The following is a 53,373-nucleotide window of genomic DNA, read 5'->3' on the forward strand; positions in this document are numbered from 1 at the left end:
ATGTTCCAGTGCAGGCTCGAGATGGGGTCTGAGAACGCTGAGACAGTGGTCAATGCCTGCCGGTTCGTCGAGGCCATCCGTCAGGTCGTCGTACGTCGCGGTTACCGCTCCACAGCCGGTGTGGCCGACGACGACGGCAGTCTCAGTCATCGTATGCTCGATCGGATATAGCACGTCACCGGATACTGCCTCGCCGGATGCGGTCCGCTGAATGACTCGGTTCCCGATATTGCTACAGGTAAAGAGGTGCCCCGGCTCGCTGTTGCCCCACATATGGTCCTGGAGCACCCGTGAATCAGAGCAACAGACCGTGACAGCATCTGGCCTTTGAGAGTTCTGAACGCTGTCGAACCGGTCCCGGAACTCCGCCGCGTGGTCGGCGTTTCCGGCAAGTAAATCACGTAATAACTGACTCATGGGTGGGCAGATAGCCGCCATGCAGTAAACTCATTGGACTTAGGCAGTGTTGGCGTCCCAACTTGGAACTGATTACGAGAATCTATGATTCCGGAATGCGTTGGCTTCGCTGAGAGCGGGTTTTTGAAGACAGATATAGATTATTTAGCTGTAATACTACGCGAAAGTCAATGAATGGACAGGTCTGGAAGGGTAACAGTATGGGGTCGGAGGGCGATAAAGCTCGCCGCCGTCTTGCGATTCTGTAAAATTGATACATTCCGAGTCATTCCGAATTTTTCTCCGAGAGGTCAGTCGGATGGAGGTGTGATTCTATGTCTATCTCGCCCGTTTCGTTCCTCCGGCGCTGGAGTTCGTCGTCATAATCCGGATCATCGTAGTACCGCCGAATCACCGACGGCGTGGCGGCAGCCCGGTCCGCAACAGTCTGCTCAGTGAACCCCAGGTTTCGCTGCCATGTGATTGATCCTCGCCTGATAGCGTGAGGTGCTCGCGTGGATGGGCACTTACTGGCGTGCGTCCGCGGAACATACTCACAATTCGGACGCCGGTTCCCGTGCGGGCACTCCTCCGCTATGCACGGCTGGGTATCCTGGTACATATAGCCGCGAATCGTCCCACGGACTGGACGGCCCTGCCGAGTCGTGATCAGTGGCTTCCGACCGTGTTCATCCCGAATATCGATGCGCTCCCGCGCGAGATACAGATCTAACACCTTCTGTGGCGTCTCCGAGAGCGTCACATTCCGCTCGTGCGTGTTCCCCCGCTTCAGCCGCGTTCCAGTCTCCGGACGGTTCCGGAATCGGAGATCTCCCGACTCTGGATCATAGTCCTCGAGATCCAGCGCGCGGAGGCCCGACATCCGACAGCCAACGTGCCACAGAATCTCCAAGACCACGTGTTTGGTCGTTCCACGGTACTCCGCGCTTTCACGGTAGAACGACAGCAAAGCACGGGCATCTTCCGGAGCCAGCTGCTGATCCGATGTCTCCTCCTCATCCGACAGCCGGACCGTCTCAATCGCCAGGTGGATCCCTAACGGAACGAGGCCCTGGCTCTCGAGATACTTGAGCCACGCTCGAGCGGACTTCTGCCGAGTCGCCACCGTGACGCGGGCGTAGTCCTTCTCCATCAGGAAGTCTGTGAACCCACCAACAGTCCACCGCGTGAGGTCGTCTACCGTCTCTATGTCGCTCTCTGCGGCGTAGTCTTCAAAGAGGCCGAGATTCCGACGCTTCGTACGCTCTGTCTCGCCCTTCCAGTCTGCCTTTTTTCGGCGAATATACAGCTCCACAGCCTCCGGGATTGTGAGGTCCGGAGAGTCGCCTCGAGGTGGCTGATTCATGCGTGGACACCCCCTGTACTGGACCACTCACAGGGAATTGCACTGCTCGCGCTGTTCAGCAGAGGGGAGACTGGACTTCCGGGCCAGTTTCCGCGGACTTGACAGCAGATCGTTTGCTTCTCGATACTATCGTCTAAGCCAGAGCTTGCGTTCATAATTAGTTGAAACTCATCAGTAAGCGAGTGATTCCCGTCGAACCTTGCGGGACGTTTTTTGTACCCCGCGGCAGATGTTTCGAACACGGTCACAGTTGACCGACGCGACACCCGTGCTGGTGACACGGTGTCGCACCCCGTTTTTAGAGGAGCCACACCCAGAGGGAGCGGCGCGCCGGCTACGATGAGCCAATCATGGTTCACCAGACTTAATGTTTGCCCTATCATTGGCTCATACTGCAACTCTATGTCCACACAATGACGGTAATCGAAGATGGTTTCCGCTGGCTCTTCGCCTACGAACCCATGCGCAGAGACCGGGCAGAGTGGATGACGGGCAGTGATGACCGCATTTTGGAATTTCTGTCCGAGTCTGGTGCCGGTCACAATCTTCGAGGCATACAGAACAACTTCGAAGAGAGAGGAGAGTCCCTTTCGTACGCCACACTGAAGCGAAGAATTCCAAAACTGGAGGATGCTGGGCTTGTATACGTAATTGAAGGAGAGGGCCAGTACTACGCAATTACGGAGAAAGGAGAAGAATACCTTCGTGGAGAAACCGATCTCCGGGAAGAGCCAGAACCGTAGCAAGGGGTTATTGACAAAAGGGTTGGAGTCCGACCCGTCCCATCGGGAGATCTCTCCCCGATCATCCCCCGCTTCTGACGGGCAGTTTTCAGCGCTACTCATCGGCCACCTCAGGGATACCGATATCCCAGAGAACGCTGTGGACCCATTCTGGAATCTCGGGGAGGTCCAGTACGTCGTCTGTCTCAGTGGTCTTGATCAGTGACGCCTCACTATTTTCGACGGCGAACGTCCAGCGCTCGTCCTCGAGTTCGACTACTACACGGGCGTCGTGGTCCGGTTCGTCCAAGTGGATGTACGCTTTCGCTTCTTGCTGCCTATCAACGGCTACACTCGTCGTCCGACAGTTACGGCGCGTTGCCATACACGGGTGGTTGCAAGAGTGGGTAAAACCACTGAGGGGGGCGTGTGGGAAGAAGCAAGATTACACTCTGACATACGCTGGAATGAACATTAACAGGCGGAAAGCAGTCTACAAACTGGCGTGGGAAGAAGTTGGGAGGAAGTCGTCCCAGATCACACCGTCCAGCGGTTAATCTGGGACGAAATATGAAAAGAAGCGAAGCCGATTACGAGTAGAAAAAACAATTTACCCACTGCATCCTTCGATCTCTCAATTCTGGGTGGTAAGGCGTGCGACTTCTCTGAAGCGGTACCACACGAGGAATCAGAAGGATAATCACCAGTAGAGCGGTGGTCGTTGTTGACTCATCATTCTCTGATGCTGTTACCGGTATGGTTGCCAGTTATAGATGGTCTCACCATCGTCTGTTTCGGTAACTTGATAATTTACCGAGCGTTCCCAGCCACAGTGTCGCCAGAGTTGATCGAACGTCTTCCGCATCACGTCTGGAACATCTATATCTGGACTGTCGATGCGAACGCGATTCAAGCGTATTTCGTCGTCGTTGAACGGTCGAACTCTGCTGGGTGGTCGTGTTGATCTACTCGGCCGAGATAGTGTGTATCCTTCGGCACCGATTATGCTGACGTAAACGTAGTAGGGCGGATATATATTCGCCTCATCGAATGCCCCGATGGCAGTGTCGATGAAATTCACGATGAGGCTGTCAACGGAGGTACGAATTTTTGGATCTTTGCCATTAAAGGTGGCTGTGAATACGCCTTCCGTCCACCCATCTCGATGAATCACCGTATATCGCCTTCGCTCTTTACCATCGTGGAGTCGCCGATTATTTTCGGTGATTTTCATTTTCGGTCGTTTCGTAGGAAACGAATCTCTTGTCTCGAACTGGGGTGGGTGAGGAAGATCATCCACATATCGATCATTATGATCATCAACAGCCTCCTGAGGAATTACATGAACGACAACCATGGCTGGGCCGTCAACAATCGTCCCATCAGGAGCATTTCGAAGTTTCACGCGATCCAGCAAGCGTTCGTACAGTTCATCAACTTCTGACTCAATATCCGCGAACGGTCGGTTGGGATCAACACGAAGGTGTTCTCGGATCAAGTCGTTGTTCTCACGATCACCCACCAGACTGTTCCGGATTTTCGAGAAATCCCAAACCGTCGTGAAAACGCCTTGCTCTTCGCGAATCTCGTTTTCAATACGGTCGCGTTTCGTCGTGCTGGGATCTTGCGTTGTGGCAAATACATAAAAATCAAAGTCACGATCAAAGTTCTTGATAGCTTTTTTAATATCGTCGTGTGCCTTTTGACTCCAGCCATCACTTTGAACTGAGCAATGGAGGATCCCATTTCGATTACCGTCTGAGAGAAAGGCATCGCGGCCGCCATCGGGACCACTTGTTCCCGTCGGATCCACTGTGTATCCTTCCCGCTCCAATAAATCATGCATCAACCGCTCAAATCTTTTACCGTCTACTGCTCTAAGAGCAACCTCAATGCGACTGTTCGACATGATTGTTTTTTATACACTGTTTTGTTTAGTGGTATCGCTCATTCCGACAACTCAAAACGAGAAACAAATGCACCCACTGACTTCTGAGTTGATTCCCCACTACTGACGACCTCCAGCACCGGAAAACGGTTATAAATGGAGATCCACGAATTCCCAATCTAGTTGGTAGTTATCCCACTATCATCAATTCGATACGATACTGCGACGAACTAAGCAGCACTCTCAAGCGAACGGTACTCAGCGTCACGACTCTCACCAACTTTCTCTACGAGATCCCGGTACTGGAGGTCCTTCAGATAGCGGTGACGTGTGGAACTTGACTTCGGATTCTGGGCGCGCTCTTCGTACCGGAATCGAAGCGTCTCCGCATCAATCTGGCCGGCTTCGTCAATGATTCGATACAGGAGTCGGTGGTGCGTTCCAAGCGAGCGAATCATTTCCGCTCGGAGTTCCTCGTGAGCCTCGGTTACAGTCTCGTCTACAACGTCGATAGTCAGTTTTTCAGCGTACCCATCTCGGACATGGATTGCTCCACGACGGAGCATGGCAATCGCCTCACGCGCATCTCCAGCGGCCAAGTCAGCGATATACTCCAGCGCCTCCTGATCCACACGAGAATTCCGAAGGCCAGCCTCTACCCGACTGTTCAGGATATCCACCAGCTCGGTGTAGGAGTACTTCTCCAGCCGGATCGTGGCGGCTCTTCGAAGTCTGGATTTCGCCTGCTCGCTCAGGTTAGCCATCCACTCATCTTCGTCTACGGTGATACAGACCACGGCGACATTCGGAATCTCATAGAGTGCCAGAACGGCCCGCTCCTCAAGGGTGTTCACCTCGTCCAAAACGGCAACAACTGTTTCATCGTGCTCTCGGAGTCGGTGGAGAGCCTCGGATGTAGCAGAACCACGCCGGCGAAGGTCAGCTCCCAGCCCCACATCCCGGACGATCTTGTGGACCGCTGCGGCTGTGGTGCTGTCCGAAAGGCAATTGACGTACCCCCAGTCGATATCCAGAAATTCCCGCTCAAGTTGCTGGAGGGTGTACTTCGTGACGGTGGTCTTGCCAGCTCCGGAGGGTCCAAAGATGCACACGTCCTCGGCGCGGGTCAGTTTATCAGGTGCAAGAACAGACGAAAGATGATTGATTTGGCCGTCTCGATGGTGGAGATCTTGCGGGACCTCTCCCAGACGTATCGCTCTGGCATCGGTAATCATCATGTGGTGAAGTGATCAGTAGATATGGATTAAAAGGTGAGCCACGGGCGCGGTGGAAGTGAAAGTAAAATATAGTACAGGTGAACGACAAGTCTGTCAAGGTTTGTGTACTAATATAATACTGGTGTCCATTGTACAAGAATGAAATAACAACCGATTCTATTGAAATCCCCACATCCTAACAAAAGATGTGTGCTAAATACAGAGATTAGTGCGGAGAGAACTACCGTACACTACTTCTGTACCAGCTTTATCAGTGGTACAAAATGCGGTTTTCTCCCACTCGTGGTAGGAAATGAAACATCGGTTTATGCGATTCACTCTACTATAGTCGGCTTGACTAGTATATATTTATATTTGTAGTTATAACAGGAGATATGTCCCGACGGCCGCCAGCTGAGGTCCGCCGCAAGCTTCGGCAAGAAGCAAATTTTGGATGTGTCGAATGTGGCTGTCCTGTAATTGAATATCATCACATCGATTTCTATGCTGATGAAGAGCATCATGATCCCGACCGGATGGTTGTCCTTTGCCCAAACCATCATGCACACGCAGGGCCAAACTCAGAAGCATTGACACCTGACCAACTATACGAGTCGAAAAAGAACCCTGCAAACGGAGATGTCGTTGATTCGCCATTCCATTTTGAATCCGAAATTCCGTTGCTGCAGGTATCAAGTAACAAATGTTGGCTACGGGAAAACGAGTCCATAGATGTTCTTAATGTTAAGGATGAGACGCTTGTCGAAATGTCCTTTATTGACGGACTGTTGCAATTTGATACTAAACTCTATAGTCAGCAAGGGGAGCTAGTAGCTGAAGTAGATCACAACGAGTGGTCTGCAAAGACGGACGGTGTTTGGGATATTCAGTACCAGCCCAATCGAATTAAGATATGGCACGAACCACGGGATATCGGGCTTGAAATCGAATACGATTCTGAAACTGATTTAATACAAATGAGAGGTAATTTTTATTACGAAGATGTATTTGTCCGAATGACTCCGGAAAAAATAAATGTGAAGTCAGATGAAGGTGTTCAACAATTGATGGTTAAAAATTCGACGGTTATTGATAGGGAATCCTTTCTTGAAGTATCTAAAGAAAATGATAATTATCGGGTTGCATTGGGGTGAGCTTGTTTAGACGATCACTTCATCTAAGATAGTGTCACCGTGATCGCAGCCAATTAGTTGCGTACCACATACAGGACACTGCTCTCTATCACACCCCGGTTTATGATTGTCTCCTTGCTTGACATCACAATCCGGGCACCGCTTTCCGCTGGGTGGTACATACCAAGGCGGTTTGTCTTCTTCGTCCCCGAATGCGATGCGGTCCATAAGCTTTCCCCGTAGCGCTGAAATAAACACTTTATCCTGTATTGACATCGAGTTTTAAGTCGGTGGGTACGCTTTCGTGTTCCGGTAGCCACAGACAAATACAAATGAGTGATTCGCCGTCATCATGGATAACGTCGACACCGAATACGCGTTGTATTCAGCAGAATATTCGGTAACTACTTGACCTCTGTCAGTAACGGCATGACCGATATGAAGAGAATCGCACATTGACCTGCACGCGGACTGGCGTTCCCGTGCAGGCTGCACGTAACTTGCACTATTTATACACTGACCGGGGGTGAACGAAAGCATGGCTTCAGTTGCTTGCTACTGTCGGGTTTCCACAGAGGACCAATCACTGGAGCGCCAGCTCACCAGCACACAGGAATATGCGGAGGATCGGCTGGGTTCAGAGCTGGGCGATCTCCAAATATTCCGAGATAAGAGTACTGGGACCAACACTGATCGGAGCGGATACCAGGAGCTGATGGACTCCGCCAGCAGCGGAGAGTTTGACGCGGTGGTGGTTCACAGCGTCTCCCGGATCTGTCGCTCAATCACTGACTTGGAACGGACCGCGGCCCGCCTCGAGGAGAAAGGTGTGGAACTCCATATCGTTCAGGAGGGACTGACGATCAAGCCCGAGAACGACGATCCATTTCAGCGCGCTCTGTTCCAGCTTTTGGGTGTGTTCGCGGAATTGGAGGCGAACATGGCCCAGCAGCGGACGAAAGAAGGGATTGCGGCCCGGCAGAAAGACGAGGACTATCACCACGGACCATCTCCGCTGGGGTTCACCAAAGAGGATGGTCATCTTCACGAGGCCGATAACTATCACGATGTGGTGGCCGTTCTAGATCTCGTTCGTCAGGGTAAACTCTCAAAACGGAAGGCGGCCCAGCGACTAAGTACTTCAAGACCGACTATTACGCGCTCCTTAGGTCGGCTGGAGATCTACGGTCTGGAGTAGCTACTCAAAATAATTGGCTCTATTAAAATCATAATACCGTGACAGCGTGTCATAGAATACGTCTCACGCCCCCCACCTGGCTATCATACAGCCCTAAATTCTCGCTTAATCCCATGATTACGCTATTCGCCTGTTCTGTTCAATACTGGGACGTGAACTATATGTGTTGAGAACTACTGTAGGGCAGGTTCCCGTGATACAATTGCCATTCTGAGTGCAGAGGATGAGTCGCTCAAGAAGGGAAGCCACATTCCAGAATATTGTCAGAAGTGCTGTACGCGTTGAAATGAACACCTACTTCCCATCAGAACCGCTCGCGGTTGCCGAGGATATAGCCTAACAGCACGATTGAAAGCGTTCCAAAGAACGTCTCGACCATCATAATGAATTGTGTGCACAATATGAATGGTACCTTCGTAGGAACCTTTGGTGGTGCAACCGTGAACGCGAGGACGCTGTAGGAGATATTTCCGATGAGGGTGTCCTCGACACCCATAGATACGTATACCGCCGTCGAAATTAGAAACAGAATTACCATCCAAAACCCGAGATTCACGATCCGAACGCCATATCCGGTGAAAATTCGAGAGGGGAGCGAACCCAAGTACCTCCGTGCGACCCAGCCCCCAGCCGCCTTCGCTTCAAGACTCCGTGCACGGCGCTCCTGAACGTGCTTTTTGCGAGCCTTGCCGACCAAGCCGTGGTCGCCGAACAATGTCTTGAGATTGTGATATGCCCGCGCCGTGGCATCCCAATCTTCTGAGTCGAAATCAGAATCTACAAGAGGGTATTTGATACGGATTGAAAATGTCGATTTGGCGATGAAATCGTTGTCACCATATCCCTCGTATAGTTGGGTGCAGGTTGTCTCACCGTTCACAGAGGTATCGTCTATATTTGTATTCCTGAGGTCCGCGTCTGACAGGTCGACACCCCCAAGATCTGCGCCGGACAGGTCGGCCTCTCGGAGGTTAGCGTCGGACAGGTCGGTACCTCCAAGATCTGCGCCGGACAGGTCGGCCTCCCGGAGGTTAACGTTGGACATGTCGGCCACACGGAGGTCCGCGCCGGAGAGGTCGGTCGCAAAAAAGTCCGCGCCGGACAGGTCCGTACCTACAAGTTCCGTGTCGGAGAAATCGATATTTCTAAGATCCGCGTCGGCAAGGTCGGTCTCAACAAACTTCACGCCGGAGAGGTTGGTTCTCCTAAGGTCGGCGCTGGAGAGGTCGGCATTCTCAAGATCCGCACCGGACAGGTTGGCGTAAGAGAGGTCCGCACCAGACAGGTCGGCCTTCTGGAGGTTCGCGCCGGACAGGTCAGCACTCCCAAGATCCGCGCCGGACAGATCGGCCTCTCGGAGGTCAGCGCTGGACAGGTTGGCCTTCCCGAGATCCGCGTCGGACAGGTCTGCCCCTCGGAGTCCAGTATTCTCGAAACTAATAGCATTCTCTAACTGCATTCCCCGTATGATTGCCCCGTCAAGCAATTCCCCCACAGGTGTTGTCCGGGCGGCAACTTCATTGGACACACGGCTATCGTTTAATATCTGGACCGCTTTCAGGTCCGTCTCCGCTGGATCAACATGCCACACGCAGTACTCTGCATCCTTGACAGATCCTCGGATACAGCACGACTGTTGAAACACTTTGTTGGGCAGGGACTCCACTCGCCCGCAGTCTGCCGGCCACTCGTATCCACACAAACTGGACCGGGAATCGTTCATGGTCCAGTCTATTTATCCGACCAATATATAACCCTCATTAAAGATGCGGTGAGGTGTGAGCGCTATTCCGACGGCGTCGTTGTCAAAATATAAACAGATGACACCACAGATTCTCCGTTGGATGATTCTATCGTATACGCACACAACTCCTATGCACCGTACTGTGATTGACCGATACTCGCTGTAAATACAACACAGTTGGTATAAACTATCACCGAATGCTAATCTCAATGAGGCTAGAGGATTTAATAGCTTCAGTAGGTTTAGCGCGAGTTCAGTCGTCACCAACAAGCACAGAAGAAGGGGACCGAATCTGGAGCCGGTCCTCCCCTGCCTGTCCAGTAAACAACACGTTATCGCCCTTTGAGATGCCCAAATCACGGGCGCTGTCCTTTGGGATCGTGACGTGATAGCTCCCATCCCGCTCTTGAACGGAGTGGGACTCCACAACGTCGTCCGTCAGCACTGGTTCTGATTCGCTGCTGTCCTGTCCACCCTGATCCGTTGCCATGTCTTAGGTACTTACCATATTAAGCAATAAAACTTGCATACTACACACATCTGGGGAGAAATCCCCAGATGTGTGTGTTTTCCGATATATTAGGCGCGGAGAGTGCGGACGGGTGTGTGTCGGCGGACCGTTTCGGTAGCTCCGGACGGACGCCGCTCCCGAACAATGAGCTCGAAAACAGGGCCAGACGGCCCAAAACCCTCTTTTCGAGAGGGGAAGGCGGGAGGTATAGGCCAGAGAGACAGCAGCTCCGGGTGTGTATATGAGACACCAGACGGTCAGTGTGGAGATCCCGGAGCGACGTACGACATGGACGGGATCAGCGTGGAGCTGTGTCACGGCCATATGTTCGCTGTCCTCGAGGAGAACGGTCTGGACCGAAGCCAGATCCGGGAGGAGCCATGAACGGGTGGGAGTGCCTCGAGTGTGACGCACAGTCGAGATCCGATCAAGAGGACGTGGAGGACCTGGTAGACCGTGCTCGAGAGGTTCACGAGCAGACGACGGGCCACCGGACCGTCTCACTGGGACAGGAGGTTCTCCAGTGAGAGACGCTACGGCGTTCTTGGTCGGATTCACTGGATTTAGCTGGACGTTCGCGGCGGCGTTCTGGACGATCCAGGCGCTCCCGGCGCTCCGACTCATGACGCTCCTGACCTATCGCCAGCTCACTGCGGAGGGATCGGTGGAGATCTCGCTGGGGAACAGCAGACCACCAGCTCCGGAGCAGCGGCCCGCGACGGACGGCGGACAGAACAGACAGAGAGCAACGGGTGACGCCCGGAACCGTCACGACAACTAATGAAATTCAACAGTACAACGATTCTGACGCTCGTTTTCTCCGTGCTGGTCGTCTCAAGCGTGGCCGCTCCTGCGGCGGCTGCTGCTGGAGACTACCCGCTGAACGAGGAGGCGGACGAACACCCAGACACGTACATCGCAGAGGACGAGCTGGTGGTAGAGACGCATAACCGAACGACAATGAGCTGGCTGGAGTACGAGAACGACAACGGCGAGCTCCAGGAGCTGGACGCCCATGTGAACGGGACGAACAGCTCCGCTATGGTCGGCTATCGGGCGGACAAGATTGAGGATCCAACCCTCAACCAGTTCCCGATCAAGAGCAGCGAGGACGGGAACAACACCGCTACGTGGCTGAACACGGGCGACTGGACAGCGAGCTCCAGCGTGATCTCCGTCAGTGACACGGACGGCTCCACGGCGTCTGGAGTCCAGTCCATCCAGATCGCTACGGACGGCTCCATGTCATCCGGAGCCAGCGAGAACGTGGCGTACACGGCTCCGTCGATCACGAGTGACGCTGAGAAACGGTATCTCCAGCTGGTCGGGAACGTGGAGAGCCTGGACAGCGCCACTGTGGTGGAGGTTCAGGTCCGTGACGGAGACGGCGACTACGTGGCTGCGACTATCGACAGCAGCGCCTCGGGCTCCTCGAGCTCCGTGATCGCTAACCAGACGGCCTCCGGCGTGATCTACCAGGAGCAGCTGGGCAAGCTGTCGGTCCAGGGCTCCGGTGACGGATCGCTGGACGCTGTGGAGGAGGTTCGTGTTGTCACCAAGGACGGAGACGCAACGGTGACGCTCACCGGGCTGAACGTAGCGAAAAAGTCCACGTGGGACTTTGGTAGCGAGCGCGTGCTGGACACGTCCACGGACGACACGGGCGACTATACGGACGAGGTAGTGGAGAACCGACCGATGGGCGGAGTCATTGAAGCCAAGAGCCTCCAGCCGATGGGAGAGGCTTTCGCGGACGCAACGGTTCACAAACTCTCGTATTACGACGTTCGCTATGCCATGTCTGACCACCCGGAGACGGTCCAGGTGGAGTGGACGGACGCAGAGGACTACCCAAACTACCCGTACCACTTGGAGCTGACGTGGAACCGCTCCATTTCCACAGCGTACGATCTGAGCCACGGGAACATGGAGCTCCACACGGAACAGTCGTTCCTGTCGGAACGCTACCAGAAACTCCGCTACGCGGAAGGTACGGGCGACAAGAACGCGAGCGAGATCTCGGATAGCTCGTGGATAGATCTCACCGGGAGCCTGGGATCCGAAGGCAAGACGATCACGGCGGACTCTACGGTCCAACCGGACACCACCTACACGATCCAGACGAAAGTCCAGGTGCTCGAGGATCAGCGGAGTAACCTCGAGAGCACCCAGATGGGTGGCGGTGGCGGATTCTGGGGTGGCGACTCCGGCGGCAACCCGTTCATGTCGGTGTATAACTGGGTTGCTGGCGGCGTAGTGTCGCTCCTGAGTATTCTGGGGATCCGACGAGCGGGGGCCTAAGCCATGTCCAGCGACGGGCCACGCCTGTCCCGGTCAATGTCGTATATCCGGGAGAGCGAACGGCTGGGCGGATTCGACTCCGCTTTCGTCCAGGGTCTGGGCGGGATCGTCCTCATGATCGCCTCTGTGATAATCGGAATTGGAGAGGCACTGGCTACGCTGGTGACGCGGCCCTCCACGGCGTTCAGTGAAGTGACGGCGCTGCTGATTCAGGCGGGGTTTGGAGCTCCGGCGCGGTTCCTCCAAGACGCCTGGAACACAGCAGCGGTCCAGTTAGGCATGGGTCCGTGGACAGGTCTGGGGCCGTTCGTGGCGGTCCTGGCCGTGGTCGTGGTAGTGCTGGCTATCGTGATCCTGAACTACGCGGTGGGGAGCACTGGCGCGGACACGCTGACCGGGATCAATATCCCAGTGATCGGGAGAGAGGACACGGACGAGGAGCTGGGGGAGGAGGAGTAGCCATGGACGCCCACAGCCACAGACCTGGCCGGAGGACAGCATATGTCTGACGACGGATGGACGCCTCCGACAGTAGGAACGTCGTCTGATCCGCGTGTCTTAGCGGGGAGCTACACAGACGGCGGGACGATCCTGATCGGGAAGTTAGTGAGCACGATCCTGGGGGCTGTCTGGCTGACTTTCGTAGGTGGCTGGTGGGCGATCATCAGCGCGGTGGTAGAGGTCCATGTAGCGATGATAAACGCGGGAGCAGACGGCTACGCGGGCATAATCAGGGCTATGGGACAGGGAGGCGCGGAGACGATCCGCATAACCTGGGCGTCCGCGTTCCGCGCGGCTGTGGAGACAAACCCGCTATTCGCTCCGATCCTGCTCACCCTGGAGATAATCGCTGTCTCAGCGATCTTCCTGGAGCTCCGGAGGAGGCTGGGATAATGGTTGACGATATCCCTGGCTGGATCGGTGATCTGAAACAGCTGGCTCCAGTGGCTGGGATGCTCGCTACGATAGCAGCGGATCCGGAGGAGTTTATCCGGGAGATCGTGGCGGAGTGGGTGGTGGACCAGATCCTGGACGCCACTCAGTACGTGCTGGGCTGGTCCGTGTTCTCCTACGAACGAGTTCGGAATATCATCCTAGACGCTATTCCGATCCTGACAGGACCGGCAAACCTGACGGAATCAGCAGTAACTGGGCTTTTCGACCTGATTTACGGTTTGGTCCAGGGGATAGCGAGGGAGGCAGGGCTGGCTGGCCCGCCAGCTGCGGCGTTCACGATCAGCGTGCTGGTGCTGTTAGTGGGATCGCTGCTGATCGGGGGGCTGTACCTGATCCCTGGGAGCGATCTGGTACAGGGAACTCTGGAGGGCGTTAAACGATGATCGGGAAAGAATCAGTGGCGGATCTCACAGCCGTCCTGGCTAATGTAGTATCGTGGGTAGCACACACTGAACAGATCTGGTTTCCAATGGCGGCGGCCTACGCTCGCTATCTGGAGCCAGTCTACGGGCTCCCGGATATTCGGGGGCCGCTGGCGTTCATCACGCTGACGTACATGGGGCTGCGGCTGGCGGATCTCTGGGACGCGAAAGACGACGCAATGGAGGAAATGACATGATAGAGAACAGCGTGCTCGAGGCGCTGGCGCTCCAGGTGGACGTGATCGGGTGGGCGCGGTCCCACGTGGCTCTCGTGCTGTCTGGAGTGGTGGCGCTGGTAGCACTGGCCTGGGCATACCAGGCGTACGAGGAGGCAGAGGATCGCCGGGAGGCCGTGTCAGGCTTCGCTGGCAGAGCCAAAGAGGGTACTGGCGGCGTGCTGAACGTCGTTCTGGTATCGCTGGTGTCTGTAGTGGGCTGGGCCGCTACGACGTTCCAGACAGCTGGAGAGGCGATCTCGTTTGTGATCTCGCTGGTTCCAGAGGTTCCCGTGCTGGCGGGATCCGTGATAACGGTGGGTCTGGGAGCTATCGGGCTGTCGGACCTGATCGTACTGCGGACCTACCACTTTGTGGGGATCTCTATGTCGATTCTGACGCTGGCGGTAGCCTATCGGACAGATTTCGGGGAGACAGACCTATGATTCTGGAAACAGCAGCGGCGGGGCTGGAAGCGATCACCCATGGAGTAATGGAGACGGTGGTCCAGACGGTCCCGCTGTTTGAGGCGGCTGGTATCGGACTGATCTACCACGCGGCGGGGGTGAGCCTCCGGTGAGCCGGTCCGCCGTGGTCCTGGGGCTGGTCGCTCTGGTGATAGTGACAGGAGCAGTGGCTCCAGCAGTAGCACAGAGTGACAACGGGAGCGCGGCGGATCGTAAGCTCACGCTGGAGGAGCTCGCTCCGGGCGGCTCCAAGCCAGCAAACGCACCGGATTCCGTCCGCTCGAATGGGAAGTACGGGGAGTTCGTGGTGAAGGTGCTCCCGACCGGGCTGTTGGTGGACGAGAGCGAACGCTCGCCGTCCTGGCGACATTTGGAGGCGGGCCAGACGGTGAAACGTGACTACCTCCAGCTGTGGTCTAAACGGGCCTACGGCGCTGAGGAGGAGGACTACGTGGTGGAGGTGGCTCACTACAAGGTGGGCCAGGAGCAGGTCCAGACGGAGAACGGGGAGGCGCGCACCCGGAAGATTGCCACGAACGTCACGCGCTACGAGCGGACAGTGACGATGGGCGGCGGGTATGACTACGCGCGGATAGATCTCCGCTCTCACTACGAGGAGCAGGTCCGGACGGTGATGTGTGTCCGTGGAGAGTCAGATAAGAGCTGTCTGGAGAACCCCGGAGACAGCCGCTGGACGTTCAACCACCAGAGCTCGAAGGCCACGCTCCCAGTGGAGACGAACAGCGCGGGAGCGCGGCTGGGCTGGGGGCTGGTATCGCTGCTGATCCCGTTCTTTGCGGGCTCTGTCGTGACGCTCTACGGCGGACGGAAAGCGGTAGCGAAGGCGAAGGCCGGGCCACAGATCAGCGCGATCTGGTGGGTTCTGACCGCCGTGGGAGGGATCCTGTTCACCGTGCTGGCGTGGGACTGGCTGGCCGGGACGCTGATCCGGGCTCCGTGGCTGGTGTCGGCTGCTGGCGGGATCCTGCTGGGCGTGATCGCAGTGGAGTGGTTCGGTCGGAACACGTTCGGGGCTGGGTTCCTCCAGTTCCAGCTGGCGGAGGGCTTCGATCCGACCGATCCAGCGGACGTGGAGGAGGCCGTCCAGGAGGCCCAGGAGGCGACGGATCCAGACGCTGACAGTGGCGGGCCAGAGGACGCTCCTGGTGTGCTGAAAGCAAAGCTCCATATCGCCCGGTTCGCGCGTGGCGACACGGGAGCACGGAGTGCGATCCGGAAGGGGATCCGGAAGTTCTGGGCGCGGGCTCGAGGAGCGAGCGCGGACCTGGAAGTGGACGGGAATATGCAGACGCGGATAGACGTGGATGGGCCGATAGACGAGCTCTATCTGATGGATCCAGAGGACGAGGAGCCGCTGGAATACGTCCCGGAGCACCATGCAATAGAGTTCCCGGATCTCGTGACGTACGAGGAGACGGAGGACGGAGACGTGATCCGTCACTACCACCCGGTTCCGTGGATAGCTGGCGGGCTGACGCTGGGGGCTGGCTGGGTCGGGAGCCAGCTGCTCACCGGCTCCGGACTCCTGGGGCTGGCGGTGGCTGGGCTGGGTCTGTTCGCGTTCAAGATCGCCCGCCCTCGGGACGGGGAGCTGTCGGCTAACCTGGCCCCGCTCCACTACCATCACGCGGTGGGCTCGATGCTCACCCACGCTCGAGGGCTGGCGGACGCTAAGAGCTGGGACGAGTGGTTCAGGAACTACGCGGAGTCTGAGGCGGAGAGCCACGCGGACCGGAAAGAGCTGCTGGACGACAGGAGCGAGAGCCAGATGGACGAGATCTACAACCGCTACGTAGCCCAGTCTGACGGAGACGCTCCTGTTCGGAACGGAGACAGCGGCCAGGAGGAGCCAGCAGATGATTAGCCAGCAGGCTCCGCTGAAGGGGCTTCAGACGGCGCTGGAGCGCGCGGACGCCCAGACGGTGGACACGGAGCGGCTCCGGGAACAAGTCCACACGGCTCTCGAGGAGGCGGGCGTGGAGACGCCCACGCGGCCAGCGTCCGCGAAACTGACCCACGATCAGACGGACCTGCTCGTGGATCTCCTGGAGGGGTTCTCCTCGAGGAGAGAGATCCTGGAGTGGGAGCAGGAGCTGGTGATCCAGACGGTGGGCCAGCTGGAGGACTCCTGGTTCACCCGCGTAGCCTCAGACGCTCCCACTGTCTCCGCGCTGCTGGGAGAGCCGTGGGGGGAGGTGGATGGGATCCGGCCCGATCTCGCTCTCGAGGTTCGCCGCGGGATCGTGGCGAAGGATCTCCTCCCGGCGTTCCACGCGGCCCACGAGGTGGCGCGGTGGAGCGCGGTGGAGCGGGTGGATCACCTGGCGGACGATCCGGAGCAGGAGGGCATGGAGCCGATAGAACCCAGAGATCAGGAATATCCACTCATGCGGCCCGCGTTCGGAGAGATCGCGGGCCAGCAGGAGGCGGCGCTGGGCCAGCTCCTGGAGGGCTTCGAGAGTCCAGAGCAGCTGCTGGCGTGGGCGCTCCAGGTGGTGGGAGCGAGCTACGCGGAGATAGATCGGGAGACGATCACCCAGCCGTACTTTGAGCTCCCGATCAGGCGGCGGCTGGTGACGGAGGAGCCCACAGAGGAGGATATGTTTATCCGGGAGTCCTGGGCGGCTGAGTACCTGCTCCCGGCGTTCAACCGGGCGGCGGACGCTCTGGCGGACCGGACGACAGAGGTAACGGCTGGACAGCAATACCGCGGAGAATCTGGAGACGGATCTATCACATGAGCACAGACAACGACAGCGGAGAGATAGCGGACTGTCAGGAGCACAGTCTCCTCGAGGTAGCCCAGAACCCGGACCTGCTCCGGGAGCGCGTGGAGGGCGTGACAGCGCCAAGTATCGACAAGACGCGGGAGGAGACGGGTGATAAACGCGCTCACACGGTGGGCGAGAACCTACGGCGCGCGTTCGGGTTCAGGCGCTGGACGAACGTCTTGGAGGATCTCGAGCAAGCGGATCACCCGGCCATGGAGGACAGCTCCCACCCGATAGTGGAGCACCCGCGGGCGTTCCTGGATCACCTGATCCACGTGGACGACATGGATAAACTCCGTCTGGAGCATGGCGAGCTCGAGGGGCTCCCGAAAGAGCGGCGGGAGATGTTCCAGTGGCTCCGGCAGAATCCAGAGATCGTCCAAGAGCTCCGGAACGGCGGGACGGACTGGCTGGCGTACGGACCGAAAGGCTCCGGTAAGAGCACCATGTCCGCGGCCAAAGTGATCCGCCAGCTGGAGGTGAACCTGGACGCCGTGGTGTGGCGCGGGACGAGCGCCCGGACAGAGTGGCTCCCGCTGCGGGCGTGGACACGGCTATGTCTCCCGGCAGGTCTGGAGGTGGAGGCGTACCTGGATCCGCCAGCGGACGACATGGAGCCGGTGGAGATCGATCTGGAGCGGATGTGTCACGAGGTGGTCCGGTACGATTCGATCCGGGATCTGAACCACAACGTGCTCGAGGAGGGCCACTTTCACGTGGTCTACCCGGATCCGCGGTTCCGTGGAGCCACAAAAGCGTACCAAGAGGCGGAGGAGATCGGGGAGATCCCGCACCATAGCGCCTGGGACGTTCAGGTGGACGAGGAGCTGGAGCGGACGGACATAACGCCCAGTAAGATGTGGTGGTTCGCCTGGGCGATTGATAAGATAGATCAGGGGCCACCGATCTGGCTCTCGTGGTTCTGTGACGAGATAGGGAACGTCATGCCAGAACACGCGGATAACGACTATCACCAGCTGTACGACCGGATCAGCGCGTTCCGAGATAAGTACGTGGACGCTCGTCGTAACAAGTTCTCCACGTTCGGGATCGGCCACGAACCGGGCGATCTCCACAACATGATGCGGAAAAAGATGCGGTGGCAGATCACGCTGGCCGGGATCGACAACCCGACCGGAAAGACAGTCGGGATGGGAGACGCTCCGATGGGACGGAACTACACCCAAGGTATGCAGCTGGGCCAGGCGCTCTCTTGGAACAGCCAGAACTTCGCCGAGTTCAGCTGGAGCGATATACCCAGCCAGTTCAAGGTTCCCGGCCAGCTCCATGTCCGTTTTCCGGAGGTTCTGGAGGTGGTTCGCTCGTGCTAACCGAAAACCAGCGGGAGACTGTCCAGAAAACCGATTCTGAGCCGATTCCTGAAAATCTCGCCAGCTCGCGGCTCCAAGCGGTTACGCGCTCGCGCGTAGTAAGGGAAATAAAGTCAACCCCCGGCCCCTCCCCTCCAGTATTTCCGCTAACGGAACCGCTGGCGGAACCGTCAGCGGAACCGCTGGCGGCAACAGCTGGACGGCTCCAGGAGGTGGCGGCATGAGAGTTCAAATCAGTGCGGTCCTGCTGGCGCTGGTGCTGGTAGCCTCCCCGATCTCCATGGTGGCTGGTCCGGGCGTGATCGGACCGGCCTCAGCACAGACTGGCGCTCCGGACGGCATGGTGACAATCCCGGACACGAACGTGGTGGAGGATCTGCCAGTGGGAGCGAGCAGTCAGCTCACGAAAGCGGATCTGGAGGGATCGGTCATGGCCTCGAGGGACGCCGATAGCCTCCAGGTGATCGTGACAACTCCGGAGCGGGCGTCTGGATATGTGAACGGCTCTCGAGTGTCTGGATCAGGGGATCGGGCGCTCGTGTTCCGAGATAATTCCAGCCACGAAGGCCGGGACGTAGCGGTTCCAGCGGATGCTGTCCGGGAGACAGTCGGCCACGTCCCGAACGTCGTCCACGGCGTCCACGAGGACGGGACGAGCTGGACAGCGGAGGTGGAGGCCAGGAACGGACTCCTGATTTTCAATATCCCGCATTTCAGCAGTAACTCTGTGACCTTCGAGGGAGAGGTGAATATCCAGGAAACTCCCGCGGTGGATGGCAGCCAGATAAACTATCAGGTGGAGGACTCCAGTAATGCGGGTGATTTTAATATCAATGTGACTGGCGTGGACTCCACAGAAACTGATACCGTTACTGGGGCGGCGCTGTCTAACGGCGAGACACTAGATCTGGCTGTAGCTGGGACTGGACAAGGGACGGGGGCCAGTGTAACTTGGACTGGGTACGAGGAGACGACAGCCGCCAGTGGGAGCGGGACTGGAAGCGGCACAGTCAGCGCAGGAGGCAACGTCAACCCGACAGATGAGAAGGCTAGCGTAACGGGAGACACCTCCACAACAGCGGCGTCAGACAGTGGCACGCTGTCGGCTGGCGGGTCGGACTCGCTTAATCTCGACGGCAACCTCAACCCGGACAATGAACAACTCACTGTCTCTGGCGGCGGGTCGTACTCGCAAGGTGGGGAGTCTGTAGGGTTCGATGTGCTAGAAAAGGACGGAGATGGGGATGCCGAATCTTTGCTGACTAACGTTCCTGATGGAAAGATAACACAGATAACATTTAACATGGTATCGACAGGGACGGGAGATGGAAAAGCAGAGATATGGTTAGAGCGGGGTTCGTCTCTCGACGGTGACGAAAAAGAGGGAACGAGGGTCGCAACTGGAGTTACCTTCCAGAACTCACAGACAACTGTAAATATAGATGATTGGGACCCTAACGGGGCGGATAACGTCACTATCGGGATTACTCAAACCAGTGCCTCCGCTACCACCGTTAGAGCGTATCGTGGGGGTGGGGTTCCCAAATCTATGTTCATTGACGGATATATCTACGACGACGTAATGGACATAGATTACAAGACTGCGTCTGATGTAACAATCTCCTCGGATAGCGGTACATCTAAGAGCTTTTTCGTGGAAGGCGGGGGGTCGCAAACTAAGAGTTTCCCGGTCAATTTGGGCGATAGTATCTCCGCAAGCGGCGCGGGGACAGTCGATTACACGCTCGACTACTCGGCCCGTTATGGGACCGAAGATCCAAAAATAGACATTGACGGTGATGGGACGTATGAGGCGTCATGGTCTGGTGTCTACAAATCCGGCGAGACAACTACTGAAAAGGCGGTAGACGGTTTATCGACCGGAGATAACAGCGTTTCCACGACAACCGCGAGCGGTCCGGATCCAAGTTGGACCCTATCTTGGACAGAGAGGACCGCGACAGTGGATCCAGCCATAGACGTGGACGGGGATGGGACTAATGAGGCCTCATATTCGGGGAAACTCACCGAAGGCAGCACGGCCACAAAGTCTCTCCCAGATCTCTCAAAGGGATCGACCGGGACCGTATCCACGTCGGCGGGGAGTGTGGACACCCAAGTGAGCTATACAGAACACACAGCAACGAGGGATCCAGCAGTCCTGGTGAATGGCAACGAGACGGAACATCTGGGAACACTCTCCCCGGGGAGCACGACCTCGCTGGCGACAGATACGGCTTGGATCCAGGACGGGAGCAATAACATCACAGTAGTGGTGGGAGACGGAACGCTCTCGAGTGACGCACCTACGCCAGCAGTGGACTTGGAGTATACGCACTCCGCCAGCGTGATAGTCAGCACAACCTACGCAGCGAACGGCTGGGAGGAGTCTTATAACGTCTCCCATACCTTCGCGGGAGACAGAGAGAACGCGAAGCTCCGGATCCCGTTCAGCCAGCGGATCTATCAGGTGACACACGTGGAGAAGTCTGTGAACGGGGGGAGCTGGCAGAGTGTCAGCTCCAGCAGCTGGGAGCTCCAGAACGGGACTGATCTCGTGGTCCAGCTGAAGGACACGGACGGAACGGCGGACGTGGTGGAGGCCGGAGATAAGGTGGCGATCCGGACGGCTGGCAATAAGTTCCAGACGACGAACGGAGCGATCTCCATAACGGATCCCACCACGCCAGACGACGAGGGCTTAGATACAGGGTTCCGCGTGGATTCCAAGTCCACGGAGTTCCGCCTCGAGGTGGGAGGGACGCCGCTGGGAGATCAGGTCCACTATACCCACACGGAGAGCTGGGAGGCTCCGGAGGATCGGGCGGTCCTCTCCGCTGACGGCTCCCAAGAGCTGTATCTCCCGAACGCACAGACCGGCGGATCCGCGCGGGTGACGACGATCCCGCTGGAGCCCCAGCTGGACTCCGGGGATGTGGGGATCCAGGTAGTGGATCCTGATAATCCGACGCTGGCCGTGGGTCCGGGAGAGTCTGGATCTGGAGCGGCGGTCCAGTATCGCTGGCATGACGCTGTTCCTGGCGAGCAGTACGGACTGTATTCGCTGGGGAAAGAGCGGTACGTGGATAAGAAGGACGCCGGAAAGAGCTACGTCCAGCTGGCGGACGATGATAGTCAGGAGACTCTGGTAATCAAGCAACCGGACGGGAGCAGCGGTGGCAGCTCCTCCTCTGGTGGCGGGATCTCCTCCGGGAACTGGGACAACGGGGAGGATGGGATAGATCTCCAGCAAATCGCGGTGATCGCGGGCTGGGCTGTGTTCTCCCTGCTGCTGGTGGCGGCTACGGGACGGTCCTCTCTGTCGGGCCGTCCGCGCTGGATCCTCGTGGGAGCTGTCTCCGGCGGGCTGGGGCTCCTGGCACTCGAGATCCTCCGTCCGGGAGCTGTCAGTGGCGCGCTGAACGCTGGGATCCAGGAGATCGTCCCGCTGGCCGGGCTGGCTGGTATCGGGATCGCGGCCTACTCAGTTGTCCAGTGGTGGCAAGCCAGGCGGGAGGAGGCCACGACGCCGGACACGCAGGTGGTTCTGGGAGGGAATAGCGACTGATGGTCCTCCGGGAGCTGCTCGAGCCGCTCCTCCGGGCGCTGGGCGTCCAGGGCGTCTCCGTGGTGGCGCTGGCGGTCCTGCTTTCGGTGGCGCTCTACGCCCACAAGATCAGCACGGTGGGCGGTCTGGCTGTGTCGGCTGGCTCCACGGTCCGGCATGATCTCCAGGTGGTGGCGCTGGTGCTGGCTGTCATGCTGTTACTGGGAGTGGCGTCTCTAGATCTAGCGCGGATCCAAGAGCTGATTTACCTGGCTCAGCAGCGCGTGGAGTGGGCAGATTTGTTAGACTCGATATTACAGAAGGTGATTAAATGATAACAGTATTATCAGATCTGACGGTACAGGTTCAAGACAATTTGCAGGTGCTTCCGCTGCTACTCGGAGCGGCTACCTCTGGATTCGGGTATCTGTTAGCTACGTACTTACGGCGACAGGCGGCAAAGGATTATCTCCGTGAGGAGGCGACCGGCCAGCTGGCCGTGGCGTCTTTCTTAGCGGTGGTCGCTGGGTCAGCATGGGTAATTATAGATCCGTCGTTGGATGTGGGAACAGAGAGGATTATCACATCAAGCCGGAAACTGGCCGTTCCGATCATGGGTGTCCTGTTACTGCTGGCGGGCTGGAAGTCGGGGCAATTCGACACACCAGAGGGTGCTGCGAAGTGGGTTGTCAGACGAAAGAACGGATCTAGACAAGTAGCACTAATGGCGGCGTTACTTGGGACTGTTGGGCTGGTTCTTCAATGGAATGTGCTGAATATCTATCTGCTCGCATTTCCTTTGGCTGGGATGCTGATCGTTTTCGCGTGGCCTCAGGCAGTAGAAAAGAACAGTCTAGAAAATTAGTTGTCGCTGTCTGGCCGGTTGTTCGGATGCGGCTCTCCACGGATGGCCTCATACATTCCCTCGGGATCTTTCCAGAATCCGTACTGGATGAGCGCCATGAATAACACTCCTATAATCAGCGCGGCGTATATTGGACCCATACCCATGCTCATATCATAGTATAGAGTGTGAGGGGTGATAAATCCTGTATTCTGTTCATTCAGGCGCTCGCGCGGCGCTCGTCGAGGATAGACGTCGGTACGATCGGAGGGTAGCCAGCGGCGCGCGAAGGCGGGCGCTATCCTCGTTGATCGCCGCGTATGTGGACTGGAGTCAGATTGGCTAAGGGATCCTGAAAGGGTTGGGTTCCGAAACCTTACCCAGTACCATTAGAGGGAGAGCAACTCTCTCGTGTGACAGCCGGCTGCTCAGCCGCTGGCGGTTCGCGGTAGAGGGCGCGCGGTATGCGCGCCCTCGTTTTCTCCTTTCCCCCCAGGGGCACTTGCACTAAGCCCCCCGGAATGGTATGTCCCGCCAGAATTACTGATATTTGCGTGGTTGGACTCTGCTGAAAAGGCTTAGTCGTCTATGGCCTCATCTCCGCGGATTGCTCTCCTAAATCCCTCTGGATCCTTCTTTTTCGCTCTGTGGGTGAGGTAAGCGATGATCAGAGTGATCACACCAGCAGCGATGAATGGGCCCCAAGTCATACCAAATTATACAGTGTTCAGGGTGATAAATCCCGGATTATGTTCATTCGGGCGCCCGTGCGGCGCTCGTCGAGGATAGAATAATCTGAATAGCCAAACTATTACATTCCATAAAATCATTTGCTGAAGAAATGGCTGAAATTGAATGTCCCGACTGTGGTGGTCTACAGTACGAGCTTCTTCAAGAAACCGGAGATCGGATTATAGTGAAATGCTGGGGCTGCGGTTCAAATCATAAACTATGGAAAAAGCTGTGAAAGAGGGTACAATATGACATCGCCAGCCGAAGGATGGGAAGATACAGAACGCGGCTATGAACAAGGAGATACTAGCGTCACGGTTGGTGAGGTAAAACTAACCCAATACAGAAACGGAGATAGGACAGAATATAATGGGTATCAAGTCAGGGTCTGGATAGGTAAGCCGGGTTATGCTAGTCCCGAAGAGATAGCAACCTACGAGGAACCACGGAAGGCATGGGAGTTGGCTAATATACTCACGCACTATTTGTCAGCTTACAATTCAAAATTAGATCTAAGCAACATCACGGACGGGTTCGAGTCGGGAGAACACTTGCCCCCGGATGGAGTGGCTGAGAGAGAACCTGAGGAGCTTCTTCGAGATGCTTTGGGTCACCACGAATTTCGCTTAGATGAAGTGTTGACTGACGAGTAGTAGAAGTGGAAAAGCTGGTTTCATCTGGAACTGTTAACAGGCTGTAATTACATTTCGCCCTGCATGGCGTGGGCTTAGTGACAATATTATGCAAAAACGCTGACGAATCTGTAGAGGATTTGGAGAAAGGTGGTCAGACAAAGAAGAAAGTCTATAGCGGCACTCATACTGCTTCGACTTACCTCTGCGGTGCCGGTAGTATTGCGGTTTGTGTTGCGGGGCGGGAGGAGCGACTGAAGGGAGCGACTGTATTTGGATAGAGTGGCCTTTGCCACACTACCTAAGGGGTGCTTGCCCAGAACGTGAGCAGATATCGGGAAACATAAGAAAGGTGGTAGGAATGGCGGAGAAAAATGCAGGCGGAAAGCGGCTGGAACACGGAGGGGTTTATAAATGGACGTCCGGCAGTGATAGTGATGCCTCTGGGCTGTCGGGCGCTACCAGATGGAACTGTTCGGATCGTCGTAGCCCAGGATACGCCCGTTCATGACGATCTGCCAGCCCTTCTTGTGCTCTCCGTGGTGGTTCTGCCAGTCTATCTTAGCGTTCTCAAACCGTTTCGTCAGCATGGGAGACGCCTCCGCGGCCTCGAGGCCGGCCCGGAGAATCTTCTGGAGTTCGCGTTTGCTGACAGCGCGGGACAGTTCTAGGTGGAGTTCTTTCGTGGCGTTCCGGACCACGATCCCGTGGCGGTTCGCCCACTGCTCGAGCGCGGAAGGTTCGCCCTGTCCACGGGAGAACGGAGTGGCTTTCTCAGCGATCCGCCGCATGGAGTCCATGGCGGTGTCCTTCATATCCCGGACGCGCTGGGCGATCTTCGAGATCTCGTCACGGATCACGCCGTCCTGGAACCGGACCACGCCGTTCTCTATCTCAAGAATATCGTCAAATCGTTCAGCAGCGCGGTAGACCGTCGAAGGAGAGCGTCCGGCCTCCTGGGCGATCTCGTCGTAGTGACGGCCTCCCCCGTCAGTCATGGCTACCAGAACGTCCCACTCTCCGGAGGTAGTGTCCGGATCGGCCAGTGTGTCCCTGGCATCTCCTCTCTCCTGCTGCTCGAGATCCGGCATAGGATTTGGGAACACTTCCACGGAGCTGTCTCCTGATTGGACGGTGAAATACGGATCGTCCACCCACACGTCCTCGTTCGGAGTGAAGTCAACACCGGCCCAATTGAGGGCGTTGATGATCGTCTCCCGCATTTCATCGATAGCGTAGGAGTAGCCACTCCAGTCCAGAGAGTCCTCTCCGTCCGGGTAGTAGCCTTTCCAGAATTGACACTCTATCTTGTGGTGATAGAGCGGATCGTCTCCGTCGTCCTCCGAGCGGACCCACTGAGGCTGATAGCATTTGAGGCGCTTCGCTAAGGTCTGATCCGGGAGGAGGCGCTCCCAGAGATCCGGAGAGAGAGAAACTGCCTCATAATGGGCTTTGATCTGCTCGTGGTCCCATTTGTGTTCTCCGCGGCCTCTGCCATTCGAGAATTGGGCCATATGCTCCAGAACGCCTCCCTTGCCGGCGATCTGTCCCACGGCTGTCTCTCTGTCAATGCGTCCATAGAGTTCTATACCGTAGATAGAACTCCACGCGTGTGCGTCCGTGAAGTAATCCGGATTCACGTCCAGGTGGCTGGCGAGCGACTGGAGGAGGCCCAGCAGCTCTGGTTTTGAGAGGTTCGTGGCCTCCACCTGGAGACGGATGGACTCCGGACACTCCGTAGGGATCCCACCGATCAGATCACCAGTATCCACGTGGCGAGCGTCTGGGTAGCCTGGCCGGAACGTGAGATCTGCTCCGTACTCGTTGTGGGGATCGTCCTCCTCGTAGACACTGATTTTAAACTCGTTCATGGCTCCGTCCCAGCTGGCGGCGTCTGGAGCGGCGAGTTTCCCTTCCCAGTACGCGGAGTTAGTAATCTCCCAGTCGCGCCCATTGTAGGTGAACGTCCTGTCCTGCTCGTCCAAGTCTGGCTCAAACTGGCTACTGATCGCCCAGTAGGGGGAGAGGCCGTGATCGTCAAACAGGAGGTTAGCAGCGAGGCGGTGGGGCTGGAGAGCTATCACGTCGTCCACCGTACTGGAGAGCTGCTGGCTCACTGCTGATCGCCTCCGTCAGCGGCCACGGGTGGCTGCTCGAGCTCGTCCTTTCGCTCCTCTAGGAACGTCTGGATCTTCGACGAGGCTCCGACACTCCGGGCAACAGCGAGCCACGCGGCGGCTACCTCGTGGGAGCTGATCGCCCGGAGGCGCGGCCAGGGGCTCATATCGGACTGGGGGGAGAGGTAGCGAGCTGGATCCTCTCCGATCTCCTCCTGAATGTCCGGGAACTGGGGCCAAGAGGGACCGCTATCCGCGTGGTTCCCCTTCATCACTGGCCTCCAGCAGCGGCGCGGAGCGCCTCCACTTTCGTCTCTCCCCAGCCGACGATCTCCCAGCTGGTCTGGGACTCCGGGGGCTGCTCCCGGATCACGGCGAACGGAGCACGATAGAGCTGCTGGGGAATCTCCAGAACGCGGTGGGTCTGGACGGACGGGTGATCCGTCATTCCTGCTCCCTCCGGTGCTGGACAGCCATCCAGGTGACAGTGTTCAGATCCTGCTCGTCCATCACCGTGACGAGCGTCTGATCTCTCCGGATGAGGACGGTCCCAGTGTGTTCGTGATAGCGAACCTCCTCCCCATCCAGCCCATGGCCCGTGAGCCGCTCTCCGTGTTCCCAGGCGTCCACGGGATCCATCACAGGATCATCGGACCGCTGGAGCCAGCGCCTCTCCGAGATATGAGAGGACGGCTGGAGGCTCACGCCTGCTCACCTCCGAAAGGGCTCCCCGGATAGTGGGTCCGCTCTGGTTCGTTGTAGGGCCAGTGAGCAGCGCACCCGTGGCAGAATTGAGTATCTCCCTCCTGGCCGATGTGTTCAGATCCGCACCCTGGACACTCCGAGATAGCCATGTCGGGCTGGATCATCCACTCTCGTGGGAGATCTCCGTGGAGATCAGCCAGCACAGCGTAGAACCGGGATGTATCGTAGTCTTCGAGGTTTCGAGAGAGCCGGCGGGCGGTGGACAGCGGGACGCCGTAGGAGCCGGTGTCCGTCATTCAGAACCACCGTCCTGGGAACTGGCTGGCCGGTAGAGCCGATCACTGGAGACTCCGGTCTGGCACTCGAGGCAGAGATCTTCGTGGCCCTCGGAGGGCTGGAGGTAGACGCGGTGGTTCTCCAGATCGATTCCACTACCACAGCGGTCGCAGGCGAGTTTTCCGCCGTCAGCAGCGACAGAAGGATCCGGCGCAATCTCTTGCCGAATCGTCTCTTCTACCTCCTCAAGTGAAGGGCCGCCGCGCTTTAGCGCTCCAAGTTCGCGGTACGCAGGCGCGGCTGGGCAGGTGAGGTAGATATGATCCCCGGAGCCGAAGTTATCCTGTAGAGGAACACCGCAGAGAGGGCAACGGTCCGTACTGACCCGGTTGTTGTTGTGGTCGTCCCGGGTGTACGTAATCGTCACGCGGACCACCCCTGGAGGAGCCGGATTTTATTCCGATAGCTACCTCTAGGAAGTGATAAGATAACGTTAAGATAGTTATGGGGTCGGAGGGATTTGAACCCCCGATCGGCTGATATCTCCGTCCTGCGCCTCGGAACTCCAGAGGGTCATCGTCGCGGACCGGTGATCAGCCGGCCGCTCAGTATATCAGCCCTCGAAGTGTCGTCCCAGGCGCGTGGCCTCTGGAGTCAGCCGCCTTCCCGGACTAGGCCACGACCCCGCACTCCGGCGTAGGCCGACTCGCATTAAAGGGATTTCGATTGGCAGACGGCGCTCAGTCGCGGTCAGTGTCCGACCAGTCACACTCCTGGCACTTGTATCCAGTAACGAATTCCAGTGCAGAGGGCATGTAACCCACAGAGATGACGTTTTCGCCGCATTCAGGACAGTTCTCGTCGGCGTCTTCGATAGGTTCTGCATCCATGACACCCTCTCCTTCGATGAGTTCGGCCAGGCTCTCGGGGGTCTGCATCCGGCCCTGGACCACGCGATTGTCGCTCATACCGGACAGCCGGGCCTGATGGGCCTAAAAGTTCTCCCTCGTCACAGCCACGGGGCGCGCTCTTGGTCAGGCTCGTACTCGACAGCGGCCCCTTCGTCGGTCTGCTCGTCGGCGGCGACGCCCTGGGACGCGCCGCCGTCGGCGAAGGCGGCGGTGAGGTCCACGGCGTCGGGTCGGTATTCAGTGTGGCGCGTGCGGGCGTTTTCCGGGTCGAATGACAGCAGCGCCGTGACGGCCAGCACGGCTAGCGCCACTGGCGCATCGGTCGGCATCACGCCGAGGACAGAGAGGGCGAGGACGCCGAGCGCGACAGCACTCCCGAAGCGGAAGCGGTCGATGTCGACGGCATTGCGGAGCCATGGACTCGCCAAAGCGACGGCGAGGGCGAAGCCGATACCGACGCCGGTGGTGGCGGCCGCGCGGAGCAAGACACCGGGTTCGATAGCGGTGACCAGCTTTGCGCCGGCGGGGTCAAGGCTCGCCAGTAGGCCGAGTCCGACGATGACGGCCGGCCGCGGCAGGTACTCGCCGATTCGGGCGCTTGCAGTCTGTGCGGCGATCGCGAGGATGACGAGGCCGGCGAAGCGTTCGAGGGTCCCCAGTTTGACGATCCCCGCGATGGTCGGGGCAAGGGCCGCTTCGACGAGCGCTATCGGCATCAGAACGGCCCCGATAATGAGTACCGCGCGCGCCTGCTGTCGGGGACCGCCTTCGAGTTCGGCTAACACGACGGCGACAGTGGCCGACCCGCCAAAGACGAGCAAACCCACTTCGAGGACGCCCATCCAGGTCGAGAGTGCCCCTGCGAGGACGAGCACCGGGAAGATGCCGTCGACAAGGGGGAGGCCCATGACGGTCGCCAGCAGCCGGCCACCGCGGCCGACCTGCTGCTCGATGTCGAGTGCAATCGGGTGTCTAGAGATACTCATGTCGTGTTACGGTCGAGCGTAACCCAACTCCCGTCGGGAAGTTCTCACTCGGTCCTGACGCACACGACAGGCCTGCCAGAACTTGTTACCGAACCACGCGAACGTTGTGTTGCCCGACGCTGTGGACGTCATCTGACGGGCAGTACCGTTCCGTGCGGGTTCGGTGAGTCGCATGTTCATAATTATCCTTCATTCGCACATAACCGTTGCGTGAGAACTGCGCACATACGCCACCGCTTTTCCGGAATGGCCCGCTGTTTGTGGACGAATGTCTCACCTTCGGGACCAGGGCGTGACAAATGAGAGATCGATGGTGGATTTCTGGAAGGGGTTGCTGGAGACAGGTGTGGCATCGAACCCCACGTAGCACCGAGTCTCGCAACGTTTTTGCCGGGCCGTCGTGGACGATTTACATGGCGAACGATTCCGAGCCTTTCTCAGAGAAGCTCCGAGTGCCGGAGGCGCTGACGTTCGACGACGTGCTCCTCAGACCCAAGGAGTCCCGCGTCGAACCAGACGAAGCAGATACCACAACACGGGTTTCGAAGTCGGTCGAACTGACCGTCCCTGTTGTCTCCGCGGCGATGGACACTGTTACCGAGAGCGACATGGCGATCGCGATGGCGCGGCAGGGTGGTATCGGCGTCCTCCACCGCAACATGAACGCCGACCAGATGGCGACAGAGATCGAGCGGGTCAAACGCGCCGACGAACTCATTATTCGCGACGTCGTGACGGCCAGCCCGAACCAGACCGTTCGCGAGGTCGACGAGATGATGGAACGCGAAGGTGTCTCCGGCGCACCGGTTGTCGGTGACGACAACGACGAAGTGCTGGGCATCATCTCCGGGACGGACATCCGGCCGTATCTGGAGGTCGGTGAGGACGACGCCGTCACGGATGCGATGACCGACGAAGTCGTCACCGCCCCCGAAGACGTGACGCCACGGGAAGCGCTAGAATTGATGTACGACCACAAGATCGAGCGCGTCCCCATCGTCGACGACGAGAACCGACTCGTCGGGCTGGTCACGATGCAGGGCATCCTCCAGCGCCGCGAGTACGACCAGGCCGCCCGCGCGGACGACGGCTCGCTCCGCTGTGGTGCCGCCGTCGGTCCCTTCGAGATGGACCGCGCACAGGTCGCGGACGAGGCCGGTGCGGATATCCTGTTCATCGACTGTGCGCACGCCCACAACGCGAACGTCATCGAGAGCGCCCGCAAAATCAAGGCCGAAGTAGACGCCGACGTCGTCGTCGGCAACATCGGGACCCGAGAAGCCGCCGAAGCCGTCGTCGACTTCGCCGACGGCGTCAAGGTCGGCATCGGTCCCGGCTCCATCTGTACCACCCGTGTGGTCACCGGTGCCGGCATGCCACAGATCACCGCCGTCGCGCAGGTCGCCGACGTGGCAAGCCAGCACGACGTGCCGGTCATCGCCGACGGCGGTATCCGCTACTCCGGCGACGCCATCAAGGCTATCGCCGCGGGTGCGGACGCGGTGATGCTCGGTTCCTACTTCGCCGGGACAGACGAGGCTCCGGGCCGTGTCATCACGATGAACGGCAAGAAGTACAAGCAGTACCGCGGGATGGGCAGCGTCGGCGCGATGAACGAGGGCGGCGGCGAGCGCTACCTCAAGGACGACGAGGAGGGTGAGGAATTCGTCCCTGAGGGCGTTGAAGCCGCGACGCCGTATAAAGGCTCGCTGGCCTCCGAACTCCACCAGCTCGTCGGCGGGATGCAGTCCGGGATGGGCTACGTCGGGGCCGAGACGATTCCCGAGTTCAAGCAGCGCGCCGAGTTCGTGCGGGTGTCCGCCGCGGGACAGCAGGAGAGCCATCCACACGACGTAATGATTACCGACGAAGCGCCCAACTACAGCCCCGACAGCTAACGCTGACAACCGGAGTGGACGCAGAAAGCCGCAGCCGATTATAAGTCAGTTTCGCAGGCCGGACTGCACGCCTCTTTCTGTGCTGCATTCGCGTCGGGATACGCTTTGAACGACTCACCACAGCTCGCACACTCGAACGTATCGAAGTCGGACATAGCGGCCCACTGTACTCGCGCCGCGGAAAAATCATTTCGGGATCGCCGGTCAGTCGTAGTAGTCTTCGTCCAGCGGCAGTTCCGTTCCGGACGAAGTGACTTTGTCGACGGTCGCCTCCAGACGGAGTGTCTCGCTGCACTCGGGGCAGATGACCGCCACGTCGACCTGTAGAGTATCATCGGAGTCGTAGATTCCCAGAACCTCCGCATCAGAGGCGTACAGATACTCCGCCGACAGTTCGTGCTCGTGGTCGCGAGCGTAGTCGTACGTCATGCATGCCCGCTACACCCGGGTCTGTGTTGATGGTTTCGGCGATTCTCAGTGACAGCACATACAGGGGACCCGCTCGAAGCGACGGTCATGAGCAACGTGGAAGTCGATGTCGGTTCCTGGGATGCGTTCCGAGACGCGGCAACCGCCGTTCGAAAAGCAGTGTTCGTCGAGGAACAAGGCGTCTCCGAGGATGAGGAACTCGATGGAAACGACTTGGAAGCCGTTCAGTTTCTGGCCCGTGACGACGAGTCTCCCGTTGGGACTGCTCGGCTCCGGTTCCCCGAGCCCACGGTCGGCAAGGTCGAGCGAGTCGCGGTCCGTGAGCCCTATCGAGGGGATGGCGTCGGCGCGGCGTTGATGCGGGCCGTCGAAGATGCCGCTCGTGACGATGGCGCAACCGAACTCAAACTCCACGCACAGACTCACGTCGAGCCGTTTTACCAGCAACTCGGCTATGAGACTGTCAGCGACGAATTCGAGGAAGCCGGCATCCCACACGTCAAGATGCGAAAACAGCTGGACGGCTGAGTTGCCCACCAGGCGGATCAGAAAGATATCGGATTCGGGCCGCCCACGGTTTTTTGTTCGCGGCGCAAGAATACGGGCCGGAAGGGATTTGAACCACGGTCGGACGTGCTCGCTTCGCTCCGCGCGACCTCCCTGATTCAAATCCGTCGAACGTTTTCACTGCCCATTGTCGTTCGCAGGAAAACGGGCCGGAAGGGATTTGAACCCTCGACCGACGGCTTAAGAGGCCGTCGCTCTGCCAGACTGAGCTACCGGCCCAGTGCACTCATTTCTCTGGACGGCCCGGTAAAATAGGTTTTCATTCGGACGCCTCGTGTCGGTCGGTCTCACGTTTCGTGCACACAATAGTCGGCTAGCGGCAATTGGACCTCTGCACGAGAGCCGGCAGGCGCGACTGTGACCGTTCTGGACGACGTTTGACGGCTTCTCAGACCACCCTGTCAGGAGAGCGTTCCCAGCTGTTGGTGAAATAGCTGGCATTAAAGAGGCTTGACGCCAAGCGATATAGACACTAATGAGTACAGCCAGCGGCATCACGATGGCCTCTATGTCGACCTACGCCATCCTCGGGTGTGGGAGTGTTGGCCACGCCGTGGCGGAAGAACTCGTCGAGGAGGGGAAAGACGTCCTCATCCTCGACGCGGACGAGGGGCGAGTGGAGGCGCTCCGTGACCAAGACCTCAACGCACAGCAGGCAGACATCTGCGAGACTGACGTTGCCCAGACGGTTGCCGACCGCGACGTGGTTCTCATCATGTCTCCGGACGTGAACGCCAACGCCGAAGCGGTGCAGAACATCCGCGAGTCCGGCGGCGAGCAGTTCATCGTCGCCCGCGCCGACGACCCGGTGTCCGCCGACGACCTCACGGAACTCGGTGCGGACGTGGTTATCAATCCCTCCGCGGTCATCGCGGATTCGGCACTTCGAGCGCTGGAAACTGGTGAACTGGAGTACAAGGCTTCCCAGCTCGGAGACGTCATCGACGGGACCGAGGAACGCATGGCGATACTCATCCACCGGTCGCCGGACCCCGATTCCATCGCCTCGGCGGCCGCATTGCGGGCCATCGCTGCGAGCCGTGACGTAGAAGCAGATATCATCTACGAGGGCGAGATCGGGCACCAGGAGAACCGTGCGTTCGTCAATCTCCTCGGCATCGAACTGACTTCGAACGAGGATGTCGACCTCGACGAGTACGACACGTTCGCGCTGGTGGACGTTGCCAAGGGCGGCGAACCGGCTATCGACTCGGTCGATATCGTCGTCGATCACTACGAGCACGAACACGAACTGGAACACGACGCCGCCTTCTCCGATATCCGGCCCAACATCTCGGCCACGTCGACGATTCTAACGAAGTACATTCAGGAACTCGATCTCAATCTCGACCAGAGCGTCGCCACGGCGCTGCTGTACGGCATCCGTGCCGAGACGCTGGATTTCAAACGGGACACGACGCCGGCAGACCTGACCGCCGCGGCGTATCTGTACCCGTTCGCCGACCACGATACGCTTGAACAGGTCGAATCGCCGTCGATGAGTCCGGAAACGCTTGACGTGCTCGCCGAGGCGATCCGGAACCGCGAGGTTCAGGGGAGCCACCTCGTCTCCAACGCCGGGTTCATCCGGGATCGCGACGCGCTAGCGCAGGCAGCCCAGCACCTCCTCAATCTGGAGGGGATTACGACGACAGCCGTGTTCGCCATCGCTGACGACACCATCTACCTCGCTGCCCGTTCGAAGGACATCCGGATGAACATCGGCAAGGTGCTGTCGGACGCGTTTGGCGGGATGGGCGAGACAGCGGGCCACTCCACCGATGCCAGCGTCGAGATACCGCTTGGCATCTTCACCGGCCTCGATACGAGCGACGACAACAGAGATACACTGCTGGAACTCACTGAAGAAGCGGTCAAACGGAAACTGTTCGAAGCGATGGGCGTCGACAGTTCCAGTAGCGAGAGTTCGAACGGAAACTAGGCGGGGACTTCTTCTTCTTCGTCGCCGGCCTCGGGCTGGCGGAGCCGTTCGACGATATCGCTGACGATGACGATATCGCCGACAGCCTGAACCCACCGGTACGGAATGATGACGCCTCGCGACGCGTTCACTTCTTCGTCAAATAGTTCTGTGTTAAGCTGGTGGAGTGCCAGCCCTGTCACTTCCTTGCGGTCGAGCTCCAGCCGAAGGTCTTCGACTTCGCCGACGAACACGCCGTTTTTCGAATACACCTCGCGACCCACGAGGGCTGTAATCTCCTGTGGCAGATTCTCCATTCCCATACGACGGTGGTTGGTCGGACGGCTTATAAAGCTTCTTTGCGACTGAAACGTCTCCGGCTCGGGGGAGCAAATGCTACGAGATGCCCCCGGACAACGACTGCTAGCCTCACTCTGATTCCGTTGCCGGCGTACCCGCACAGGAAGCAGTCGCCTGTCTGGGCCGCGGGACTTTTGTCCCGCTCCCCCGTTCGCTCAGTATGCTCTCTCCCGGTGACCCTGCCCCGGATTTCGACCTACAAGGGACCGCTGACGGGGGTGTCGGTGCCTATCGGCTGTCGGCTGCCACGAACCGCGCGCCGGCGGTCGTGGCGTTCGTTCCCGGCGACAGCCCCGAGTCGCAGGCCGTCCTCAGTGCACTGGCCGACGCAGACTGGGTGAGCGTATCGGATGCCGTGGCTGTCCTTGGTGTTCTCCCGGCAGATATTGACGACTGCCGGTCGCTCGCAGCGGCGCTGTCGCTTCCATACCCGTTACTGGCCGACACCCACGGCGTCGCAACGCAGTTCGGCGTCAGAAAACAGGACGGCAGCGTCCACCGAGCGGCGTTCGTCGTCGACCAGCGATGTCGGGTTCGGGCGGCGACCGTGTTCGACGAGACCGACGGGACCGCGCCACCCCTCGACGAAGTTCTACGTGGTCTCGCCGAGTTGTAGCTACTCACCGCGGTCCAGTTCGTCCTCTAGCAGACCGTAGATGTGTACGTCTTCGTAGCGGCCGTCGCGGAACCAGTGGTCCCGGAATGTCCCCTCTCGCTGGAACCCCGTCTTTTCGAGCACGCGCTGGGAGCCTTCGTTGCCGGCGAAGACCTTCGCGTACACACGATGGAACCGGCGTTCCTGAAACGCGTACTCGGTGAGCGTCCGGGCGGCGTCGGTCGCGTAGCCGTTGCCCCACGCATCCGGCGTGAGCCAGTAGCCGAGTTCGGCCATCCCAATCCGGTCTGTGACGTCGTTCAGCCCAACGATACCGACCGCCTTGCCGTCGACACAGATGAGTAGATGCACGTCACCAGTTTCGCCGCTGGCGACGGATTCGACCCACTCGCGTTCGGCCTGTTCGGATATCGGCTCTGTGGCCGAGAGGCCGTGTCTGACATCCGGGTCGTTGATAGTCTCTTGCAGGAACTCAACATCTTCGTCTTCGACCGTTCGGAGCGTTACTGTTTCGCCCCGGAGGAATGCTGGTCCGGGCATACACAAGTCGACGAGGGGGTACTGAAAGAAGCTTCGGTAGGTGTGTGAAAGAGGTTCATGGATTCCACTCGTCAGCCAGCAGGCCGTACTCCAGTAGATCGACGTACTCGCCGTCGACGAAGGCGTGGTCACGGCGTCGCCCTTCCTGCTGGAATCCGACTTTTTCCAGCACACGTGCGGAGGCCGGGTTGGTGGCGTAGCAGTCCGCGCCGAGTTTGTTCAGTCGCAGTTCCTGAAACGCATACTGTGCGAGACAGTCGACGGCATCGGTCGCGTAGCCGTTGCCCCAGTGGTCCGGACAGATCGAGTACCCGAGCACACCGAATCCCCACGGATGGTGGTCCTCGTGAAGCATGCACGTCCCCACTGGCTCGTCGTCCACACAGACGACGAAGTGCGTGTCAGCATCGCGGTTATCGAGGTCTTCGGCGGCAGGTCCGGAAAGCGGCTCGCTGAAACCGATATTGTGCCGGACCTGCGGCTCATTTAAGAGCCGCTGTAACAGGTCGCTATCGGTTGCTTGCTGCGGGTGGAGTGTCACCCGTTCGCCGTGGATGAACACTGGTCCTGACATAGGTGAAACCACTCGCAACTGACACAAGGCTGTTGTCGTAGTCTGTGAGGGGATACCATGCAAATGCTGGGCAGTAGAAAACGACACGGAAAAGGGAACTCAGTACTGTCCTGCGGTATGGGAACGCCGCTGGAGTCACGCGAGGAACAGGCAACGGAGGTCGTCGACCGACTGCACGAGGAATACCCCGACTCGGCGATTTCACTGAACTACAGCAACCGTCTGGAACTGTTGATTGCCGTCGTCCTCTCGGCGCAGTGTACTGACGAGCGAGTCAACGAAGTCACGGCGGACCTGTTCGAGAAATACCAGAGCGCCGAGGACTACGCCGAAGCCACCGAGGAGGAACTCGCCGAGGACATCTACGGCATCACCTTCCACAACAACAAGGGCGGCTACCTCCAGGGCATCGGTGAAATTCTGATCGAGGAACACGACGGCGAGGTGCCTGACACGATGTCGGCGCTGACCGATCTCCCGGGCGTGGGCCGCAAGACGGCGAACGTCGTCCTCCAGCACGGCCACGACATCGTCGAAGGCATCGTCGTCGACACGCACGTCCAGCGGCTCTCGCGGCGGCTGGGGCTTACTGACAAAGAGCGCCCGGAGGCTATCGAGCAGGATCTGCTGGACGTGGTGCCAGAAGGCGAGTGGCAACAGTTTACCCACCTGCTCATCGACCACGGGCGAGCCGTGTGCGGTGCGCGGTCGGCCGACTGCGAGGCGTGCGTGCTCGCGGACATCTGTCCCTCCGAGAAAGGAGACAGCGACGTCGACCTCGCCAGCGGCGAGGCGTGGTAGCCCCGCACCGAGCGGCTCAGTCTTCGTCGTCACCGAGGCGTGCAGTGAGCACGGGCACGTCCGACGTCCGAACGACTTTTTCCGCGACGCTGCCGAGCAGATACCGCTCGATGCCCGTCCGACCGTGAGTCCCCATGACGATGAGGTCGATGTCGTTCTCGTCGGCGTAGTCAAGGATCGCGCTGTGTGGGGGGCCGCGTTCGATAGCGGTGACGGTATCGGCTCCGTCGGCCTCGTCTGCCGCCGAGCCGACGATGGCCTGCGCGCGCTCCTGTAGCGATGAGTCGATGTTGTGCTCTTCGCCGACCATCCCCGGCTCCGATTCGTCGTGTTCCTCCGCAGTCATGCCGGTCGTTGCTCCCTCCGGACCGGCGGCGGTCATGCCGATATGCGGCGACGACGTATCGAGGACAGTCATGATGTGTAACGTCGCGTTGTGCGTTTCGGTGAGATTGCATGCATGTTCTAGCGCGGCTGCTGCTCCGTCACTACCGTCCGTCGGAAAGAGAATGTGTTCGTACATTGGAACCACAGCTAGCGATGAACATGCAATGCTAATGAAACATCTAGTCTGTTCGCAGAAACCGAGAATCAGGACCGCTATCGACAGCGCTCACGCCACGTACCGGAGGGCGTACCGAGCGACGCCGACTAGATACGCCAGCACCCAGAAGATGACGTATCCGAACACGCCGATGCGGAGTCGCGAGCGCCAGTGGCTGAACGTCTCGTCGCCGATTTCGTCCAGCAACAGGTCTTCGTCGTACTCGTTGTAGAGGTCGTGTTCCCGCTTCGCCCGGAAGATCCGGACGATACCCGTCCCGCCGAAGGCAAGCAGCGCGTACGCTTGGAGGCCGAGCATCGCGTGGACTGCGGATAGGCCACCGAGCTGGTCTGGGAGCCGTGGGACCATCCAGAACACCATCGGGACGGTGGTCAACACCAGCCCTGTTGTGACGAACTTCAGGTGATGTATCAGCACGTCCCAGGTGACTGGCTCCGTCTCGATGATGTAGTACGCGCCGTACAGGAAACAGGGGAGGCTGAGGCTCACCGACAGTAACACGACTGTGGCCACGAGGCCGTCCGACACCATGGGCCGACCTAGGGACAGTGCTCGCTAAAGACTGCCGGATGCCGAAGGTCAGAACTTGTAAGCCGTCGCGGTCCCTACACCCGAGCAATGGCCGACCCGGACTCGACGTCTCCCACGGAGGACGAGCGCGGGAACACCCCTGCGGACGCGGTAACTGCCGAAACTGAGCCCGGCGAACACGGGGCTGCTGACGACGGCACTGAGGAAGCCGATGACGGCGAGTCGGGCGAGGAGCTTGATACGGAGGCGCTCCGGAAGCAGGTCGAAGAAAAGTACGACTTCGACAACTTCGGTCCGGCGGACATGGCCGAGATGACCGCCGAGGAGTGGGACGTTGCCTTCGACGAGGAGTCATGGATCACCGGCGACGAACTCCTCGACCGGGTCACGCGGGACCTTCGGAACCGCGTTGCAAACCGAGACGTGTTCGCCCGCATCGAACGTCATCGGGACCCGCCACGCGTACTCGCGTACTCCGACGAAGGCTACGCGGTCGTCTACCCAGACGGAAGCCTCGAAGGAGAAGGAACCGTCATGCGTGACGTGAAGCCCACGGTCGCGCTGTGTTCGATGGATTCCTACGACGTGCCCGAGAACGTGCCTGATAGGCCCCTTCCCGAACCGGAGTCAGTTCCCGAGGGTGGCGGCGAACTCGGAAACTGGATGTTACAGGCGATTGCTGGGGCGCAGTTTCTGGCCGGGATTGCCTTGCTCGGGGGCGCAGTGCTCGCGACCGCTGGCGTCATCGGCAACAGGGGAACCAGTATTGCACTTCTGGTCGTGGCCGGCGCTGCCTTCATCGGTGTATCGCTCGTCCTCTTTTTCACCGTCGCAAACGCGAGACTCTCGGATACGTTCCGCGCCGAAGAATACCGGGACAGACTCCGGGCTATCGGACTTGAGGACGGCGAACGGCCGGAGTTCGTTCCGGAGCTTGACCCACAGAATTCGGGGTCTGAAGACGGGGCGACTGAGACTGACGAAGCCGGGTAATGACGGTTCCTGCGGGTGGTATTCGGTGGGTTTATACAAACTCAGTCCTGATTCCAGAGTGTATATGAATAGACGGGAGTTCGTCCGGACAGCAGGGGGGGCCGCCGGTGCCGCGGCGACCCTCAGTGCCACCGGCGCAGCCGCCGCACAGGAGGAAGGCGGTGGCGGTGGCGAAACCGTCCCGGACTACGGCGGTTTCCTGGACCAAGTCGGGAACTTCGACGGGTCGACCGTCGACGCGACCGGGCAGGACACAGTAACTGTCGAGGTCGGCGTGCAGGCCAACGGCAGCGCGTACGGGTTCGGTCCGCCAGCCGTCCACGTGGACAACGGCGCAACCGTCCAATGGGAGTGGACAGGCAACGGCGGCGGCCACAACGTCGTCTCGGACGGCGACGGCCCACTGGACTCCGGGAGTACGACTTCCAGTGCTGGCGTCAACTACGAGCACACCTTCGAAGAGGATGGTATCTACCCGTACATCTGCGTTCCCCACGAAGGGCTCGGGATGAAGGGAGCGATTGTCGTCGGCGAGGAGTACCCGACGCAGACAATCGGTGGCGGCGGCCCGGTCGAAGTCAACCCTCACGAAGCCGGCGTCCCGATTCAGCCACACTACGTCGGGTTCGGCGCTGGACTCGCGGTCATCATTCCGCTGATTTACACGTTCTTCCAACTGAAGTACGGCGAGTCGCCCCACACTAGCGGAGGGAACAACTGATGGCATCCGAAGGCTCCACATACGGTGATATTCACCGGTACGAACCGCCACGCGAGAGCACGGCAGCGGCTGTCGGCATCGTGCTCCTGACGATTATTCAGGTCGGCCTCGTCGGACTCTTCACCTACGGCATGATTGCCGGGTGGGCGTCCGGTATCGGGACGACGTTGACAGTCCGCCTCATCGAGGCCAACATGTTCATGGGCGGCGTGTTGACGGCGATTTTCATCGACCTGTCGTTCATCATGCTGCTGTACCGCAAGGAGTTCCTCCCCGACGTGATGATCGTCAAGAAGCGCCGTCGCAAGTGGGAAGACCTCTACATCCGTCAGGAAGACGTCGACGGAACGACGGTTGCAGATGGCGACAAGTTCGCAGAGACATTCAAACGCGCAGTGTACCCATACTACAAGAAATAACATGCCACTTGATGAAGACAAATACCCGGCCGAAACAGGCCGTCGTCGCTTCGTAAAAGGCGTCGTCGGAAGCGCTGCACTCTCCGGCGTTGGCGTCGGTGGCGCGGCAGCCGTCGACGCGACGACGGACGCCGCCGGCGAAGGTGGCGGAACGACCCCGTTCGTCGCTGTCGAAAATACCGGTGGACCGGCTCCGCGAGGGATGCCGATCATCCCTATCGAGATCGACGGTGGCGAGATCAGCGGCCACTGGCCGGAGTACGACGAGGACGCCGGCGCAGCTGTCGAGACGGACTTCGGCGGGAGCGGTATCGACTACTCCTCACAGTGGTTCCAGTACTGCGGTATCCAGAGTACTGCAGCTATCTACCCACAATCAGACCGGAACAACACGTTCCTCAATTCCACAGGGACCTTCTCTTGGCAGGGAGAGTACGAGTCCGGCAAACCGCTCACGGTCGATATGTTCGAGGATTACAAGGACTGGGGCAACGGCATCGGCGACTCCGGTGTCGGGAAGCCCGCAAGTGTCGTCTGGCGGACCAACAGCGATGGAAAGAACGGCGCTCCGGTGCAGATAATCAGGTCAGCCAAAGTCGAGAAGATGGCCAATGGCGAGGGCGAGTACGCGGACCTTCCCGGAAGCGTCCAGTCGTTCGTCTCCGAGGCGACTGACCAGGGCTTCATCGCCTGGCTGAACAAATGCACGCACTTCTGTTGCGTGCCAGGGTTCAAAACGCAGAGCGGGAGCGCCAACTTCGGCGCGGCCAACGACATCTACTGTCAGTGCCACCAGTCCGTGTATGACCCGTTCAGCCCCGTGCAATCGACGTTCGTGGCGCTGCCACGCCCACCAAAAACGGAGTAATCAATGAGTCTCGAACGCAAAGACGAACACGACCACAAAGGCTGGATGGAATCGCGCGAGCTGACGCCGGTAGAATCGGTGTACCTGACCGTGCTTATCTGGCTCGACCGACGGCTGCGCGTCGTTGACTATCTGGAGATCCTCGAAGATCTCTACTACAAGGTCAACATGCAGATGCCGAAGAGCCACACGGAACAGTACAACCTCGACAACAAGTTCTGGTACTGGTACCCACTGTACGCACTCGGGTCGTTCTCGACAGTTGCGTACATCGTTGCTGCGATATCAGGCGCGCTGCTGGGCTTCTACTACGCACCGGCCGCCGCGGCTGCTGACGGGTCGCCGACAGTCGCGTACGATTCGGTGATGCTCATCATGGGCCAGCTCAACCTCGGCTACTTCCTGCGCTCGGTCCACCGCTGGGCCGCGCAGATCATGGTTGCCGCCGTGTTCCTCCACATGCTCCGCGTGTACTTCACCGGGGCATACAAGGAGCCGCGCGAGCTGAACTGGCTCATCGGAATCGTCTTGATTTCGCTGACGCTGGTGTTCGGATACACCGGCTACCTGCTGCCGTGGAGCCAGCTCTCGTTCTGGGCCGGTCAGATCGGCGTCGAGATGTCCCTCTCCATCCCACTTATCGGTGAGTGGGTCGCACAGCTGATGTTCGGCGGGTTCACGCTATCGCAGGCCACGCTACAACGGATGTACATCCTGCACGTGTTCTTCCTGCCGTTCATCACGACTGCCATCATCGCGGTCCACATCGGCATCGTCTGGATGCAGGGGATCGCTGAGCCACACTAATACTATGAGCGACAACGACACAGACGACGTTCGCACGGACGGTTCCGGCACCGGCATCGTCTCGCCGGACGACGAGACTCCCGCATGGTCCGAGCGAAAGGAGCGGACCCAGGGGCTCTCCCGGCTGACCTACGAGTACTTCGAGCGGGCGCGCCGCGAGGACCAGGACCTTCGCCAGCAGTCGGACTATGTCGAGCGTGACGTGCTCGCGTTCCCGGCCTGGCCCCACGAGATGATGCGCAACATCGCGCTGACGTCTTTCTTCGTGGGCATGATTCTGTTCGTCTCGGCGACGTTACCGCCAGAGATGCCAAACCCCGCTAACTCCGGCGTGACGCCGGCGATTATCCTGCCGGACTGGTATCTCTACTGGTCCTTCGGCCTGCTCAAGCTCGGCCCGCTGAACCCCGAGTTGAGCATCCTCGGCGGTTCGAAGCTCATGGCTGACCGAACCTACGGTGTGCTGGCAAACGTCGTGGTTGTCGGATTCGTCGCCATCGTCCCCTTCCTGAACAAAGGGTCCGCCCGACGTCCCGTCGAGCAGCCGTTCTGGGCTGCGGTCGGGATGTCCGGTGTCATCTTCAGCCTGACTATCGCCGCGCTGTCCATCAAGAACCTCGTCCCGATGGACTCCCACCTGCTGTTCGACCTGACGTTCCTCGTCCCCATCATCAGTGCGACGATTACCTACGCGGTGCTCAAGACGATGCGCGAGGGCTACATGTTCGACCTCAACCGTCGCTACTATCGGCTGCGGCCGCCGAAGTAATCTGATCGGTCGATTTCTCCGCCGTTTCTCACGTTCTCTGCTCGTGGCTATCGCAAGCGCTGCGACCGCATCTCGCCGCAGTAAAGTGGCTCCCGCCCGTAGTGGTAGCGATGACAGAGGACCAGTCAGCGGGGACTGAAGACGGTTCGGAGCGGCGGGACGTCGTGGTGCCGCTGCGCGTGTACAAGGCCGTGACAGTGTTTTCGACGCTGTTTGCGGTCGCCAGCGTTGTCGCCGGATTCATTCTCGTCGACGTGGCGACACAGCGGGCATCAGCGCCCGCCTCGGAGATCGACGTGCCGGTCGGCATCGCCGGAATCGCGTGCATCCTCGCTGGCACAGTCGTCTATGCGTTCTCGACACGGTTCCGGACCGAGGAAATGGGAAAGTCTAAAGACGACGCTACCTAACGTTCGGATAATGGCTGACGAGTTCATGAAGGGGTTCGCGTGCCTCATGGTCGGCGGACTGGGTTGGATGACCATCAAGGGCTGGTACAACACGCCGAGTTTCGAGGGGGCACAGCTCACGGGCGAACTTACTATCGAGGAACCGACCACGTTCGACCAGATCGCCCTGTTCATGGGCGACGCGTTCTTCTGGTTCGCGGTGCTGGGCGCACTGACCTTCTGGGTCGTGCTCCCGCTGATCAGTGAATTCCAGACGTATCTTAACGAGCGGTCGGCGTAAGTACGCAGTAGCCTTTTCTACGGGACCGACGCCGCCCTCAGTTCGGGGTCTGGTCGACTGGCGCACCGTCTTCGTCACGCACCTGAATGCCGCGCGAGCGAAGTGCCGTAGCGAATTTTGCTGGTGACACCCCGCCGTACGTCGCTGCCTCTTTGAGCGTGAGTGTTTCCCCGCGATACAGTGTCAGCGCCGTTGTGAGGGTCCTGTGTGACATCTTCGTCTACACCGACACAAATGCAGTGTGGGTATTAAATTATTTCGGCTATTCTTGGGCTAATGATCTAGGTTATCGAGAAAAAGTGGATGTGTGAAATCCAATCTAACACAGGACTATTCAAATATGAGGTTCTGAAGTGGTTATTACTTGCCGACCACACATGTCGGCTATCTATACGCGCGACTATCGGATTATCGGGATTCGAAGACGAGAGAACGAGAAACCGTGTTTAGATGATGGCGCTCCAGGGACCCTTGATGACCCAGAACAGGCTCTGGTAGCCCGCGTACATGAACACTACGAGGGCGGCGACGATGGCTCCCTTCGGCCGTTCGAGCGGAATGTCACGGCGCGCCTCGACTTTCCGGGACTCGAACTCAAAGAAGTCGGTGATGACTGCGCCGAGGACGAGTACCGACAGGACCATCCCGCCGTGATGGTGCAGCGTCATGTAGAAAAACGACAGTACGATCAGCGCGATGTTGGTGAACGTGTGTGCCGGGTGGCGGCTGACCGCATCCGCGCCATCGTTTTCGTACTGTTTGACATGGCTTCTGTGGGCGAGCTGCCGTGTGAGGAAGTTGACGATTACCACTCCGAAGATGATGTATTCGATGAGGAACGCACCACCGACTGTGGGGCTCCCCAGAATGGTATCCAGTGGCCCAAAGAACGTTACGGATGGCTGCATATGCAAAGCTCTGTCCACCGTCCATTAGTGTCTTTCCAATCTCACTCGAATCTGGACTGGCTCTCGTCAACGACAGCAGTCCGAACGGATGACCCGAGCGAGATCGTGATACGCTCCTGATAGCTGACGTGGCGCGAAACCCGGTCATCGACAAGTAACTCGACAGTCGCCTCGTCGCGCTCAATCGAGGCACTGAGTCCGTCGACAGGCAACACCCAGTGATCCGGGTCGGTTGCAAACGGCGCGATCGGTGCTACCACTGCCTGGTCTGACGGTGCCAGTATCGGGCCGCCGACACGGTGGGCGTAGCCCGGTGAGCCAGCAGCCGTCGCAATTACGACACCGTCGGCCCGGAACTGTCCGATGCGGTCAGCTGTCGATGCAATAGTGAACTCGGAGATACGGGCGGCGTCAGCAGTGACGAGCGTCACGTCCCAGAATGCCTGTTCGACCGTCCCGTCGGGCATTGTCACGTGGAGGACTGGATGCGTCTCAATCCGGGCATCAGCAAGTTCCGACACAGCGGCGACGGCGTCGTCGCGTGGCACTGACCGGACGCCGCGACCCGCCGCGACCGGTAACACGAGCGGGTCACCCTCGGCCCGTGCCACGGCGGCGACGGCGTCCTCGCCGACGGCGACGACCCGGTCAGTTTCCGGAACCGCACCGTCACTACCCCGTTCAACAGCTATGCCGGCGTCTCGGAGCACGTCTGCGAGGGCGTCGTCACCGACCACACCAACGGGGGTTTCCATCATCTGAAACTCCGGGCCGGCGGAAAAAAACCTGCCGCACTTCGCGCGATGGTGCTCAGATATCGAGGCGACGGCGCGCGTATTCGACGAGAATCGGCATGTCAGAGAGATGGGTGAGCTTCGCAATCGCCCGCCGGTCGCCGCCGTTGATCTGCCTGAGGGTGTCCTGTCCGGTACTCCGGAGATCGTCCATCAGCTGATCGTACCGCTCGTTCGGGGCGAGATACAGCAGTTCCGTCATCATCAGGCGGGCGTTGTGTTTCGGGGCTACCTCGCTGTGCCAGAGCTGGTCGTAGACAGAGAGGTTCTCCGCCGACGTATCGGGTTCGTCGGGCTTGAGCGCCGAATCGGCTGTCGCGGCTGCGGCGCGGGCCGATTTCATCCCTTTGTGTATCCCCTCTCCCCACAACGGGTCGACAGTCGGGACGGTGTCGCCGATAGCCATGAAGTTGTCCGTGCTCATCGAATCGGGTGGCTGGATGTGGGCCGATCCGCGGTGGGCCTGTGTGCCCTCGATTCGCTCGGCGTCGTCGAATCTGGGATCCGAATCGAGCCAGTACTCCAGATAGTCGTCGATCCCCATCCCGTCTTTGGCGTACTTCTGGTGGGAGCCGTTCTGGATGTAACAGAGACCGACCTTCGCCGTATCTTCACCGGTGTGGAAAATCCAGGAGTAGCCGCCCGGGGCGAGGTCGTGATCGAGGCGGAGCATCATCGCGTCCCTGAGGTCGGCGTAGTCGTCGTGGTTGACTTCCACGCCCTCGAACTCGTACTCGACGCCGATGGCCTGGTGGTCCCGCTGGAGGTTACACACGTCGAGTTTCTTCGCCAGCGGCGCGGCAGGGCCGGTGGCGTCGATGACGATGTCCGCGTACACCTCTTCGTCGCCGTCGTAGCGGACGCCGACGATCTCACCGTTCTCCATGATCGGCGCCGAGACGCGGGAGTCAAAGCGGTAGGTCGCGCCCTTATCCCGGCCCTCAGAGACGAGCCACTGTTTGAACTCCGCGAACTCCAAGACTGCGCCGGTCTGATTGCGGACGTAATGGTCGTTGGGGGACTCAAGCACGACGTCGTCCGTGTAGTTCATCACCACGTCATCAGGAATCGCAAAGCCCGTCATCGCCGACATAAACGTCCCGGCGGTAGACTTGTTGCTCTGACGCGGGAACCCGTCTTCGGGCTCGCTTTCGAGAACGAGCACCTCGTAGTTTCGCTCCGCTAGATCACGGGCACACTGCGCCCCGGCAGGGCCGGCTCCGGCTATTACCACGTCAAAGCGCTCGCGCATGGTTGTGGGTATTCCCTGTCAGTAATCAGTCTTTCCGAATACACCGAGGGCGTTCTCGAAAGGGTAAAGACGGCCCCACTACCATGACGGGAACACCCGGGGCGACATACAATGGTTCTCAAGACAGGCGCGGGCGTGCTCGCGGACAGACGTCGGCTTCCCACGGCAGTACGGGCAGTGCTGGGATACTACGCGGACACCGGTGTGTTCGACGCCGGCAGCCTCTCGTTGAAATCTGAGATCGACGAGCGGACAGAGTCGATGGTCGACGACGTAACCGACCGCATCGAGGATGCCCTCGAAGACGAGTTCGGCCGTCCAGTCGAGTTCTCCTATGACACGAAGCTCATCCTGCCTGCACAGCTGACGCTCGGCTACATCTACCGCAACGCCCGTCAGCAGGCACCTGGTGACCCCGTTATCGACGCTATCGCCGACGGTGTTCCGACTGTCGACGAGACGGCACTGGAAAAGGGGCCGGCACAGGACCTTGCGCCCCGCGAGATGGTCGTCCGCGCCGAGCAGATGACTCGTCTCTCCATCGAGGCACTCATCGATGGCGACATGCGCGACGCCATCAACGACGACGAGTTCGAAGATTTCGAGGTCGACTTTGACGTGAGCGAAGCTGACCGTCGTCGCGTCGCCGAGGTCGCCCAGTCCGCGCTGCAGTCCCATCTCGACGGCCTGTTGGAGGACATGCCGCCTGTTGTCGAGAACGCCTATCAGTGGGCCGTCGACTACAGCGAGGCCCATCAGGACCGCGACGACTACTTCCGGGAGCTGATGACCGCGGCCGAGGACGGCGACGCCGATGCCCTGACCGATATCCGCGAGGCGTACAAGTTCGCCGAGTACGACGAGGAGCCAGCGACCCTCACCGAGACAGAGAAGGAACTCCCCTACAGCAAGACCCAGTACGCTCGCGTGGGCGTCCTCTACGACGGAATGCTCGATCTCTACCGACTCGCTGGCCTCGACATCGACGACGAGTTCGCGAAGGCCATCGTCCTCGCCATCATCGGTGCACAGGTGTGGCTCGACGACGTGGACGACTACGAGGATGATCGAGCAGAGGGACAACTGACGCCCGTCACCGCCGAGTACCTGCTCGCGCCCGACGACGAAGCCGCCTATCGGCGCGTCGTCGACGTGACCGAACAGTACCTCGATCTCGCGAAGTCCTACGCCACGGCCGCCGACTCGCCGCTGACCGGCGTCGCTGTCGAGTACATCTACCGCTCCGGCGACCCGGATGTCCTGCCCGGCAAGCCTGAGTAGCCACACGACCGACACCGGCTCGTCCCAAGCATCAGAGTTTATATCCCACCGCCCGCATCGAAATTTGAATGCTTCACTCGCGGGTGGGCAGGGTCGCAGCTATCTGTGGATTGCTAGCCGTGCTGTTCGCACTCATGGTCGGACTCGGCACCGCCACGCCGGCCCCCAAAATGGGCGATTATCCCGCGGAGGACGCACTGGCTGCGGACTACGACAGGTACGTCGGCGAGTCCGTTCAGGTGACCGGCACGGTGACCAAGACCGAGCCAGTCAAGATCGCCGTCGGGTACGAGTATACCGCCAACAGCGAGTACCACAGCGGCACGCTCACGATCACCGTCCGGAACGTCGACAAAGCCGTCGCCGAAGGCGAATCGCTGCAGGTGTACGGAACACTTGGCCCGGACCAAACCATCACGGCGGAGAACAGCGTGCGCGTGCCAGCGATGAACTACACGGCGATGTATCTCGTTTCCGCTATCGCCGGCCTGTGGACCCTCGGACGGCTGATCTGTGGCTGGCGGCTGGACTGGCAGACATGGGCGCTCTGCCGGCGAGAGCACCGGCTCCGGCCGATACAGACGGGTCTCGGTAAGATACGGGAGGTACTTTTCTGATGCCGGACCTGCTCTCGCACGCCTTCATCGCGTTCACCGTCTGTACTCTCTTGTCACTCCGGTATGACTGGCTCACCGGCGAGTACGTCACTGTGGGGATGGCCGGCGCGTTCATCCCGGATATGGCGAAGATCAAGATTCTCGTGGACGCTGCGGCCGTCGAGGCGGCGCTGGATATTCCGTTTGACTGGCTGGGCGTCCACACGCTCGGCGGCGCATTCGTCGCCGTCCTCGTAGGGACGGTCATCGCGAACCGCTCCGACCGACGGCGCGTGTTCGGCCTGCTGTCTCTCGGGGCAGCTAGTCACCTGTTTGCCGATGCACTTCTGCTGAAGGCCTCTGGGCGGTCGTACGAAGTGCTGTGGCCACTGACACAGTACCACCCGCCGACCCCGGGGCTGTACCTGAGTACGGATATCTGGCTCACGGGCGTCACCGGAACCGTCGCGGTGTCGGCATGGCTGTTCACGGCCGAATCATGACCATACCGGCTGTCTGCCTGCCAGCCCCGCGGCCATACTTCCCGGGATGACAACTGTATTACTGTTTCATATCTAACCAGTTCGCATGGCACTCAGTGCCCGGAACAACCTCAGCGGGACGATTCGTTCAGTGACGATGGATGAAGTGATGGCCGAGGTCGTCATCGAACTGGACGGCGGCGAGACGGTCACGTCAACGATCACACGCGGGTCCGCCGACCGACTCGACCTTGCCGAAGGCGACGAAGTGTCGGCGGTAATCAAGGCCAGCGAAGTGATGGTCGACAAGGACTGAAAACGGCGTCAGGAACGCGCTCGAACCGACTACCGCTTCCCCAGCGCTGTCTCGAACACGCGCTGTGCGCGCTCGTAGGCGGCGTTCCGGTCAACGATTGGGTGGTAGTAGTCCGGGGCCAGTTCCTCGCGTTCGCCGTCCGAGAGCGTCGGCCAGTCGACGATCTTGGTCGACGGAACGCCACGAAGCTCCGGAACGTACTCGGTGACGTAGTCCGCCCCGCTGTCGTACTTGCTCATCTGTGCGACCGGGTCGAAGATTCGCACGTCCACGGAGTCGGTCCCGGTCGAAGCCGTCCACTGCCAGCTGGCGGCGTTGTTAGCCGGGTCGTGGTCGACCAGTCGCTTCCGGAAATGCCGCGCCCCCTCACGCCAGTCGACGAGGAGATGCTTTGTGAGGAAGGACGCGACGTTCTGGCGCGGCCGGTTGTGGATGTACCCCTCCTGTTCGAGCTGGCGCATCCCGGCGTCGATGAGTGGATACCCCGTCTCGCCGCGCTTCCAGGCCTCGAAGTTGTCCTCGTCGTTTTCCCACTCGATACGGTTCGGGAACGACTTGTAGTTCTCCGACAGCAGCGTTGGATTGTGGTACAGTAGGTGGTAGCTCTGTTCGCGCCACGAGAGTTCGTAGCGGTACTTCTGGATGTTCCGCTGGGCGTCTCCAGTGGCTTCTGTATGTCGGTCGGACGCGTCCCGCCACATCTCGCGGATGCCGATCATCCCCGCCGCGAGGTACGGCGACATACGCGAGACGGCGCTGGTCGGCCGCTCGACGGCAGCCCGCATGTCGTCGCGGGTATCGTTGTACGTCTCGATGCCACCGGTGAGGAAGTCGTCGTACCGCTGCCGTGCACCCTCGTAGCCGGGCGTCGGCAAGTCGAGCTCCGTCTCGATGCTCGGGGCCGTCGTCGAGTCCGACACGTCGACGAGTGAGCCCGAGTCCGGACTGCCGACCGGCGGTAGCTTGTGGTGGGCCTGCCAGTCGTCGTAGAAGCGACTGTGGTTCTCGTACTGGCTATCGAGCCCCGCCGGGTCGACGAGCACGAGGTCTGTCAGCGATTTCGTCGGGAGCGCCTCGTCGACGCGGCGCTGGCGATTCCGCCGCACGGGCCGGTAGTGCTCATTGTAGTACACCCGGTCGGCATCGTACTCGTCGACGACATCTGAGAGCACCTCGACAGCGCTTCCCTTCCTGACGAGTAGATCACCGCCGTGGTCCCGATACGCCTGTTTCAGCGCTCGGACACCAGCCAGCAGGAACGCTTTTTGCCGCTTCCCGATGTTTGCCAGCAGGTCTGTGTCGAGAACGTACACCGGCAGTACTTCGTCGTCCGCGGCGGCGGCAGTCAACCCTCGATTGTCCGGTATTCGGAGGTCCCGCTGATGCCAGAAAACGTGCATGCATCTTGTTAGGGATACCAGCATATGGGTCCGAACCCGATTCTATTGTGTGTGAGGACCAAGCCCACAGCACAGTCTGTAGTCGGGACACTAAGACCGCTACGCAGGCTTGTGAACGAGGTAGCAGTACTGCGTGAAACTGAAAAAGGTCTCCCCATGGGCTGCCTGTTCTCGGAGGTCATCGGCCCAAGCCTGTGCCGCTGTTGGCCCGAGGACTTCGTGCTCGGCCGCGTAGTCCTCGATGAACGCCATGAGATGAGCCGCGAAGGTGTCGTCAAGGCTAGTGTTGACGATGGCGTTCGGTTCGACCTGGTTGACCGCCAGCCCACCCTCTCGGAGAACCGGAGCCAGACGGGAGCCCAGTCGCGGGTGCGGGCAGTGGTCGTCGAAGGCATCGAGAACGTGCGCCATACGCTCAGGGTCGGGACTGCGCCAGACCAGCGAAGCAAAGTCGGCGTCACAGACAACAGCGGACCCGCCGGGCTGGAGGACTCGATTCAGTTCCGAAACCGCCGATGCAACTGTTTCGAGGTACTCGAACACCTGCACCGCAACAGCCCCGTCAACAGATTCGTCGGCCACCGGAAGGCCATCGGCGTCCCCCTGTGATAGAGTTACCTGCGGTAGCGGGGCACAGCGTTCTCGGGCGAGTTCGAGCATCGGTTCGCTCCGGTCGATACCGTGAACGTGTCCCTCGTTGCCGACCGCCCAGCCGATCTCCGCCGGCTCGAAGCCCGGCCCACAGCCAACAGAAAGAACTGTGTCGCCTGGTTCGGGTGCGAGCAGGTCCCGGACTCGCTCCCGACGCGCCGCTGCGGCCGGCGTTCTGTATATCGCCTCCTCTTGCCGGGCTTCCGCTTCGTCGTAGTCGAGCGTGTCACCCATCTCCGTACAATCATCATTCGCCTGTCATAAATAAACCCATTCAGCAACGTTGTGATCGCCACAATTCGTTGCCAGGATGTGTCATCAAGAACACCTGTTTGGGGAGTCTACAGAAACGCCAGGTAGCATACGGCGGCCGCAGGCCGCCGTTTCACCGGAATCGAGGCTCGGCCTCGATTCCGGCCTTTTTCGCCCACGTTTTTCGAGGAGCCTTCCCACAGCGCGCTCTGTGAGCGCGCAAGGAAAGGCGACGCTGAAAAAGGTGGTCTAGTAGAACTCGCGGACGAGGTCCATCGCGCCCTCGGGCGCACCGTCCGGAATCTCGGCCATCGAGCCCTCGACGCCCTCACGCTCCTCGAATGGAACGGAATCTTCATCCTGATACAGGACGCCCATGTACTCCTTCTCGCTTTCGAGGATCTTGTCCTTGGCCTGGTCGCGGTCCGACGGGTCGTGGTCGGTCTCGTCGAGGTCCACGATGGCGTCGCGGAAGTAGTCGTAGGTGTCCACGTCGTTGAACGTCACACACGGCGAGTAGACGTTCACGAAGCCGAAGCCGTCGTGTTCGACGGCCTTCTGGACGATCTCGGCGTGTCGCTGCGCGTTTGAGGAGAACGACTGCGCGATGAACGTCGCACCGGAGGCCAGTGCCAGCGCCTTCGGGTTGACCGGCGGCTGGTTCGGCCCGTCGGGCGAGGTCGAGGTTTCGAAATCCTCGCGCGAGGTCGGCGAGGCCTGGCCTTTTGTGAGGCCGTAGATGCGGTTGTCCATCACGACGTAGCTCATGTCGACGTTCCGGCGAACGGCGTGGATGAAGTGGCCGGCACCGATGGAGTACCCGTCACCATCGCCGCCCGAGACCATCACTTCGAGGTCCGGGTTGGCCATCTTCACGCCGATGCCCACCGGCAGGGCGCGGCCGTGGACGCCGTGCAGGGCGTAGCTGTGCATATACGTCCCGATCTTGCCGGAACAGCCGATACCGGCGACGATGAAGGTGTTGTCCGGGTCGTTGCCCGTCTCTGCCAGCGCCTTCATCATGCCGTTCATCGTCCCGAAGTCACCGCAGCCGGGACACCAGGTCGGTTGCTTGTCGGATTTGAAGTCTGTGAAGCGAACGTCGGAACTCATTGTGTTGCCTCCGCGGGTGTGTCAAGCGTCTGCTTGATCTCTGTCGCCAGTTCGTCTGCTTTGAACCGCACGCCGTTGTACTTGTTGATGCGCTGTACCCGTTCGAGGACGTCGTGCTCGATGACGTCCGCGAACTGGCCGGTGGCGTTACACTCGACGACGATGACGTCCTCTGCGGCTTCGATCTCTTCGGAGAGGTCCGGCCGTGGGAAAATGTACGGCACCGAGAGGAACCGCACGTCGTAGCCGTCCTCCTCCAGCAGCGTCAGTCCCTCGCGCAGGGCTCCTTCGTTGGAGCCCCAGGAGATGACGAGCGTGTCCGCGTCGGGGTCGCCGAACTCGCGGTAGTCGAAGTCCTCCTGTTCGCGGGCGGTTTCGACTTTCCGCTGGCGCTTGTCGACCTGCTCGATGCGCACGTCCGTGTCCTCGGTCCGACGACCGAGTTCGTCGTGCTCGAGGCCGGTCGTCATGTGTGCGCCGTCAGTCGTCCCGGGGAACGCTCGGGGCGAGATGCCGTCGGCGGCCGCGAAGTGGGCCTGGAAGCGCCCCTTCTCGTCCAGCCAGGTATCGATTTCATTCTCGTCGACGACCTTTCCGCGGTCGATTTCGACCTCGTCCATGTCGAAGGTCTCGGGGGAGAAGGTTTGTTCCGTCACGGCCATTGCGAGGTCCGAGACGAGGAAAACCGGGGTCTGGTACTTCTCGGCGAGGTTGAACGCCTCGACGGTCTTCCAGAAGCACTCGGAGACGGTCGTCGGCGCGACGACGAACCGCGGAATCTCGCCGTGGCCGCCGTACAGCGTCATGTTGAGATCGCCCTGTTCCTGCTTGGTCGGCATCCCGGTCGAG

General features: G+C 59.5%; 67 protein-coding genes and 2 tRNA genes (2 of these 69 only partly in view). 36 read left to right on the top strand and 33 right to left on the bottom strand.

Going from position 1 to position 53,373, the window contains the following annotated elements; genetic code table 11:
* Window positions 1-417, bottom strand: the 5' portion of a protein-coding gene (locus tag C443_RS05575) for a carbonic anhydrase (RefSeq protein WP_049943916.1). It extends 264 nt beyond the left edge of the window; the window shows 417 of its 681 coding nt (coding positions 1-417); its start codon is at window positions 415-417; its stop codon lies off the left edge, out of view.
* A 265-nt stretch (window positions 418-682) separates the two neighbouring features.
* Window positions 683-1,762, bottom strand: coding sequence for a tyrosine-type recombinase/integrase (locus tag C443_RS05580; RefSeq protein WP_049943917.1), 1,080 nt, complete (start codon window positions 1,760-1,762; stop codon window positions 683-685).
* Between the two features lie 413 nt (window positions 1,763-2,175).
* Here C443_RS05580 and C443_RS05585 point away from each other — a divergent pair, with 413 nt between their 5' ends.
* Complete coding sequence (locus tag C443_RS05585; protein WP_005534562.1) at window positions 2,176-2,505, top strand: winged-helix domain-containing protein; 330 nt, start codon at window positions 2,176-2,178, stop codon at window positions 2,503-2,505.
* A 94-nt stretch (window positions 2,506-2,599) separates the two neighbouring features.
* On the opposite strand, the gene C443_RS05590 is transcribed toward C443_RS05585, so the two are convergent.
* From C443_RS05590 to C443_RS05600, 3 genes are all read right to left on the bottom strand, one after another.
* Entirely contained in the window at window positions 2,600-2,869 is a 270-nt protein-coding gene (locus C443_RS05590) for a hypothetical protein (protein WP_005534563.1), read from the bottom strand.
* A 363-nt stretch (window positions 2,870-3,232) separates the two neighbouring features.
* Complete coding sequence (locus tag C443_RS20760) at window positions 3,233-4,393, bottom strand: restriction endonuclease (RefSeq protein WP_080505456.1); 1,161 nt, start codon at window positions 4,391-4,393, stop codon at window positions 3,233-3,235.
* Between the two features lie 209 nt (window positions 4,394-4,602).
* Window positions 4,603-5,610, bottom strand: coding sequence for a Cdc6/Cdc18 family protein (locus tag C443_RS05600; RefSeq protein ID WP_005534566.1), 1,008 nt, complete (start codon window positions 5,608-5,610; stop codon window positions 4,603-4,605).
* A gap of 374 nt (window positions 5,611-5,984) precedes the next feature.
* Here C443_RS05600 and C443_RS21160 point away from each other — a divergent pair, with 374 nt between their 5' ends.
* Both C443_RS21160 and C443_RS05615 read left to right on the top strand, forming a co-directional pair.
* Window positions 5,985-6,743: an HNH endonuclease gene (locus C443_RS21160; RefSeq protein ID WP_152423022.1), complete on the top strand. Its 759-nt coding sequence runs from the start codon at window positions 5,985-5,987 to the stop codon at window positions 6,741-6,743.
* Window positions 6,744-7,260: 517 nt separating this feature from the next.
* Window positions 7,261-7,920 carry a recombinase family protein gene (locus C443_RS05615; RefSeq protein ID WP_005534569.1) on the top strand — a complete coding sequence of 220 codons (660 nt, stop codon included), beginning with the start codon at window positions 7,261-7,263 and terminating at the stop codon, window positions 7,918-7,920.
* Window positions 7,921-8,224: 304 nt separating this feature from the next.
* Here C443_RS05615 and C443_RS05620 read toward each other — a convergent pair whose 3' ends face one another.
* Window positions 8,225-9,643 (bottom strand): pentapeptide repeat-containing protein, encoded by a 1,419-nt coding sequence (locus tag C443_RS05620; RefSeq protein WP_049943918.1) that lies wholly within the window; start codon window positions 9,641-9,643, stop codon window positions 8,225-8,227.
* Between the two features lie 274 nt (window positions 9,644-9,917).
* The gene (locus C443_RS05625) at window positions 9,918-10,154 is read right to left on the bottom strand and encodes an AbrB/MazE/SpoVT family DNA-binding domain-containing protein (protein WP_005534571.1); all 237 of its coding nucleotides are present in this window, start codon (window positions 10,152-10,154) and stop codon (window positions 9,918-9,920) included.
* A 401-nt stretch (window positions 10,155-10,555) separates the two neighbouring features.
* Here C443_RS05625 and C443_RS21435 point away from each other — a divergent pair, with 401 nt between their 5' ends.
* From C443_RS21435 to C443_RS05690, 15 genes are all read left to right on the top strand, one after another.
* Window positions 10,556-10,702 (top strand): hypothetical protein, encoded by a 147-nt coding sequence (locus C443_RS21435; protein WP_160163344.1) that lies wholly within the window; start codon window positions 10,556-10,558, stop codon window positions 10,700-10,702.
* Entirely contained in the window at window positions 10,699-10,956 is a 258-nt protein-coding gene (locus tag C443_RS05630; RefSeq protein ID WP_005534573.1) for a hypothetical protein, read from the top strand. The genes C443_RS21435 and C443_RS05630 overlap by 4 nt, the downstream gene beginning before the upstream one ends.
* Complete coding sequence (locus tag C443_RS05635; protein WP_005534575.1) at window positions 10,956-12,476, top strand: hypothetical protein; 1,521 nt, start codon at window positions 10,956-10,958, stop codon at window positions 12,474-12,476. The genes C443_RS05630 and C443_RS05635 overlap by 1 nt, the downstream gene beginning before the upstream one ends.
* Before the next feature lie 3 nt (window positions 12,477-12,479).
* Window positions 12,480-12,935, top strand: a complete 456-nt coding sequence (locus tag C443_RS05640; protein WP_005534576.1) for a hypothetical protein — start codon at window positions 12,480-12,482, stop codon at window positions 12,933-12,935.
* A 42-nt stretch (window positions 12,936-12,977) separates the two neighbouring features.
* On the top strand, window positions 12,978-13,370 hold the full coding sequence (locus tag C443_RS05645) for a hypothetical protein (protein ID WP_005534578.1): 393 nt from the start codon (window positions 12,978-12,980) through the stop codon (window positions 13,368-13,370).
* A complete protein-coding gene (locus C443_RS05650) occupies window positions 13,370-13,816 on the top strand; it encodes a hypothetical protein (protein ID WP_005534580.1) in 447 nt (148 codons plus the stop codon). The genes C443_RS05645 and C443_RS05650 overlap by 1 nt, the downstream gene beginning before the upstream one ends.
* Complete coding sequence (locus C443_RS05655) at window positions 13,813-14,052, top strand: hypothetical protein (protein ID WP_005534582.1); 240 nt, start codon at window positions 13,813-13,815, stop codon at window positions 14,050-14,052. The genes C443_RS05650 and C443_RS05655 overlap by 4 nt, the downstream gene beginning before the upstream one ends.
* Window positions 14,049-14,516: a hypothetical protein gene (locus C443_RS05660; protein ID WP_005534584.1), complete on the top strand. Its 468-nt coding sequence runs from the start codon at window positions 14,049-14,051 to the stop codon at window positions 14,514-14,516. The genes C443_RS05655 and C443_RS05660 overlap by 4 nt, the downstream gene beginning before the upstream one ends.
* Window positions 14,513-14,650 (top strand): hypothetical protein, encoded by a 138-nt coding sequence (locus C443_RS21440; RefSeq protein ID WP_160163345.1) that lies wholly within the window; start codon window positions 14,513-14,515, stop codon window positions 14,648-14,650. Before C443_RS05660 ends, C443_RS21440 begins: the two co-directional genes overlap by 4 nt.
* Before the next feature lie 53 nt (window positions 14,651-14,703).
* Window positions 14,704-16,422, top strand: coding sequence for a hypothetical protein (locus C443_RS05665; protein ID WP_005534586.1), 1,719 nt, complete (start codon window positions 14,704-14,706; stop codon window positions 16,420-16,422).
* On the top strand, window positions 16,415-17,299 hold the full coding sequence (locus tag C443_RS05670; RefSeq protein WP_005534587.1) for a hypothetical protein: 885 nt from the start codon (window positions 16,415-16,417) through the stop codon (window positions 17,297-17,299). Before C443_RS05665 ends, C443_RS05670 begins: the two co-directional genes overlap by 8 nt.
* Window positions 17,296-18,660, top strand: coding sequence for a hypothetical protein (locus C443_RS05675; protein WP_005534588.1), 1,365 nt, complete (start codon window positions 17,296-17,298; stop codon window positions 18,658-18,660). The genes C443_RS05670 and C443_RS05675 overlap by 4 nt, the downstream gene beginning before the upstream one ends.
* Before the next feature lie 220 nt (window positions 18,661-18,880).
* Window positions 18,881-22,228, top strand: a complete 3,348-nt coding sequence (locus C443_RS05680) for a hypothetical protein (RefSeq protein ID WP_005534590.1) — start codon at window positions 18,881-18,883, stop codon at window positions 22,226-22,228.
* Window positions 22,228-22,542 (top strand): hypothetical protein, encoded by a 315-nt coding sequence (locus C443_RS05685; RefSeq protein ID WP_005534592.1) that lies wholly within the window; start codon window positions 22,228-22,230, stop codon window positions 22,540-22,542. The genes C443_RS05680 and C443_RS05685 overlap by 1 nt, the downstream gene beginning before the upstream one ends.
* The gene (locus C443_RS05690) at window positions 22,539-23,072 is read left to right on the top strand and encodes a hypothetical protein (protein ID WP_005534594.1); all 534 of its coding nucleotides are present in this window, start codon (window positions 22,539-22,541) and stop codon (window positions 23,070-23,072) included. Before C443_RS05685 ends, C443_RS05690 begins: the two co-directional genes overlap by 4 nt.
* Here C443_RS05690 and C443_RS21445 read toward each other — a convergent pair.
* Window positions 23,069-23,224 carry a hypothetical protein gene (locus C443_RS21445; protein ID WP_005534596.1) on the bottom strand — a complete coding sequence of 52 codons (156 nt, stop codon included), beginning with the start codon at window positions 23,222-23,224 and terminating at the stop codon, window positions 23,069-23,071. The genes C443_RS05690 and C443_RS21445 overlap by 4 nt on opposite strands.
* Window positions 23,225-23,629: 405 nt before the next feature.
* Window positions 23,630-23,761: a hypothetical protein gene (locus C443_RS22100; protein ID WP_311241287.1), complete on the bottom strand. Its 132-nt coding sequence runs from the start codon at window positions 23,759-23,761 to the stop codon at window positions 23,630-23,632.
* A 270-nt stretch (window positions 23,762-24,031) separates the two neighbouring features.
* On the opposite strand from C443_RS22100, the gene C443_RS21165 reads away from it, so the two are divergent.
* Window positions 24,032-24,436: a hypothetical protein gene (locus C443_RS21165; protein ID WP_152423023.1), complete on the top strand. Its 405-nt coding sequence runs from the start codon at window positions 24,032-24,034 to the stop codon at window positions 24,434-24,436.
* Window positions 24,437-24,873: 437 nt separating this feature from the next.
* Here C443_RS21165 and C443_RS05695 read toward each other — a convergent pair whose 3' ends face one another.
* The 9 genes from C443_RS05695 to C443_RS05725 form a co-directional block, all read right to left on the bottom strand.
* On the bottom strand, window positions 24,874-26,532 hold the full coding sequence (locus tag C443_RS05695) for a DUF7845 domain-containing protein (RefSeq protein WP_005534597.1): 1,659 nt from the start codon (window positions 26,530-26,532) through the stop codon (window positions 24,874-24,876).
* Complete coding sequence (locus tag C443_RS21450) at window positions 26,529-26,699, bottom strand: hypothetical protein (RefSeq protein WP_160163346.1); 171 nt, start codon at window positions 26,697-26,699, stop codon at window positions 26,529-26,531. Before C443_RS21450 ends, C443_RS05695 begins: the two co-directional genes overlap by 4 nt.
* Window positions 26,700-26,803: 104 nt before the next feature.
* Window positions 26,804-26,980 (bottom strand): hypothetical protein, encoded by a 177-nt coding sequence (locus tag C443_RS21455; protein WP_160163347.1) that lies wholly within the window; start codon window positions 26,978-26,980, stop codon window positions 26,804-26,806.
* Window positions 26,977-27,237 carry a hypothetical protein gene (locus C443_RS05705; protein ID WP_311241286.1) on the bottom strand — a complete coding sequence of 87 codons (261 nt, stop codon included), beginning with the start codon at window positions 27,235-27,237 and terminating at the stop codon, window positions 26,977-26,979. Before C443_RS05705 ends, C443_RS21455 begins: the two co-directional genes overlap by 4 nt.
* Window positions 27,234-27,533: a hypothetical protein gene (locus tag C443_RS05710; protein ID WP_005534601.1), complete on the bottom strand. Its 300-nt coding sequence runs from the start codon at window positions 27,531-27,533 to the stop codon at window positions 27,234-27,236. Before C443_RS05710 ends, C443_RS05705 begins: the two co-directional genes overlap by 4 nt.
* Window positions 27,530-27,940 (bottom strand): hypothetical protein, encoded by a 411-nt coding sequence (locus tag C443_RS05715; RefSeq protein WP_152423024.1) that lies wholly within the window; start codon window positions 27,938-27,940, stop codon window positions 27,530-27,532. Before C443_RS05715 ends, C443_RS05710 begins: the two co-directional genes overlap by 4 nt.
* 78 nt (window positions 27,941-28,018) lie before the next feature.
* Window positions 28,019-28,199, bottom strand: a tRNA-Trp gene (locus tag C443_RS21170).
* A 54-nt stretch (window positions 28,200-28,253) separates the two neighbouring features.
* Complete coding sequence (locus tag C443_RS05720; RefSeq protein WP_005534603.1) at window positions 28,254-28,481, bottom strand: DUF5795 family protein; 228 nt, start codon at window positions 28,479-28,481, stop codon at window positions 28,254-28,256.
* Between the two features lie 41 nt (window positions 28,482-28,522).
* Window positions 28,523-29,410 carry a DUF5794 domain-containing protein gene (locus C443_RS05725; protein ID WP_005534605.1) on the bottom strand — a complete coding sequence of 296 codons (888 nt, stop codon included), beginning with the start codon at window positions 29,408-29,410 and terminating at the stop codon, window positions 28,523-28,525.
* A gap of 413 nt (window positions 29,411-29,823) precedes the next feature.
* On the opposite strand from C443_RS05725, the gene guaB reads away from it, so the two are divergent.
* Entirely contained in the window at window positions 29,824-31,308 is a 1,485-nt protein-coding gene (gene guaB, locus C443_RS05730) for an IMP dehydrogenase (protein WP_005534606.1), read from the top strand.
* Between the two features lie 204 nt (window positions 31,309-31,512).
* Here the strand turns inward: guaB and C443_RS05735 are convergent, their stop codons facing one another.
* Complete coding sequence (locus C443_RS05735) at window positions 31,513-31,737, bottom strand: hypothetical protein (RefSeq protein ID WP_005534610.1); 225 nt, start codon at window positions 31,735-31,737, stop codon at window positions 31,513-31,515.
* A gap of 87 nt (window positions 31,738-31,824) precedes the next feature.
* Here C443_RS05735 and C443_RS05740 point away from each other — a divergent pair, with 87 nt between their 5' ends.
* Window positions 31,825-32,265 carry a GNAT family N-acetyltransferase gene (locus tag C443_RS05740; protein ID WP_049943920.1) on the top strand — a complete coding sequence of 147 codons (441 nt, stop codon included), beginning with the start codon at window positions 31,825-31,827 and terminating at the stop codon, window positions 32,263-32,265.
* Between the two features lie 184 nt (window positions 32,266-32,449).
* Here C443_RS05740 and C443_RS05745 read toward each other — a convergent pair.
* A tRNA-Lys gene (locus tag C443_RS05745) sits at window positions 32,450-32,523 on the bottom strand.
* Between the two features lie 256 nt (window positions 32,524-32,779).
* On the opposite strand from C443_RS05745, the gene C443_RS05750 reads away from it, so the two are divergent.
* The gene (locus C443_RS05750; RefSeq protein ID WP_005534613.1) at window positions 32,780-34,246 is read left to right on the top strand and encodes a DHH family phosphoesterase; all 1,467 of its coding nucleotides are present in this window, start codon (window positions 32,780-32,782) and stop codon (window positions 34,244-34,246) included.
* Here C443_RS05750 and C443_RS05755 read toward each other — a convergent pair.
* Entirely contained in the window at window positions 34,243-34,542 is a 300-nt protein-coding gene (locus tag C443_RS05755) for a PRC-barrel domain-containing protein (RefSeq protein WP_005534615.1), read from the bottom strand. The two genes, C443_RS05750 and C443_RS05755, sit on opposite strands and share 4 nt — an antisense overlap.
* A 203-nt stretch (window positions 34,543-34,745) precedes the next feature.
* On the opposite strand from C443_RS05755, the gene C443_RS05760 reads away from it, so the two are divergent.
* Window positions 34,746-35,201: a redoxin domain-containing protein gene (locus C443_RS05760; RefSeq protein WP_005534617.1), complete on the top strand. Its 456-nt coding sequence runs from the start codon at window positions 34,746-34,748 to the stop codon at window positions 35,199-35,201.
* On the opposite strand, the gene C443_RS05765 is transcribed toward C443_RS05760, so the two are convergent.
* Window positions 35,202-35,741, bottom strand: coding sequence for a GNAT family N-acetyltransferase (locus C443_RS05765; protein ID WP_005534618.1), 540 nt, complete (start codon window positions 35,739-35,741; stop codon window positions 35,202-35,204).
* A gap of 55 nt (window positions 35,742-35,796) precedes the next feature.
* Complete coding sequence (locus C443_RS05770; RefSeq protein WP_005534620.1) at window positions 35,797-36,315, bottom strand: GNAT family N-acetyltransferase; 519 nt, start codon at window positions 36,313-36,315, stop codon at window positions 35,797-35,799.
* Between the two features lie 117 nt (window positions 36,316-36,432).
* Here C443_RS05770 and nth point away from each other — a divergent pair, with 117 nt between their 5' ends.
* Window positions 36,433-37,116 (top strand): endonuclease III, encoded by a 684-nt coding sequence (gene nth, locus C443_RS05775; RefSeq protein WP_005534622.1) that lies wholly within the window; start codon window positions 36,433-36,435, stop codon window positions 37,114-37,116.
* 16 nt (window positions 37,117-37,132) lie between these two features.
* Here the strand turns inward: nth and C443_RS05780 are convergent, their stop codons facing one another.
* Both C443_RS05780 and C443_RS05785 read right to left on the bottom strand, forming a co-directional pair.
* On the bottom strand, window positions 37,133-37,639 hold the full coding sequence (locus tag C443_RS05780; RefSeq protein WP_005534623.1) for a universal stress protein: 507 nt from the start codon (window positions 37,637-37,639) through the stop codon (window positions 37,133-37,135).
* A 90-nt stretch (window positions 37,640-37,729) separates the two neighbouring features.
* A complete protein-coding gene (locus C443_RS05785) occupies window positions 37,730-38,212 on the bottom strand; it encodes a DUF7321 family protein (RefSeq protein WP_005534624.1) in 483 nt (160 codons plus the stop codon).
* 87 nt (window positions 38,213-38,299) lie between these two features.
* Here C443_RS05785 and C443_RS05790 point away from each other — a divergent pair, with 87 nt between their 5' ends.
* The 8 genes from C443_RS05790 (at window position 38,300) to C443_RS05825 (ending at window position 43,479) form a co-directional block, all read left to right on the top strand.
* Window positions 38,300-39,205, top strand: coding sequence for a DUF7319 domain-containing protein (locus C443_RS05790; RefSeq protein ID WP_005534625.1), 906 nt, complete (start codon window positions 38,300-38,302; stop codon window positions 39,203-39,205).
* Window positions 39,206-39,269: 64 nt separating this feature from the next.
* Window positions 39,270-39,926 (top strand): halocyanin domain-containing protein, encoded by a 657-nt coding sequence (locus tag C443_RS05795; RefSeq protein ID WP_005534626.1) that lies wholly within the window; start codon window positions 39,270-39,272, stop codon window positions 39,924-39,926.
* Complete coding sequence (locus C443_RS05800; RefSeq protein WP_005534627.1) at window positions 39,926-40,345, top strand: DUF7318 family protein; 420 nt, start codon at window positions 39,926-39,928, stop codon at window positions 40,343-40,345. The genes C443_RS05795 and C443_RS05800 overlap by 1 nt, the downstream gene beginning before the upstream one ends.
* 1 nt (window position 40,346) lies before the next feature.
* On the top strand, window positions 40,347-41,213 hold the full coding sequence (locus tag C443_RS05805; protein WP_005534628.1) for a hypothetical protein: 867 nt from the start codon (window positions 40,347-40,349) through the stop codon (window positions 41,211-41,213).
* Window positions 41,214-41,216: 3 nt separating this feature from the next.
* The gene (locus C443_RS05810; RefSeq protein ID WP_005534629.1) at window positions 41,217-42,020 is read left to right on the top strand and encodes a cytochrome b; all 804 of its coding nucleotides are present in this window, start codon (window positions 41,217-41,219) and stop codon (window positions 42,018-42,020) included.
* 4 nt (window positions 42,021-42,024) lie between these two features.
* Window positions 42,025-42,789, top strand: coding sequence for a cytochrome bc complex cytochrome b subunit (locus C443_RS05815; RefSeq protein WP_005534630.1), 765 nt, complete (start codon window positions 42,025-42,027; stop codon window positions 42,787-42,789).
* Between the two features lie 110 nt (window positions 42,790-42,899).
* The gene (locus C443_RS05820; protein ID WP_005534631.1) at window positions 42,900-43,199 is read left to right on the top strand and encodes a DUF7315 family membrane protein; all 300 of its coding nucleotides are present in this window, start codon (window positions 42,900-42,902) and stop codon (window positions 43,197-43,199) included.
* A 10-nt stretch (window positions 43,200-43,209) separates the two neighbouring features.
* Complete coding sequence (locus tag C443_RS05825) at window positions 43,210-43,479, top strand: DUF7314 family protein (protein WP_005534632.1); 270 nt, start codon at window positions 43,210-43,212, stop codon at window positions 43,477-43,479.
* A 37-nt stretch (window positions 43,480-43,516) separates the two neighbouring features.
* Here C443_RS05825 and C443_RS21610 read toward each other — a convergent pair whose 3' ends face one another.
* The 4 genes from C443_RS21610 to C443_RS05840 form a co-directional block, all read right to left on the bottom strand.
* Window positions 43,517-43,693, bottom strand: a complete 177-nt coding sequence (locus C443_RS21610; protein ID WP_005534634.1) for a DUF7317 family protein — start codon at window positions 43,691-43,693, stop codon at window positions 43,517-43,519.
* Between the two features lie 232 nt (window positions 43,694-43,925).
* Window positions 43,926-44,387 carry a DUF7313 family protein gene (locus C443_RS05830; protein WP_005534636.1) on the bottom strand — a complete coding sequence of 154 codons (462 nt, stop codon included), beginning with the start codon at window positions 44,385-44,387 and terminating at the stop codon, window positions 43,926-43,928.
* A gap of 41 nt (window positions 44,388-44,428) precedes the next feature.
* Window positions 44,429-45,142 (bottom strand): NAD(+)/NADH kinase, encoded by a 714-nt coding sequence (locus C443_RS05835; protein ID WP_049943921.1) that lies wholly within the window; start codon window positions 45,140-45,142, stop codon window positions 44,429-44,431.
* Between the two features lie 55 nt (window positions 45,143-45,197).
* Window positions 45,198-46,433 (bottom strand): digeranylgeranylglycerophospholipid reductase, encoded by a 1,236-nt coding sequence (locus C443_RS05840; RefSeq protein ID WP_005534639.1) that lies wholly within the window; start codon window positions 46,431-46,433, stop codon window positions 45,198-45,200.
* A 111-nt stretch (window positions 46,434-46,544) separates the two neighbouring features.
* Between C443_RS05840 and C443_RS05845 the strand changes: the two genes are divergently transcribed.
* From C443_RS05845 to C443_RS05860, 4 genes are all read left to right on the top strand, one after another.
* The gene (locus C443_RS05845) at window positions 46,545-47,714 is read left to right on the top strand and encodes a hypothetical protein (RefSeq protein ID WP_005534640.1); all 1,170 of its coding nucleotides are present in this window, start codon (window positions 46,545-46,547) and stop codon (window positions 47,712-47,714) included.
* Window positions 47,715-47,782: 68 nt separating this feature from the next.
* On the top strand, window positions 47,783-48,331 hold the full coding sequence (locus C443_RS05850) for a hypothetical protein (protein WP_049943922.1): 549 nt from the start codon (window positions 47,783-47,785) through the stop codon (window positions 48,329-48,331).
* Entirely contained in the window at window positions 48,331-48,813 is a 483-nt protein-coding gene (locus tag C443_RS05855) for a metal-dependent hydrolase (protein ID WP_005534644.1), read from the top strand. Before C443_RS05850 ends, C443_RS05855 begins: the two co-directional genes overlap by 1 nt.
* A gap of 85 nt (window positions 48,814-48,898) precedes the next feature.
* Window positions 48,899-49,108 (top strand): TOBE domain-containing protein, encoded by a 210-nt coding sequence (locus tag C443_RS05860; protein WP_005534645.1) that lies wholly within the window; start codon window positions 48,899-48,901, stop codon window positions 49,106-49,108.
* 29 nt (window positions 49,109-49,137) lie between these two features.
* Here the strand turns inward: C443_RS05860 and C443_RS05865 are convergent, their stop codons facing one another.
* The 4 genes from C443_RS05865 to C443_RS05880 all read right to left on the bottom strand — a co-directional run.
* Window positions 49,138-50,508 carry a cryptochrome/photolyase family protein gene (locus C443_RS05865; RefSeq protein ID WP_005534647.1) on the bottom strand — a complete coding sequence of 457 codons (1,371 nt, stop codon included), beginning with the start codon at window positions 50,506-50,508 and terminating at the stop codon, window positions 49,138-49,140.
* A gap of 99 nt (window positions 50,509-50,607) precedes the next feature.
* A complete protein-coding gene (locus C443_RS05870; RefSeq protein ID WP_005534649.1) occupies window positions 50,608-51,393 on the bottom strand; it encodes a methyltransferase domain-containing protein in 786 nt (261 codons plus the stop codon).
* A 267-nt stretch (window positions 51,394-51,660) separates the two neighbouring features.
* Entirely contained in the window at window positions 51,661-52,524 is an 864-nt protein-coding gene (locus C443_RS05875) for a 2-oxoacid:ferredoxin oxidoreductase subunit beta (RefSeq protein WP_004517803.1), read from the bottom strand.
* Window positions 52,521-53,373 carry the 3' end of a 2-oxoacid:acceptor oxidoreductase subunit alpha gene (locus C443_RS05880; protein ID WP_005534651.1) on the bottom strand. It continues 908 nt past the right edge of the window, so the window shows 853 of its 1,761 coding nt (coding positions 909-1,761); the start codon falls outside the window, past its right edge; it ends in the stop codon at window positions 52,521-52,523. The genes C443_RS05875 and C443_RS05880 overlap by 4 nt, the downstream gene beginning before the upstream one ends.

This window comes from Haloarcula argentinensis DSM 12282 (assembly GCA_000336895.1).
GTDB classification, from domain to species: Archaea; Halobacteriota; Halobacteria; order Halobacteriales; family Haloarculaceae; genus Haloarcula; species Haloarcula argentinensis.

Excerpts from the sequence above, each read along its gene's own strand:
- C443_RS05580 (WP_049943917.1), bottom strand. The coding sequence starts at position 1,762 with ATGAATCAGCCACCTCGAGGCGACTCTCCGGACCTCACAATCCCGGAG.
- C443_RS05585 (WP_005534562.1), top strand. The coding sequence starts at position 2,176 with ATGACGGTAATCGAAGATGGTTTCCGCTGGCTCTTCGCCTACGAACCC.
- C443_RS05590 (WP_005534563.1), bottom strand. The coding sequence starts at position 2,869 with ATGGCAACGCGCCGTAACTGTCGGACGACGAGTGTAGCCGTTGATAGG.
- C443_RS20760 (WP_080505456.1), bottom strand. The coding sequence starts at position 4,393 with ATGTCGAACAGTCGCATTGAGGTTGCTCTTAGAGCAGTAGACGGTAAA.
- C443_RS05600 (WP_005534566.1), bottom strand. The coding sequence starts at position 5,610 with ATGATGATTACCGATGCCAGAGCGATACGTCTGGGAGAGGTCCCGCAA.
- C443_RS21160 (WP_152423022.1), top strand. The coding sequence starts at position 5,985 with ATGTCCCGACGGCCGCCAGCTGAGGTCCGCCGCAAGCTTCGGCAAGAA.
- C443_RS05615 (WP_005534569.1), top strand. The coding sequence starts at position 7,261 with ATGGCTTCAGTTGCTTGCTACTGTCGGGTTTCCACAGAGGACCAATCA.
- C443_RS05620 (WP_049943918.1), bottom strand. The coding sequence starts at position 9,643 with ATGAACGATTCCCGGTCCAGTTTGTGTGGATACGAGTGGCCGGCAGAC.
- C443_RS05625 (WP_005534571.1), bottom strand. The coding sequence starts at position 10,154 with ATGGCAACGGATCAGGGTGGACAGGACAGCAGCGAATCAGAACCAGTG.
- C443_RS21435 (WP_160163344.1), top strand. The coding sequence starts at position 10,556 with ATGAACGGGTGGGAGTGCCTCGAGTGTGACGCACAGTCGAGATCCGAT.
- C443_RS05635 (WP_005534575.1), top strand. The coding sequence starts at position 10,956 with ATGAAATTCAACAGTACAACGATTCTGACGCTCGTTTTCTCCGTGCTG.
- C443_RS05640 (WP_005534576.1), top strand. The coding sequence starts at position 12,480 with ATGTCCAGCGACGGGCCACGCCTGTCCCGGTCAATGTCGTATATCCGG.
- C443_RS05645 (WP_005534578.1), top strand. The coding sequence starts at position 12,978 with ATGTCTGACGACGGATGGACGCCTCCGACAGTAGGAACGTCGTCTGAT.
- C443_RS05650 (WP_005534580.1), top strand. The coding sequence starts at position 13,370 with ATGGTTGACGATATCCCTGGCTGGATCGGTGATCTGAAACAGCTGGCT.
- C443_RS05655 (WP_005534582.1), top strand. The coding sequence starts at position 13,813 with ATGATCGGGAAAGAATCAGTGGCGGATCTCACAGCCGTCCTGGCTAAT.
- C443_RS05660 (WP_005534584.1), top strand. The coding sequence starts at position 14,049 with ATGATAGAGAACAGCGTGCTCGAGGCGCTGGCGCTCCAGGTGGACGTG.
- C443_RS21440 (WP_160163345.1), top strand. The coding sequence starts at position 14,513 with ATGATTCTGGAAACAGCAGCGGCGGGGCTGGAAGCGATCACCCATGGA.
- C443_RS05670 (WP_005534587.1), top strand. The coding sequence starts at position 16,415 with ATGATTAGCCAGCAGGCTCCGCTGAAGGGGCTTCAGACGGCGCTGGAG.
- C443_RS05675 (WP_005534588.1), top strand. The coding sequence starts at position 17,296 with ATGAGCACAGACAACGACAGCGGAGAGATAGCGGACTGTCAGGAGCAC.
- C443_RS05680 (WP_005534590.1), top strand. The coding sequence starts at position 18,881 with ATGAGAGTTCAAATCAGTGCGGTCCTGCTGGCGCTGGTGCTGGTAGCC.
- C443_RS05685 (WP_005534592.1), top strand. The coding sequence starts at position 22,228 with ATGGTCCTCCGGGAGCTGCTCGAGCCGCTCCTCCGGGCGCTGGGCGTC.
- C443_RS05690 (WP_005534594.1), top strand. The coding sequence starts at position 22,539 with ATGATAACAGTATTATCAGATCTGACGGTACAGGTTCAAGACAATTTG.
- C443_RS21445 (WP_005534596.1), bottom strand. The coding sequence starts at position 23,224 with ATGAGCATGGGTATGGGTCCAATATACGCCGCGCTGATTATAGGAGTG.
- C443_RS22100 (WP_311241287.1), bottom strand. The coding sequence starts at position 23,761 with ATGACTTGGGGCCCATTCATCGCTGCTGGTGTGATCACTCTGATCATC.
- C443_RS21165 (WP_152423023.1), top strand. The coding sequence starts at position 24,032 with ATGACATCGCCAGCCGAAGGATGGGAAGATACAGAACGCGGCTATGAA.
- C443_RS21450 (WP_160163346.1), bottom strand. The coding sequence starts at position 26,699 with ATGAGCCCCTGGCCGCGCCTCCGGGCGATCAGCTCCCACGAGGTAGCC.
- C443_RS21455 (WP_160163347.1), bottom strand. The coding sequence starts at position 26,980 with ATGACGGATCACCCGTCCGTCCAGACCCACCGCGTTCTGGAGATTCCC.
- C443_RS05710 (WP_005534601.1), bottom strand. The coding sequence starts at position 27,533 with ATGACGGACACCGGCTCCTACGGCGTCCCGCTGTCCACCGCCCGCCGG.
- C443_RS05720 (WP_005534603.1), bottom strand. The coding sequence starts at position 28,481 with ATGAGCGACAATCGCGTGGTCCAGGGCCGGATGCAGACCCCCGAGAGC.
- C443_RS05725 (WP_005534605.1), bottom strand. The coding sequence starts at position 29,410 with ATGAGTATCTCTAGACACCCGATTGCACTCGACATCGAGCAGCAGGTC.
- guaB (WP_005534606.1), top strand. The coding sequence starts at position 29,824 with ATGGCGAACGATTCCGAGCCTTTCTCAGAGAAGCTCCGAGTGCCGGAG.
- C443_RS05735 (WP_005534610.1), bottom strand. The coding sequence starts at position 31,737 with ATGACGTACGACTACGCTCGCGACCACGAGCACGAACTGTCGGCGGAG.
- C443_RS05740 (WP_049943920.1), top strand. The coding sequence starts at position 31,825 with ATGAGCAACGTGGAAGTCGATGTCGGTTCCTGGGATGCGTTCCGAGAC.
- C443_RS05750 (WP_005534613.1), top strand. The coding sequence starts at position 32,780 with ATGAGTACAGCCAGCGGCATCACGATGGCCTCTATGTCGACCTACGCC.
- C443_RS05755 (WP_005534615.1), bottom strand. The coding sequence starts at position 34,542 with ATGGAGAATCTGCCACAGGAGATTACAGCCCTCGTGGGTCGCGAGGTG.
- C443_RS05760 (WP_005534617.1), top strand. The coding sequence starts at position 34,746 with ATGCTCTCTCCCGGTGACCCTGCCCCGGATTTCGACCTACAAGGGACC.
- C443_RS05765 (WP_005534618.1), bottom strand. The coding sequence starts at position 35,741 with ATGCCCGGACCAGCATTCCTCCGGGGCGAAACAGTAACGCTCCGAACG.
- C443_RS05770 (WP_005534620.1), bottom strand. The coding sequence starts at position 36,315 with ATGTCAGGACCAGTGTTCATCCACGGCGAACGGGTGACACTCCACCCG.
- nth (WP_005534622.1), top strand. The coding sequence starts at position 36,433 with ATGGGAACGCCGCTGGAGTCACGCGAGGAACAGGCAACGGAGGTCGTC.
- C443_RS05780 (WP_005534623.1), bottom strand. The coding sequence starts at position 37,639 with ATGTACGAACACATTCTCTTTCCGACGGACGGTAGTGACGGAGCAGCA.
- C443_RS05785 (WP_005534624.1), bottom strand. The coding sequence starts at position 38,212 with ATGGTGTCGGACGGCCTCGTGGCCACAGTCGTGTTACTGTCGGTGAGC.
- C443_RS05790 (WP_005534625.1), top strand. The coding sequence starts at position 38,300 with ATGGCCGACCCGGACTCGACGTCTCCCACGGAGGACGAGCGCGGGAAC.
- C443_RS05795 (WP_005534626.1), top strand. The coding sequence starts at position 39,270 with ATGAATAGACGGGAGTTCGTCCGGACAGCAGGGGGGGCCGCCGGTGCC.
- C443_RS05800 (WP_005534627.1), top strand. The coding sequence starts at position 39,926 with ATGGCATCCGAAGGCTCCACATACGGTGATATTCACCGGTACGAACCG.
- C443_RS05805 (WP_005534628.1), top strand. The coding sequence starts at position 40,347 with ATGCCACTTGATGAAGACAAATACCCGGCCGAAACAGGCCGTCGTCGC.
- C443_RS05810 (WP_005534629.1), top strand. The coding sequence starts at position 41,217 with ATGAGTCTCGAACGCAAAGACGAACACGACCACAAAGGCTGGATGGAA.
- C443_RS05815 (WP_005534630.1), top strand. The coding sequence starts at position 42,025 with ATGAGCGACAACGACACAGACGACGTTCGCACGGACGGTTCCGGCACC.
- C443_RS05820 (WP_005534631.1), top strand. The coding sequence starts at position 42,900 with ATGACAGAGGACCAGTCAGCGGGGACTGAAGACGGTTCGGAGCGGCGG.
- C443_RS05825 (WP_005534632.1), top strand. The coding sequence starts at position 43,210 with ATGGCTGACGAGTTCATGAAGGGGTTCGCGTGCCTCATGGTCGGCGGA.
- C443_RS21610 (WP_005534634.1), bottom strand. The coding sequence starts at position 43,693 with ATGTCACACAGGACCCTCACAACGGCGCTGACACTGTATCGCGGGGAA.
- C443_RS05830 (WP_005534636.1), bottom strand. The coding sequence starts at position 44,387 with ATGCAGCCATCCGTAACGTTCTTTGGGCCACTGGATACCATTCTGGGG.
- C443_RS05835 (WP_049943921.1), bottom strand. The coding sequence starts at position 45,142 with ATGGAAACCCCCGTTGGTGTGGTCGGTGACGACGCCCTCGCAGACGTG.
- C443_RS05840 (WP_005534639.1), bottom strand. The coding sequence starts at position 46,433 with ATGCGCGAGCGCTTTGACGTGGTAATAGCCGGAGCCGGCCCTGCCGGG.
- C443_RS05845 (WP_005534640.1), top strand. The coding sequence starts at position 46,545 with ATGGTTCTCAAGACAGGCGCGGGCGTGCTCGCGGACAGACGTCGGCTT.
- C443_RS05850 (WP_049943922.1), top strand. The coding sequence starts at position 47,783 with ATGCTTCACTCGCGGGTGGGCAGGGTCGCAGCTATCTGTGGATTGCTA.
- C443_RS05855 (WP_005534644.1), top strand. The coding sequence starts at position 48,331 with ATGCCGGACCTGCTCTCGCACGCCTTCATCGCGTTCACCGTCTGTACT.
- C443_RS05860 (WP_005534645.1), top strand. The coding sequence starts at position 48,899 with ATGGCACTCAGTGCCCGGAACAACCTCAGCGGGACGATTCGTTCAGTG.
- C443_RS05865 (WP_005534647.1), bottom strand. The coding sequence starts at position 50,508 with ATGCACGTTTTCTGGCATCAGCGGGACCTCCGAATACCGGACAATCGA.
- C443_RS05870 (WP_005534649.1), bottom strand. The coding sequence starts at position 51,393 with ATGGGTGACACGCTCGACTACGACGAAGCGGAAGCCCGGCAAGAGGAG.
- C443_RS05875 (WP_004517803.1), bottom strand. The coding sequence starts at position 52,524 with ATGAGTTCCGACGTTCGCTTCACAGACTTCAAATCCGACAAGCAACCG.